This is a genomic window from Campylobacter sp. BCW_4321, from assembly GCF_001763075.1.
Classification (GTDB): domain Bacteria; phylum Campylobacterota; class Campylobacteria; order Campylobacterales; family Campylobacteraceae; genus Campylobacter_D; species Campylobacter_D jejuni.
On record NZ_MJYA01000022.1, the window covers coordinates 56,835 to 109,169 of the forward strand.

At 30.5% G+C, this 52,335-nt stretch carries 40 protein-coding genes, 1 other RNA gene and 4 pseudogenes (1 of these 45 cut by a window edge); 27 read left to right on the plus strand and 18 right to left on the minus strand.

The features are described 5' to 3' along the window. Nucleotides 1-174: the 5' portion of a DUF4492 domain-containing protein gene (locus tag AJN58_RS04135; RefSeq protein ID WP_002860921.1), read on the minus strand. Its footprint begins 60 nt before the window's first position; only the first 174 of its 234 coding nucleotides appear in the window; the start codon lies at nucleotides 172-174; its stop codon lies beyond the left edge, outside the window. A 159-nt stretch (nucleotides 175-333) separates the two neighbouring features. On the opposite strand from AJN58_RS04135, the gene AJN58_RS04140 reads away from it, so the two are divergent. From AJN58_RS04140 to AJN58_RS10050, 9 genes and pseudogenes are all read left to right on the plus strand, one after another. Further along, nucleotides 334-522: a hypothetical protein gene (locus AJN58_RS04140; protein ID WP_002932941.1), complete on the plus strand. Its 189-nt coding sequence runs from the start codon at nucleotides 334-336 to the stop codon at nucleotides 520-522. Between the two features lie 16 nt (nucleotides 523-538). After that, a pseudogene (locus AJN58_RS10225) lies at nucleotides 539-1,146 on the plus strand (endonuclease/exonuclease/phosphatase family protein); the annotation flags it as partial. A gap of 10 nt (nucleotides 1,147-1,156) precedes the next feature. Next, nucleotides 1,157-1,722, plus strand: a pseudogene (locus tag AJN58_RS04150) (cytolethal distending toxin subunit A/C). Between the two features lie 171 nt (nucleotides 1,723-1,893). After that, a complete protein-coding gene (locus AJN58_RS04155; protein ID WP_044779852.1) occupies nucleotides 1,894-3,576 on the plus strand; it encodes an L-lactate permease in 1,683 nt (560 codons plus the stop codon). A gap of 120 nt (nucleotides 3,577-3,696) precedes the next feature. Beyond that, complete coding sequence (locus AJN58_RS04160) at nucleotides 3,697-4,437, plus strand: (Fe-S)-binding protein (RefSeq protein ID WP_083265159.1); 741 nt, start codon at nucleotides 3,697-3,699, stop codon at nucleotides 4,435-4,437. Beyond that, the gene (locus AJN58_RS04165; protein ID WP_070292000.1) at nucleotides 4,434-5,873 is read left to right on the plus strand and encodes a LutB/LldF family L-lactate oxidation iron-sulfur protein; all 1,440 of its coding nucleotides are present in this window, start codon (nucleotides 4,434-4,436) and stop codon (nucleotides 5,871-5,873) included. The genes AJN58_RS04160 and AJN58_RS04165 overlap by 4 nt, the downstream gene beginning before the upstream one ends. Then, nucleotides 5,866-6,522 (plus strand): lactate utilization protein C, encoded by a 657-nt coding sequence (locus tag AJN58_RS04170; RefSeq protein WP_002932947.1) that lies wholly within the window; start codon nucleotides 5,866-5,868, stop codon nucleotides 6,520-6,522. Before AJN58_RS04165 ends, AJN58_RS04170 begins: the two co-directional genes overlap by 8 nt. A gap of 173 nt (nucleotides 6,523-6,695) precedes the next feature. Beyond that, nucleotides 6,696-7,312, plus strand: a pseudogene (locus AJN58_RS10320) (bacteriohemerythrin). Nucleotides 7,313-7,372: 60 nt separating this feature from the next. Continuing rightward, complete coding sequence (locus tag AJN58_RS10050) at nucleotides 7,373-7,558, plus strand: hypothetical protein (RefSeq protein ID WP_070292001.1); 186 nt, start codon at nucleotides 7,373-7,375, stop codon at nucleotides 7,556-7,558. On the opposite strand, the gene AJN58_RS04190 is transcribed toward AJN58_RS10050, so the two are convergent. The 3 genes from AJN58_RS04190 to AJN58_RS04200 form a co-directional block, all read right to left on the minus strand. Next, nucleotides 7,555-8,586, minus strand: a complete 1,032-nt coding sequence (locus AJN58_RS04190; protein WP_070292003.1) for a Cj0069 family protein — start codon at nucleotides 8,584-8,586, stop codon at nucleotides 7,555-7,557. The two genes, AJN58_RS10050 and AJN58_RS04190, sit on opposite strands and share 4 nt — an antisense overlap. 78 nt (nucleotides 8,587-8,664) lie before the next feature. Next, a complete protein-coding gene (gene sppA, locus AJN58_RS04195) occupies nucleotides 8,665-9,561 on the minus strand; it encodes a signal peptide peptidase SppA (RefSeq protein ID WP_070292004.1) in 897 nt (298 codons plus the stop codon). Continuing rightward, entirely contained in the window at nucleotides 9,549-10,778 is a 1,230-nt protein-coding gene (locus AJN58_RS04200; protein WP_070276106.1) for a metal-dependent hydrolase, read from the minus strand. Before AJN58_RS04200 ends, sppA begins: the two co-directional genes overlap by 13 nt. Before the next feature lie 90 nt (nucleotides 10,779-10,868). On the opposite strand from AJN58_RS04200, the gene aroQ reads away from it, so the two are divergent. From aroQ to mnmA, 10 genes are all read left to right on the plus strand, one after another. After that, on the plus strand, nucleotides 10,869-11,348 hold the full coding sequence (gene aroQ / locus AJN58_RS04205; protein ID WP_044779361.1) for a type II 3-dehydroquinate dehydratase: 480 nt from the start codon (nucleotides 10,869-10,871) through the stop codon (nucleotides 11,346-11,348). 2 nt (nucleotides 11,349-11,350) lie between these two features. Further along, entirely contained in the window at nucleotides 11,351-11,824 is a 474-nt protein-coding gene (gene folK, locus AJN58_RS04210; protein WP_002851803.1) for a 2-amino-4-hydroxy-6-hydroxymethyldihydropteridine diphosphokinase, read from the plus strand. Nucleotides 11,825-11,834: 10 nt separating this feature from the next. Further along, nucleotides 11,835-13,289: a flagellar biosynthesis protein FlhF gene (flhF, locus tag AJN58_RS04215; protein WP_070292006.1), complete on the plus strand. Its 1,455-nt coding sequence runs from the start codon at nucleotides 11,835-11,837 to the stop codon at nucleotides 13,287-13,289. Further along, nucleotides 13,282-14,148 carry a flagella biosynthesis ATPase FlhG gene (gene flhG / locus AJN58_RS04220; RefSeq protein ID WP_070283802.1) on the plus strand — a complete coding sequence of 289 codons (867 nt, stop codon included), beginning with the start codon at nucleotides 13,282-13,284 and terminating at the stop codon, nucleotides 14,146-14,148. Before flhF ends, flhG begins: the two co-directional genes overlap by 8 nt. 18 nt (nucleotides 14,149-14,166) lie before the next feature. Then, nucleotides 14,167-14,523 (plus strand): hypothetical protein, encoded by a 357-nt coding sequence (locus tag AJN58_RS04225; protein WP_002854547.1) that lies wholly within the window; start codon nucleotides 14,167-14,169, stop codon nucleotides 14,521-14,523. Continuing rightward, nucleotides 14,504-15,196 (plus strand): RNA polymerase sigma factor FliA, encoded by a 693-nt coding sequence (locus tag AJN58_RS04230; RefSeq protein WP_032603269.1) that lies wholly within the window; start codon nucleotides 14,504-14,506, stop codon nucleotides 15,194-15,196. The genes AJN58_RS04225 and AJN58_RS04230 overlap by 20 nt, the downstream gene beginning before the upstream one ends. Continuing rightward, the gene (gene fliM, locus AJN58_RS04235; RefSeq protein ID WP_002851710.1) at nucleotides 15,196-16,275 is read left to right on the plus strand and encodes a flagellar motor switch protein FliM; all 1,080 of its coding nucleotides are present in this window, start codon (nucleotides 15,196-15,198) and stop codon (nucleotides 16,273-16,275) included. Before AJN58_RS04230 ends, fliM begins: the two co-directional genes overlap by 1 nt. Further along, nucleotides 16,272-17,114 (plus strand): flagellar motor switch protein FliY, encoded by an 843-nt coding sequence (gene fliY / locus AJN58_RS04240; protein ID WP_070210676.1) that lies wholly within the window; start codon nucleotides 16,272-16,274, stop codon nucleotides 17,112-17,114. Before fliM ends, fliY begins: the two co-directional genes overlap by 4 nt. A gap of 68 nt (nucleotides 17,115-17,182) precedes the next feature. Next, nucleotides 17,183-17,788 (plus strand): TIGR00730 family Rossman fold protein, encoded by a 606-nt coding sequence (locus AJN58_RS04245; protein ID WP_070276105.1) that lies wholly within the window; start codon nucleotides 17,183-17,185, stop codon nucleotides 17,786-17,788. Continuing rightward, nucleotides 17,788-18,804, plus strand: a complete 1,017-nt coding sequence (gene mnmA / locus AJN58_RS04250; RefSeq protein ID WP_070276104.1) for a tRNA 2-thiouridine(34) synthase MnmA — start codon at nucleotides 17,788-17,790, stop codon at nucleotides 18,802-18,804. The genes AJN58_RS04245 and mnmA overlap by 1 nt, the downstream gene beginning before the upstream one ends. A 27-nt stretch (nucleotides 18,805-18,831) precedes the next feature. Here the strand turns inward: mnmA and AJN58_RS04255 are convergent, their stop codons facing one another. Beyond that, the gene (locus AJN58_RS04255; protein WP_070276103.1) at nucleotides 18,832-20,640 is read right to left on the minus strand and encodes a DASS family sodium-coupled anion symporter; all 1,809 of its coding nucleotides are present in this window, start codon (nucleotides 20,638-20,640) and stop codon (nucleotides 18,832-18,834) included. A gap of 189 nt (nucleotides 20,641-20,829) precedes the next feature. Next, an RNA gene (gene ffs, locus AJN58_RS04260) (signal recognition particle sRNA small type) lies at nucleotides 20,830-20,927 on the minus strand. Nucleotides 20,928-21,118: 191 nt separating this feature from the next. On the opposite strand from ffs, the gene AJN58_RS04265 reads away from it, so the two are divergent. Together AJN58_RS04265 and AJN58_RS04270 are read left to right on the plus strand one after the other, a co-directional pair. Further along, nucleotides 21,119-21,796 carry a hemerythrin family protein gene (locus AJN58_RS04265; protein ID WP_002860894.1) on the plus strand — a complete coding sequence of 226 codons (678 nt, stop codon included), beginning with the start codon at nucleotides 21,119-21,121 and terminating at the stop codon, nucleotides 21,794-21,796. Nucleotides 21,797-21,798: 2 nt separating this feature from the next. Then, a pseudogene (locus AJN58_RS04270) lies at nucleotides 21,799-23,671 on the plus strand (flagellar assembly protein A). 3 nt (nucleotides 23,672-23,674) lie between these two features. Here the strand turns inward: AJN58_RS04270 and AJN58_RS04275 are convergent. Genes AJN58_RS04275 through AJN58_RS04290 form a run of 4 tightly spaced genes read right to left on the minus strand, consistent with a single transcriptional unit; the run spans nucleotide 23,675 to nucleotide 28,487 of the window. Continuing rightward, nucleotides 23,675-25,312, minus strand: a complete 1,638-nt coding sequence (locus tag AJN58_RS04275; RefSeq protein WP_070276102.1) for a flagellar hook-basal body complex protein — start codon at nucleotides 25,310-25,312, stop codon at nucleotides 23,675-23,677. 3 nt (nucleotides 25,313-25,315) lie between these two features. After that, on the minus strand, nucleotides 25,316-26,194 hold the full coding sequence (locus tag AJN58_RS04280) for a flagellar basal body rod modification protein (RefSeq protein WP_096738025.1): 879 nt from the start codon (nucleotides 26,192-26,194) through the stop codon (nucleotides 25,316-25,318). Nucleotides 26,195-26,252: 58 nt separating this feature from the next. After that, nucleotides 26,253-28,148, minus strand: coding sequence for a flagellar hook-length control protein FliK (locus AJN58_RS04285; protein WP_083265161.1), 1,896 nt, complete (start codon nucleotides 28,146-28,148; stop codon nucleotides 26,253-26,255). Between the two features lie 15 nt (nucleotides 28,149-28,163). Then, a complete protein-coding gene (locus AJN58_RS04290) occupies nucleotides 28,164-28,487 on the minus strand; it encodes a hypothetical protein (protein ID WP_002868349.1) in 324 nt (107 codons plus the stop codon). A 134-nt stretch (nucleotides 28,488-28,621) separates the two neighbouring features. Here AJN58_RS04290 and typA point away from each other — a divergent pair, with 134 nt between their 5' ends. The 3 genes from typA to AJN58_RS04305 all read left to right on the plus strand — a co-directional run bounded on the left by typA (nucleotide 28,622) and on the right by AJN58_RS04305 (nucleotide 32,298). Then, on the plus strand, nucleotides 28,622-30,430 hold the full coding sequence (gene typA / locus AJN58_RS04295; RefSeq protein WP_019108952.1) for a translational GTPase TypA: 1,809 nt from the start codon (nucleotides 28,622-28,624) through the stop codon (nucleotides 30,428-30,430). Further along, nucleotides 30,430-31,077, plus strand: a complete 648-nt coding sequence (locus AJN58_RS04300; protein ID WP_070292009.1) for a poly(A) polymerase — start codon at nucleotides 30,430-30,432, stop codon at nucleotides 31,075-31,077. The genes typA and AJN58_RS04300 overlap by 1 nt, the downstream gene beginning before the upstream one ends. A 177-nt stretch (nucleotides 31,078-31,254) precedes the next feature. Next, nucleotides 31,255-32,298: a c-type cytochrome gene (locus AJN58_RS04305; RefSeq protein ID WP_052949435.1), complete on the plus strand. Its 1,044-nt coding sequence runs from the start codon at nucleotides 31,255-31,257 to the stop codon at nucleotides 32,296-32,298. Nucleotides 32,299-32,321: 23 nt separating this feature from the next. Here the strand turns inward: AJN58_RS04305 and AJN58_RS04310 are convergent, their stop codons facing one another. Further along, a complete protein-coding gene (locus AJN58_RS04310; protein WP_032587432.1) occupies nucleotides 32,322-33,671 on the minus strand; it encodes a DUF2130 domain-containing protein in 1,350 nt (449 codons plus the stop codon). A gap of 105 nt (nucleotides 33,672-33,776) precedes the next feature. On the opposite strand from AJN58_RS04310, the gene AJN58_RS04315 reads away from it, so the two are divergent. Beyond that, complete coding sequence (locus tag AJN58_RS04315) at nucleotides 33,777-34,979, plus strand: multidrug effflux MFS transporter (protein WP_070292011.1); 1,203 nt, start codon at nucleotides 33,777-33,779, stop codon at nucleotides 34,977-34,979. Further along, a complete protein-coding gene (locus AJN58_RS04320) occupies nucleotides 34,976-35,677 on the plus strand; it encodes an SIMPL domain-containing protein (RefSeq protein WP_002842934.1) in 702 nt (233 codons plus the stop codon). The genes AJN58_RS04315 and AJN58_RS04320 overlap by 4 nt, the downstream gene beginning before the upstream one ends. 83 nt (nucleotides 35,678-35,760) lie before the next feature. Here the strand turns inward: AJN58_RS04320 and AJN58_RS04325 are convergent, their stop codons facing one another. The 3 genes from AJN58_RS04325 to AJN58_RS04335 are packed head-to-tail and all read right to left on the minus strand — an operon-like array spanning nucleotide 35,761 to nucleotide 42,528. Beyond that, nucleotides 35,761-36,957 (minus strand): hypothetical protein, encoded by a 1,197-nt coding sequence (locus AJN58_RS04325; protein ID WP_070292013.1) that lies wholly within the window; start codon nucleotides 36,955-36,957, stop codon nucleotides 35,761-35,763. Nucleotides 36,958-37,015: 58 nt separating this feature from the next. Then, entirely contained in the window at nucleotides 37,016-38,824 is a 1,809-nt protein-coding gene (locus AJN58_RS04330; RefSeq protein WP_070292015.1) for a pentapeptide repeat-containing protein, read from the minus strand. Next, the gene (locus tag AJN58_RS04335; protein ID WP_070292017.1) at nucleotides 38,824-42,528 is read right to left on the minus strand and encodes an Eco57I restriction-modification methylase domain-containing protein; all 3,705 of its coding nucleotides are present in this window, start codon (nucleotides 42,526-42,528) and stop codon (nucleotides 38,824-38,826) included. The genes AJN58_RS04330 and AJN58_RS04335 overlap by 1 nt, the downstream gene beginning before the upstream one ends. A 229-nt stretch (nucleotides 42,529-42,757) precedes the next feature. Here AJN58_RS04335 and ggt point away from each other — a divergent pair, with 229 nt between their 5' ends. Continuing rightward, nucleotides 42,758-44,428: a gamma-glutamyltransferase gene (ggt, locus tag AJN58_RS04340; protein ID WP_070292019.1), complete on the plus strand. Its 1,671-nt coding sequence runs from the start codon at nucleotides 42,758-42,760 to the stop codon at nucleotides 44,426-44,428. 34 nt (nucleotides 44,429-44,462) lie between these two features. Here the strand turns inward: ggt and ccsA are convergent, their stop codons facing one another. The 4 genes from ccsA to AJN58_RS04360 are packed head-to-tail and all read right to left on the minus strand — an operon-like array spanning nucleotide 44,463 to nucleotide 51,868. Further along, the gene (gene ccsA / locus AJN58_RS04345) at nucleotides 44,463-47,168 is read right to left on the minus strand and encodes a cytochrome c biogenesis protein CcsA (RefSeq protein ID WP_070292021.1); all 2,706 of its coding nucleotides are present in this window, start codon (nucleotides 47,166-47,168) and stop codon (nucleotides 44,463-44,465) included. Next, complete coding sequence (locus AJN58_RS04350) at nucleotides 47,161-47,745, minus strand: SoxW family protein (RefSeq protein WP_070292023.1); 585 nt, start codon at nucleotides 47,743-47,745, stop codon at nucleotides 47,161-47,163. The genes ccsA and AJN58_RS04350 overlap by 8 nt, the downstream gene beginning before the upstream one ends. A gap of 42 nt (nucleotides 47,746-47,787) precedes the next feature. Continuing rightward, nucleotides 47,788-49,857 (minus strand): rhodanese-like domain-containing protein, encoded by a 2,070-nt coding sequence (locus tag AJN58_RS04355; RefSeq protein ID WP_083265163.1) that lies wholly within the window; start codon nucleotides 49,855-49,857, stop codon nucleotides 47,788-47,790. Between the two features lie 40 nt (nucleotides 49,858-49,897). Further along, nucleotides 49,898-51,868, minus strand: coding sequence for a cytochrome c3 family protein (locus AJN58_RS04360; protein WP_002854177.1), 1,971 nt, complete (start codon nucleotides 51,866-51,868; stop codon nucleotides 49,898-49,900). Nucleotides 51,869-52,335: the final 467 nt, after the last annotated feature.

The window sequence follows — 52,335 nt, forward strand, 5'->3', positions numbered from 1 at the left end:
AAAAATAGAATTAAAATTTACATCAAAAACAAAAAGTTTTAAAATCACAAACATAACAAAAAGTTTGATAAAGATAATTTTCCAAAGGGTCTTTCCAAGAGTTAAATTTTTAAAACCTTCTTTGTAAAAATTAAAAATTTGAGAAATACTAAAATATAAGTGTTTAAGATGCATGTAAATTCTACCTTTAAAAACAACAAAATAAAACATTTTAAGAAGCGGAAAATTATAATGAAAATTATGTTATTATTTTCTTAAAAAATTTAAATACATAATCAAGGTTTTTAATGCAAAAAATTAAAGTTTTTATTTTTTTTATGATTTTTTTCTTTAATGCATGTTCTTCTAAATTTTGAAAATGTAAATCCTTTGGGGCGTTCATTTGGAGAATTTGAAGATACTAATTCTTTTTCTTTAAAACTAGGACTTGAACCTATTTTTCCTACTAATCAAGAAATTCCAAGTTTAATTAGCAATGCTGATTTAGTACTTATTACTCCTATTTACCCCACCTTTAACTAGTAGCATCAACAATAATGCAATAAGACAACTTGCAAGTGGAGCAAACCCCTTAGATATCTTAATGATACAAGAAATAGGAACTTTACTAAGAATAGCCACTCCAACAGGACGCCATGTGCAACAAGATGGAACGCCTATTGATGAATATGAGTAGAATTTGAGGACTCTTTCAAGACCTGATAGGGTTTTTATTTATTATTCTCGCGTTGATGTAGGAGCTAATCGTGTAAATTTAGCTATAGTTTCAAGACCCATTATAGGAATTCGCGATGGAAGTGATGCTTTTTTCAATATCTATGTTTTAGCCAATGAAGGAACAGATGTAGGAGCAATTATCACAGCCCATAAATACACATTTTGTAAATATACCTCAAGTTAACTGGATGATAGCAGGGGATTTTAACCGTGATCCTTCTACTATAACAAATACAGTGGATAGAGGATTAGCAAATAAAATTAGAGTGGTTTTTCCAACTAGTGCAACTCAAGCAAACGGAGGGACTATTGATTATGCAATTACAGGAAATTTAAACAGACAACAAGCCTATACTCCACCACTTTTAGCTGTGATTTTGATGCTTGCAAGTTTAAGATCATTTTCCAGTTAATTTTAGAAAATTTTAGGACATTTAATATGAAAAAAATTGTTGCTTTATTTTTTATGTTTATAACTTTAGCCTTTGCAACTCCTACTGGAGATTTGAAAGATTTTACCAAAATGGTTTCTATAAGAAATTTAGAAACGGGAATTTTTTTAAGTGCCTTTAGAGATATCTCAAAAGATCCTATTGATCAAAATTGGAATATTAAAGAAATTGTTTTAAGCAATGAGTTAAAACAAAAAGATAAATTAGCTAATGAACTTCCTTTTGGTTATGTGCAATTTACAAATCCAAAAGAAAGCGATCTTTGTTTGACCATCCTAGAAGATGGAACCTTTGGAGCAAAATCTTGTCAAGATAATCTAAAAGATAGTAAACTAGAAACTGTATTTTCTATAATGCCAACAACAACTTCAGCTGTGCAAATTTGTTCTTTAGTTTTGGAATCTGATGAATGTATGGTAACTTTTTAATCCAAATATTCCTACACAAAAACGCTTTAGAATAGCCCCTTGCACCTTAGATCCTAATTTTTTATGAAGTAAACGAACTAATGATTATAACTCCACCTTTAACAGCTTCTACCCCTTTAGAATAAGATTTTTTCTTATTCTATTTTTATATTTATTTAATATTTATGATATTACAAAAATACACAAAATAATCAATAATAACACAATGTAATTTACTTTACTCTATAATTTTTTTATTTTAATTTAATTTTTTGTTACAATAAATTTATACATAAATAATTATCAAGGAGGAAAAATTGGAGCAAATTTTAACATGGCAACAAGTTTACGACCCTTTTTCAAACATTTGGCTAAGTGCTTTAGTGGCATTTTTACCTATACTATGTTTTTTAGTTTGTTTGGTTGTTTTAAAACTTAAAGGTTATCAAGCAGGTTTTTTAACTGTTATACTTGCTACTTTGGTAGCTTTATTTGCCTATAAAATGCCTTGGAATTTAGTGGGCGCAAGTTTTATTCAAGGCTTTACAAATGGTATGTGGCCTATAGCTTGGATTATCATTGCGGCAATCTTTCTTTACAAACTTTCTATCAAGTCGGGTTCTTTTGAAATCATTAAAAAAAGCGTGATGAGTATTACTCCAGATCATAGAATTCAAGTGATTTTAATAGGTTTTTGTTTTGGTTCATTTTTAGAGGGTGCTATAGGTTTTGGTGGCCCTGTGGCTATAACTGCTGCACTTTTAGTAGGACTTGGTTTGCGTCCTTTGCAAGCTGCAGGACTTTGTCTTATCGCAAATACCGCTCCTGTTGCTTTTGGTGCGGTGGGAATTCCTATTATTGCTATGGCAAATCTTGTCGGCATAGAACAGCATTCAGTTTCTGCCATGGTAGGTAGAATGCTAGTTCCTTTAAGTCTTACTATACCTTTTTTCATAGTTTTTTTAATGGATGGATTTAAAGGCGTTAAAGAAACTTTTCCAGCTATTTTAGTTGCGGCACTAAGTTTTACAACTACTCAATTTTTAAGCTCAAATCACTTAGGAGCAGAATTACCTGATATTATCTCAGCTGTAGTTTCTTTAGCGGTTACAACTGTATTTTTAAAATTTTGGAAACCAAAAAATATTTTTAGATTTGATAATGAAAGCAATTTCACTCAAGATAACACTCTAAGCTTTAATCAAATTTTAAAAGCTTGGTCGCCTTTTATTTTACTCATTGTTTGTATTATCATTTGGACACAACCTTGGTTTAAAGCTCTCTTTGATAAGGATGGAATTTTAAGCTATACAAGCATTACTTTACAATTTAGCAATATCACAACTGGAATTTTAAGCCCTTCTATCACAGGCATAGGAGAAGCTAAGCCTTTATCTTTGGCTTTAGGCATAGATTTAATCAATGGAAAAACCGTAGCTCAAGCAGGAACAGCGATTTTGCTTGCAGCTTTTTTAAGTATAGCTATTTTAAAAATCAAAGCTGAAGATGCAGCAGAATGCTTTTGGGCTACTTTAAAAGAAATGGCTATACCTTGTATTACCATAGGTTTGGTTGTGGCTTTTGCTTTTATTTCTAAAAATAGCGGTATGAGCACTACCTTAGGGCTTGCTTTTGCACACACAGGTAATGCTTTTTCTTTCTTTTCACCAATCATTGGTTGGATAGGGGTATTTTTAACAGGCTCTGATACAAGTGCTAATTTACTTTTTGGAACCTTGCAACAAGTAAGTGCTCAAAAACTAGGTGTTAGTGAAGCTTTATTTTTAGCAGCTAATTCAGTAGGTGGGGTCGTTGGAAAGATGATCAGTCCACAAAGCATTGCTATAGCTTGCGCAGCAGTTGGGCTTGTAGGAAAAGAATCTGATCTTTTCAAATTCACATTAAAATATTCTGTAGCTTTTATTATTTTAATAGGAATTTGGACTTGCATTATAGCTTTTTTCTTACAAGAAATCATCCCTGAAGTTATAGTGAAATAATTAAAAAATTTAAGTTTTGCTTCAACAAATATTCTTTTTTAGAATATTTGTTGGAAAATTTACTTTGCTTTTATTTTTATAGGATTAGAATATTTATCCTAAATTATCCCAAAAGGAGAGATCATGAAAAAGGTGTATTTTTACGCCACATGCTTAGGAAGTGCTGCTATGCAACAAAGCGTTTTAAATGCAATAAAACTTTTAAGGCGTGAAGGTATTGAAGTGATTTTTAAAAAAAATCAAACCTGTTGCGCTCAACCTTCTTTTAACTCAGGTTATTTCGATGAAAGTCGTAAGATTGCTTTATATAATGTGGATTTATTTGATAAAGATTACCCCATCGTTGTGCCAAGCGGATCTTGTGCGGGTATGATGAGTCATGACTATAAAGAACTTTTTAAAAATAAACCTGAATTTTCTAAAGTCAAAGATTTTAGCTCTAGAGTCATAGAACTTTCACAATACCTTGATGAAGTTTTAAAAGTAGATTATGAAGATAAAGGTGCACCTATAAAAGTAACTTGGCATTCTAATTGCCATGCTTTAAGAGTGCAAAAAAGCATACAAGCGAGTAAAAATCTTATCAAAAAACTAAAAAATGTAGAATTAGTAGAACTTCAATACGAGGAAGAATGTTGTGGTTTTGGCGGAACTTTTTCAGTAAAAGAGCCTGAAATTTCAAATGCTATGGTAAGAAGTAAAATTAAAGATATACAAAATAGCGGTGCAAAATATCTCATCAGTGGCGATGGAGGTTGTCTTTTAAACATAGATGGCACAATGAAAAGAATGGGTTTAGATATAAAAGGCATACATTTATATGACTTTTTACTTAAACGCTTGGAAGGAGAAAGACTATGAGTCAAAAAATTCCTCACGAACAAATCGTTCAAATTAAACTCAATGACAAGCAAATGCAAGAAAATTTAATGACTGCCATGCATACTTTACAAAAAAATAGACTCAATGTTATTGATGCTAGATTTAAAGACTGGCAGGGTTTAAGAGCTAAAGCTAAACAAGCTAAAAACAATGCCTTAATGAGTTTAGAAGAAAGGCTTTTAGAATTCGAAAAAAATGCTACAAAAAATGGCATTAAAGTGCATTGGGCAAGTAGTGATGAAGATGCCTGTGAAATCGTCTATGAAATCATGAAAGAAAAAAATATTACCAAGCTTTTAAAAGGTAAATCTATGGCAAGCGAAGAAATAGGCCTAAATCACTACCTAGAAAAAAAAGGTTTAAAAGCTATAGAAACCGATCTTGGAGAGCTTATTTTACAGCTTAATGAAGAGCCTCCTTTACATATAGTTGTACCTGCTATACATAGAAACCGCCATGAAATCGGAGAAATTTTCAAAGAAAAATTAGGAGCGAATTTAGAAAACAATGAACCTGAAAGTTTAAATGCGGTAGCTAGAGAGCATTTAAGAAAAGATTTTGAAGGCTTAAAACTTGGACTTAGTGGGGTCAATTTTGGCATGTCAAGAGAAGGAGCTTTTTGGCTTATAGAAAATGAAGGAAACGGTAGAATGTGCACTACAGCACCTGATATTCATATCGCACTTTGCGGCATAGAAAAAGTCATGGAAAGCTTTGAAGATGCGGCTACTATGGTTTCTTTACTCACTCCTTCAGCCACAGGACAATTTATACCAACTTATAATAATATCATTACAGGCCCTAGAAAAAATGGGGATTTAGATGGTCCTAAAGAAGTGCATGTGATTTTATTTGATCACAATCGCTCTAAAATGTTAGCTCATGAGGATTATTATGAGGCTTTGCGTTGTATTCGATGTGGGGCTTGTATGAATTTTTGCCCTGTTTATGATCAAATCGGCGGACATGCCTATCAAACCACTTATCCAGGACCTATAGGAGAAGTAATCAGTCCTAATATTTTTGGTATAGATCATACAGGAGATATTTTAAATTTCTGTTCACTTTGTGGGCGTTGTTCTGAAGTTTGTCCAGTGCAAATTCCTTTGGCTGATCTTATTCGCAAATTAAGATGTGATAAAATAGGACAAGGTAAAAATCCACCTTTAGGAGCAAATAATGTTCATCGCAATGCCTTAGAAGCCTTTGCTTTTAAACAATTTAAAAATATCGCAACCAATGGCAATAAATGGCGTTTTTCACTTTCAAAAGCACATTATTTCAACTGGACGGTACAAAATTTCGCAAGCGTTTTACCTGTGATTAAAAAATGGCACGCTTTTAAAGAATTACCTCAAATTAAAATGGATCTTTATAAAGAAGTGCAAAAACTAGAAGGAGTAAGCTATGAGTAAAATCGATGAAATTTCAAGCAAAAGTAAAGCAAGTATTTTAGAACATCTTAAAAAAGCTTACAAAGAAACAACGTTCACACGCATTGAAAGTATAGATCCTGTAGAACATATCCAAACCACCCAAGATATGCTTGCAGAAATGAAACAAAAAATGAATGATAACAAATACATCGTTGAAAATGCTACAAAAGATACCTTAGAAGAAAAAATCAATGAAATTATCGCAAAATATGACTTTAAAAGTATGATTTATGGGCTAGATTTAAATTTAAATTTAGAACAAATCAAAGCAGAAAAAAAGATTTGCTTTGATAAAGAAATCGAAAATTTAAGATCTGAGGTTTTTCATAGTGATTTTTCCATCATTCATGCAAGAGCAGGGGTAAGCTCTCACGGAGTTGCACTTGTACCTTCAAGCAAAACTCAACCTAGAATGCTAAGCCTTGCACCTAAACTTTGTATAGTGCTACTTAAAAAAGAAAATGTTGTTAAAAGTCTTAGCGAGGCTTTAAATTTGGTAAAAAAAGAAAATGAAATCTTACCTACTAATATCTTATTTATAGCAGGGCCTTCAAGAACAGCAGATATAGAACTTATCACTATTTTTGGTGTTCATGGGCCACAAATTGCACATATTATTATTTACTGATTCTATACTAGAATCAGTAAGTCTTAATTTTTAATATTAATTATATATATTTTTTATATTATACAAATATAAATAAAATAAATAATTTTCAATTAATAATATTTTAATAAAATATAATATTTCACTCAAATATATGAAATTAATTTTAAATACAAAAATTAAAGAAGGTGCTTTTGGATAAACTAATTCCAACTTGGAATGAAAAATACAGTATTCATGACACAATGATTGACATTCAACACCAAAAACTTTTTGAACTTGCAGCAAAAATAGAAAATATGGTTTATAAATTTGTTCAAAGAGATGAGTTAAAAGAAATTTTAATAGAACTTTTTAACTATAATAAAAGAACATTTTAGCAACGAAGAAGATTATATGCAATAAATTCATTATCCTTGTTTAAATGAACACAAAATCATGTATAAAATATCGTTCATGATATGTCTTATCTTATACAAAACATAAAAACCACTAATGATTTAAAAGAGAAGCTTTACACAGTTTCTAAAAAATTGCTTTTAGAACATATACTCTATGAAGATATGAAAGTTGAACAATACAGAAGATCTTCTTTAGCTTCTGAAGATGATGGGGAAGTAAGCTTTGAAGAAGTCAAAGAAGAAAAAGATGATGAAAATGTAGTTTATCTTTATACATGTGAATGCGTAGGACAAATGCATGATGTACCTTTTGGAATTCATCAAAAATTCAACTTAAGGGTGTAAAATTTAAATGTAAAAAATGTAAAGAAGCCATACAGTTTTATAAAAAATATTCAGAAAATTTCTAATTAACTATTTATGCGTTAAAATAATAAATAAAGTATAAGTTAGACAAAGAAGGAAATTTAATGGATAAAAAAATAAAATATTTTATTTTGGATAAATTTGACTATTCCTATCCTATGCTAACCAAAGATACAAAATGCTCATTTTGTGAAAATTTTTTCCCGATAGAATATAGCTCAAACTTAAAAACAATAGAAAAAAAATGTCCATTTTGCAATAATAAAATGGACATTAAACTTAAAGACTAAGCCTTAGTTTTACTTACAATATTAATAATATTTGAAGCTACTTCATCAGCAAGTTCTAAATGAGAAGTAAAGCCTACACAAGAACAATTAATCTCGCCTAAAACATATTTATCATTGCCCTTTTCATCAGTATCTAAAATAAAATCAGCCGTCCAAATCAATGGTAAGTCGTAATTGCCTAATCTTTCCCTTACCTTAGGAAGCTCGCCTAAAAACATATCCACCAAAGTTTTCCAATCTTCTGGCTTATCATAGCGATATTTTGCCCCACTAAAAAGCGTAGCAGAAAAAGCATCAGCATCTTCAGCTGGTTTTTTATGCACTACATTTACAGGGGTGTTATAAAGCATTAAAAGTCTGATTTCACCTTCTTTAATGCGCGGTAAAAAAGTCATATCCACAAGCATACCATTATCACCTATGATATATTGCTCACAAAAATCCATAAATTCCCCAAGCTCTCTATGTTCTACATGATTATCCTTAGCTTCTGTGCATTTGATTTTTGTGTTTAAAGGCAAACTATCTCCACTAACATTACCCTCTACACTCACACGCCAAATTCCCTCTCCTGTAGAGCCACGATTTTGTTTTAAAACCCTTTCACCTTTAGCCAAACTTTTTGGAAAATTTTCTTTAAAAGTCTTAATATCATAGTAAGCATAAGTATCGCTTGGAACAAGATCAGTATCTGCTAATTTTGTAAGTGCATCTTTAGCGCCATAACCTATCATAGCATCAGGATGAGGCATACCTACAAGCTTATCGGCACAAAGTTTTCTTAACATATCAAAATACTCATTTTCTTCTTTAAGATTGCCAGGATTGATGCGAGAAACATAACCATCAAAATTTTCTTTCACATATTTGTAAATTTCATCTTTTTTACCCACTTCAAAAAAAATCACCTCAGCATTCCAACCCTTAGCTTTTAAGGCATTTACCATAGGCATAGTATCTTTTCTATAACCATCTTCACCTTTATCACTCCCACCTTTAACTTCGAAAAAAACAATATTTTTTTTCATTATTTTACTCCTTATCTAAGATATAAATAATTATTGCATAAAAATATTACAAAAATTAAATAAAAATATTTATATATTTTATCTAGCGTTTATAAAACTGCTATTAGTCTTATAAGCGATTTCGATTAAGCTTTTACTTATCAAGCTTGATGTTTGTCCTTCTAGGCGATTAAGAAATTTATCAATCTTATCTTCTTCTTTCCAAACAGGATTTGAAACATTAGCAAGTTTTTCAAGCTCCTTTTTAGTATTTTCATAATTACTAAGCTCATCTATAAGACCAAGCTCCTTAGCTTTGGCAGCTAAAAACACTCTTGCATTTGCCCATTGATCTTTTTTATTAAGATCTAATGCTCTTTCCTTGGCAACAAAACCTGTAAAAAGATCATAACTTTGATCTATTAAACCCTGTAAAAAATTTCTTTCATTCTCATTCCAAGCTCTTGCAAAAGTTCCAGCACTTTTAAATTCACCTGCTTGAATAGTTTGTTCTTTAATACCGAGTTTATTAGCCAATCCGCTTAAATCAGCTCCTTGCATAATCACACCGATAGAGCCTATAAAACTTGCTGGATTGGCTAAAATTTTATTAGCTCCAACTCCTGCTAAATAACTTCCGCTTGCCATAGTTCCGCTTGCATAAACAAGCACAGGCTTTTTAATTTTTAAATCCTTTATAGCTAGAGCTAGTTCCATACTAGGAGCAAAAGCTCCACCAGGAGAGTCTACAACAAAAAGCACTCCTTTGATATTGCTATCATTTTTAGCATTGATAATTTTTTCTAAAACCGCAGAGCTATCAAAAATTTCACCCTTTAAATCAATGCGTTCTAAATTTGCAAGATTGGAGCTTGAATTTGCACTAGACATTAAAATCCATATAACAATCAACAATAAAACAAAGGTTTTAAAATAAGTATTGATAAATTTTATTCCACACCCTAAAGCCTTAAAAAATGATTTTAAAATTTGCATTCTTTTCCTTTTATAAATAATTTATCCACTTCCTTAGCATTTAAAATAAACTGCAAAGGAGCTTGCTTTTTATCACATTCTCCTAGCTCAAATACGCTAAAATCAGCAATTTTACCTTTTTTAAGCTCTCCTAAATTTAAATTTAAAGCCCTTGCAGGATAAAGTGTTACCATTTGCAAAAGCTTAGAAGCTAACTCCAATAAATCAAAATTCTTATGTATAAGCAAATTCGCGCGCATTTCATCAAGTAAGGACAATGAAATATTTGAGCTAAGTCCATCGGTTCCTAAATGGATATTCAATCCACTTTTTAAAGCTGTTTTTAAATCTAAGCTTTTTTGACTTAAAAGGCGATTTGAAAATGCGCAATGTGTAATAGAATGTAAATTCTTATCTAACCATTCATATTCTTTTAGATAAACACAATGTGTAAAAAGAGTCCTTACTCCTTTAAAGAGTTTAGCAAAATCCTTTGCTGTATAAAGAGGCTTAGGGTGAAGTGTAAAATTTTCAAGCCATTTTTTAAAACCCCCTTTAGACTCTCTAAGCCAGATATTTTCAGTCTTACTTTCTAAAAAATGCGTACTAACTAGTAAATTTTGCTTTTTAGCTAAATCAAGAGCAAAATAAGCCAAACTAGGATGAGTTGAATAAGGAGAATGAATCGAAATTGCTGGAATAAAAAAATCATTTTTAAATTTCAAAGAATTTTCAAATCTTTTTAAAAATTCTTGTTTTTTATCTTCAACTTGATTTTCATTTGTACCCAAAATTTCATTAAAAAATACTATACGCATACCCTTTTGACTAGCCTTTAAACAAGGATCTAAATCACTCCCAAAACTTGAAATTTCACCTATAGTGCCTATACCGCTTTTTTGCATTTTTTTAATGCTTTGAAGTATTAATTCTTCTTTGGCCTGTGCATTTAACATAGAACGAGAATTTATAACACTTTTAAGCCAAATTAAAAATTCTCCAAAATGTAAAGTTGTTGAATTTGCACTAAATTCTAAGTGTGTGTGAGGATTTATAAAAGCAGGTAAAATAACCGAATTTTTAGGTGTTTTGATGATTTTAGCCTTGGGATATTTTTTTCTTAAATTATCCAATTCACCCAATTCTAAAATTTTATCTTCAAAAACAAAGGCTTGATTTTCTAGTATTGTAAAATCTTCATCGCATAAAAAAAGATATCTTGCAGCAGCTATAAACACGATTTTCCTTTCAAAAATTACATTGTAGCAAAAATTTATTTTTAAAATGTTATAATAAAAGGTTAAAAATAAATTTTTAAGGTTAAATCCATGAAAATAATGATTATCCAAGGCCCAAATGTTAATATGCTTGGCGTAAGAGAAGTGGGAATTTATGGTGCTATGAAAATGGAAGAAATTCATGAGCAAATGAAACTTGCAGCATCGCAAAACAATGTAGAACTTGACTTTTTCCAAAGTAATTTTGAAGGTGAAATCGTAGATAAAATTCAAGAATGCCTTGGAACAGTTGATGGAATTATTATCAATGCAGCAGGTTATACTCATACTTCAGTAGCTATTCGCGATGCTATTGCAGCAGTAGCTTTGCCTACAATTGAAGTGCATATTAGCAATGTTTATCGTAGAGAAGAATTTCGTCAAAAAAGTCTTATAGCACCTGTATGTTCTGGAACTATTGTTGGTTTTGGTCCTTTTGGCTATCACTTGGCTTTAATGGGCGTAATTCAAATTTGCGAACAAATAAAAAATTTGCGCGCGATGCAACAAGCACAACAAACGAATAAATAATAATGCTAAAAATTCAAGGAGTAAAACACTTTGAAAAAAGTCGTTTTTTTCCTTTTTTTAGTCAAAATATACGATCTTTTAAATATTTAGCCCTTATAGGCTTAGGAAGCAATATAGAACCTGAAAAAAAAAGATTTGATATGCTTTTTCGAGTAATGATGGATGATAAAAGATTTAAAATTTTATCCACATCTCCTATGTTGATAAATGAAGCCTTTGGTTTTAAAGAGCAAAAAGATTTTACCAATGCTGTTATGTTGATACAAACTAATTTGCATGCACGAGCACTTTTGAAAGTTTTACTTTATTATGAAGTAAAATTTAAACGCAAGAGAACTTTCAAAAACGCTCCTAGAACGCTTGATTTAGATCTTTTATACTTTTCACAAAAAGTCAAGCGTGATAAGTGGTGTGAGGTGCCTCATAAAGGGGCTAAAGAAAGAGTGAGTGTAATTTTGCCTTTAGGCATGATATAAGGAATATAATATGGGACAACTTATACATACTTTTACTGTTGAAGATACAGAACAAATTATACCCAAAGTAAAAGAAGATTACGGAGATAAAGCTTTAATTATAACAAATAAACAAATTCGTCCTAAAACCTTAAATCGCAATGCACTTTATGAGGTTATGGTAGCCATAGAAGAAAGCGACTATGAAGAACACTTAAAAAAACAAGGGAAATCTTTACCTGCAAAAAAAAGCTCGCCAAAACCATCTTCTACCTCTCTTGCAGAAGAAAAAATTAGATCTCAAATCCCTCAAGAAGATGAAGATGTAGTCTTGGATTTCTCAAATACTCGCTTAAATAGAAATTTAAACACTGTAAAAAACAATGACTTAACTAAAAAAACCTATCAAGATTTTCCACAAAACAAAATCAACCCTCATCAAAATAAGACTCTAGACTTTGATGATTTTAAAGAAAAGCTAAGTGAAGTTAGTAATGAAATTTCTAAAGTCACAAACACACCTTTAGAAAATTACACCCCTAATCTAAATTATAATAAAAAAATAGAAAATTTTGAAAAGCAATTTGAAAAACAAATCAACAAGCTTAACGATAAAATAGATCTTCTTGCAGATATGATGTGGGACGATAAAGCCGAAGCTAGAAAAAATCTTATGATACCTCCTGAATTTGCAAGTATTTATAAACAAGCCAAAGAAAGTGGAATGCTTGAAAATCATCTAGAAGCGATTATGAAGGCAACTATAGAAAATATGCCAGCTGCTATGAAAACCAACAAAGATGCGGTTCAAAGATATTTTCACTCACTTTTAAGAAATATCTTGCCTTGTCGTGTTGAAAGCGATATAAAAAAACAAAAAATCATGATGCTAGTAGGCCCAACAGGAGTCGGAAAAACAACAACCTTAGCTAAGTTAGCTTTTCGCTATGCTTATGGAGATAAGCGTTATAAAACAGGTATTATTACGCTTGATACTTATAGAATCGGTGCGGTTGAGCAACTTTTTCAGTATGCAAAAATGATGAAACTTCCTATTATTGATAGCATAGAACCAAAGGATTTAGATGAAGCGATAAAAAGCTTAAATAATTGCGAAGTAATTTTGGTTGATACTATAGGAAATTCACAATACGATCAAAGTAAACTTGCTAAAACTAAAGAATTTTTAATGCACTCAAATGCAGAAATTGATGTAAATTTAGTGGTTTCTGCAAACACCAAACATGAAGATTTAATGGAAATTTATAAAAATTTTTCATTCTTAAATATTGATACTTTGATTATTACCAAATTTGATGAAACAAAGGTTTTTGGAAATATCTTCTCTCTTATTTATGAAACAAATATTCCTCTAAGCTTTTTCTCTACAGGACAAGAAGTGCCAGATGATTTAGAAGTAGCCAATAGTGATTTTCTAGTTCATTGTATTTTAGAAGGGTTTAATAAAGGAAAAAATAATGAATAACCAAGCAAATAAACTTCGCAATCTCATGAGTCAAAATGGAACCAAAAAATCCCAAAATACTCATTTTATAGCTATTACAAGTGGAAAAGGTGGTGTTGGAAAAAGTACTATTAGCGCAAATCTAGCCAATGTTTTAGCAAATAATGGCTATAAAGTTGGGCTTTTTGATGCTGATATTGGCTTGGCAAATTTGGATGTCATTTTAAATGTGCGCATACAAAAAAATCTCTTGCATGTTTTACGCGGAGAATGTTCCTTGGAAGATATTTTAATAGAAGTTAAGCCAAATTTATGGCTCATCCCAGGCGAAAGTGGAGATGAGATTTTAAAATATAATGATAAAAATATTTACGAGAGATTTTTAAATCAAGCAAGTATTTTAGACGAGCTTGATTTTCTTATTATCGACACAGGTGCGGGTATTGGTGGAAATATTTTAAATTTTTTAGAAATGGCTGATGAAATTATAGTAGTAACTGTTCCTGATCCTGCAGCAATCACTGATGCGTATGCAACCATAAAAACAACTTCTAAGACAAAAGAAAATTTACTAATGCTCTTTAATGTTGTAAAAAATGAAAATGAAGCTTTAAAAGTTTTTGAAAATATTAAAAAAGTTGCAGATGCAAACATTAAAAATCCTTTAAATTTAGAATTCTTAGGTCATTTAAGCGCTTCTAAAGATGTAAGTGGTAGTATTAAAAAAAGAACTTTATTTAGCGATGAAAACACAGCCTCAAGTGATGAGCTTAAAGCCCTAGCTTCCAAGCTTTTATATAGATTGGAACGGAAAGTGCTTGATAATGTTTCAAATCGTAGTTTTTCAAGTTTTTTTAGAAAAATTATTGAAAGATTTTAGCAATAAAGAGAAGAGATTATGAGGCCAGAAAATTACGTAGCATTTTTCACTGTTTGTGGATTTTTTATAGGACTTGCATTTAGCATTATTAGTATAGATGAAGCCTTTGATATACTGATTTTTACTTGTTTTATTACTTTTATGTTTTATGTTTTTGTTCATATTGCTATTATGAATTTTATAGATGTAAAGAAAATTAGTGGCAGAATCTTTAATAAACACGATTATGAAAAAACTAGCAATAATATTATCAACGATTTAGTTATTCGTGAAAAGAAAATGGATATAATTTTAGAAAAGCTCAATGAAGAAAGAGAAGAGCTAAAGAAAAATGAATCCAAAGAAAGACGAAGAAATGCTAAAAGAGCCGCCTAAAGCTTATGCACAAATGCTAAAGAAAGAGCAAGATGAGCTTGTGCTTTCTTACATGCCAGCCCTACGTGCTATGGCTTTTAGACTAAAAGAACGCTTGCCTTCAAGCATAGATGTTAATGATCTTATTAGCATAGGCGTTGAAGAAATGATAAAGCTTTCACGCCGTTACGATAAAGAACAAAATGATAACTTCTGGGGTTTTGCAAGAAAAAGAGTTAATGGCTCTATGCTTGATTATCTTAGAAGTCTTGATGTAATGAGTCGCAATAATCGCAAAATTATTAAAGATATTGATGCAATCATGGATGAATATTTCCTTGAGAATGAATGCGAACCTGATGATGAGTATCTAGCCAAAAAACTTGATTTAGATGTAGAAAAAATCAAAGAGGTAAGAACAGCTCATGCTATTAGCTATACCCTGCCCATCGATGAGCAAATCGAACTTTATAACGAAGACAATACTTTAGAAAAAATTGAAAAAGAAGAACTTTTAGAAAAAATTCACAAAGTGCTAGATGATCTTAAAGAGCGCGATCAGTTAATTATTCAGCTTTATTATTATGAAGAATTAAGCCTAAAAGAAATCAGTGAAATTTTACAAATCAGTGAAAGCAGAATTTCACAAATTCACAAAAAACTCCTTAAAAAACTTAGAGAAAGGCTAGTGTAATGGCTGAGATACTTTCCCAAGAAGAAATTGATGCCCTGCTTGAAGTTGTCGATGATAACACCGACACACCCATAGCCTCAAATTCAAAAGATGAAAAAGATGAAAGAAATATCGTTGTATATGATTTTAAGCGTCCCAACAGAGTTTCAAAAGAACAACTTAGGACAATCAAAGGCATACATGATAAATTAGCAAGAAATTTAGCCTCTCAAATTTCATCGATGATGAGAAGTATTGTTGAAACTAAACTTCATTCAGTCGATCAAATGACTTATGGAGAATTTTTAATGTCTTTACCAAGTCCAACAAGCTTTAACGTTTTTTCTATCAAACCCTTAGATGGAAACTGTGTTTTAGAAATCAATCCAAGCATAGCTTTTCCTATGATAGACAGGCTTTTAGGTGGTCAAGGTGATAGCTATGAAGCTTCGCGTGAGCTTACGGATATTGAGCTTAATTTGCTTGATTCTATTTTGCGTATCATTATGCAAAGACTTAAAGAAAGCTGGGCTACTGTAACTGAAATTTATCCTAGTATTGAAGCTAAAGAATCAAGTCCAAATGTTGTACAAATCGTATCTCAAAATGAGATTGTTATCATGGTGGTAATGGAAATCATCATAGGAAATTCAAGCGGAATGGTAAATATCTGCTATCCTGTAGTGCATTTAGAAAGTATATTAAGCCGTTTGGCAAACCGCGATATTATGATGGGTGAAACCTCAGCCAAAAAATCACGTAACAAAGAACTTAAAACTTTAATCGGTCGTGCTGAAGTGGTATATGAGGCAATTTTAGGAAAAACCTTAATTAATGTTCATGAATTTTTAGAACTTAAACAAGGCGATATTTTAAGGCTTGATAGAGAAGCAGATGATAAAGCTATAGTAAGCATCGATAAAAAAGATGTTTTCTTAGCACAAATTGGATTGCATCGTTTTAGAAAATCTATTAAAATTTTAGAACTCATACGCACAGATAAAGATGAAATCAAAGAAATTTTGGAAAAATACGAAGAAGAACGTAAAGCTAAAGCTAGTGTTTATGATGAGCCTGAAGAGGAGGATGAAGAAATATGATCAATGATTTTTTAAAAATGTTTACAAATGAATGCATCAGCACCATTGAAGGTTTAACAGGAAAAAGTGCTGAATTTAGCGAATATAAAGAATTTGATGTCAATGCAAGTGATACTTTAAAAGCACCTTTAGTGTATGCTATATTTGATATAGCAAATGGTGGAAAAATAGGAATTTTAGCTGGTGCTGTTTTAATGAGTGCTATTGGTGAATGGATGATGGGTGAAGAAGAGATCACCAAAAACGATAAACTAGGTCCTGATGAAATGGATGCAGCTAAAGAAGCTATCCAAAACATCGTTTCAGCATTTTCTACAACCTTAGGAGCCCAAAAAGACATTCCAAAAATGGATTTTAGTATAGAATCTTGTGAATTTGTGCCTGAAAGCGTAGATTTTAAAGATTTTAAAAAATTATTTTTATATGATGTAAAAATAGGCGATTTAGAAGAACAAGTTTCTTTAGCCATGGATCAAACACTCCATAACATCCTAAGCGGGAAACCTGCTGAAACAGGAAATGTAAGCACTGATTCTAATCACAATACTGAAGAAAAAACAATCATGCTTAGCGAAGAACTTAAAAATATCAATCTTATCATGGATGTACGCTTACCTGTTCGTGTGCGTATAGGCAATAAAAAAATGCTTTTAAAAGATGTTTTAACTATGGATATAGGTTCAGTTGTAGAGCTTAATCAACTTGCAAATGATCCGCTTGAAATTTTAATCGGAGATAAAAGAATTGCTTATGGTGAAGTAGTAATTGTCGATGGTAACTTTGGTGTTCAAATCACAGAAATCGGATCTAAAAAAGAAAGATTAGAGCAATTAAGATAAAATTACTCTATAAATTTAAAAAAATTAGCTATAATCATTTTTTATAGTTTTGCTAAAAAAGGTATTTGATGGATACAAAAATCATAAAAGATGTTGAAAAATTTGAAAATATACCCGAACTAGAAAAGGCTGTTACTTTTTTTGGTTCAGCAAGACTTAAAGAAGATAATTTTTATTATCAGCAGGCTAAAATTTTGGCACAAAAATGTGTTCAAAATGGTTTTTGTGTGATAAGCGGTGGAGGAGGAGGTATTATGCGTGCAGCCAACGAAGGTGCTTTTTCACAAAAAAATAATACAAATTCAATGAGTTCTGTAGGGTTTAATATATTTTTACCTCACGAGCAAAAACTTAATGATTTTGTAGAATATAATATTACTTTTGAGAGCTTAGCCATACGCAAAATGGCTCTTATTGAAAAGAGTCTAGCTTTTGTGATCTTCCCGGGCGGCTTTGGAACACTTGATGAATTGTGTGAAATTCTTACATTAAAACAATTAGAATTTAAAAAAGATGTTCCTATTGTTTTGTTTGGGAGTGAATTTTGGCGAGGTTTTGATGAGTTCGTCAGAAATTCTTTGCTCAAACTTGAAGTGATTTCTAAAGGAGATGAGTTAAAGTATAAAATCACTGACGACTTGGATTTTATAATTAATACTTTAAAGGAAATTTAATGAAAATTCTAGTCGCTATGAGCGGTGGAGTTGATAGTACAGTCACTGCTTATAAACTTAAAAATTTAGGTCATGAAGTTATAGGTTGTTATATGAAGCTTCATGGCAAACCAAATTACCACGAAGAAAATATCAAAAAAGTAGAAAAAGTTGCAAATTTTTTACAAATTCCTTATCATATTTTAGATTTACAAGAAGATTTTAAAAACAAAGTTTATATGCCTTTTGTAGATACTTATAAAGAGGGTAAAACACCAAATCCTTGCGCTTTATGTAACCGTTTTATCAAACTTGGAAAACTTTTAGAATTTGCTAAAAGTTTAGGTTGTGAAAAACTTGCCACAGGACATTATGCAAGACTTGAAAACAACTTAATAAAAACCGCAGTAGATGAAAGCAAGGATCAAAGCTATTTTTTAGCCAGTGCAGATAAAGAAGCTTTAAAATATCTTATTTTTCCGCTAGGCGAAATGAAAAAAGAAGATGTGAAAAAATTTGCTTCCACTATAGAGGTTTTAAAATCTTTTGCCACTCAAAAGGAAAGTTCTGAAATTTGCTTTGTTGAAGATACTTATGTGCAAGTTTTAGATCAATTTATGGATACAAAAATTCCTGGAGAAGTATTAGATAGCAGCGGAAAAGTAGTAGGCAAACATGAGGGCTATATGCACTATACTATAGGCAAAAGAAGAGGCTTTGAAGTGCGTGGGGCACATGAACCACATTTTGTTTTAAAAATCAATCCCAAGCAAAATCAAATCATCGTAGGAACCAAAGAAGAACTTAAAATCAGTGAATTTAAGCTAAAAAATATCAATCTTTTTATAGATGCTAAAGAGCTTGATTGCGAAGTAAAAATCCGCTATCGTTCAAAATCTACACCTTGTAAGGTAGAAATTTATAAAGATAAAAGTGCAAAAATCACTCTAAAAGATCCTGTTTATGGACTTGCTAGCGGACAAATGGCAGTCTTTTATGATCATGATAAAGTCATAGCAAGCGGTTTTATAGAATAATTTCTAGGAATTAATTCCTAGAAATTATTAATAAAATCCTAAAATTTTCCACCAAATAAGTCCAACAGCTATCATCACTACTATATCAACTATGGAAATCACAAAACCTATACTCCACCATTTTTTAAGAGTTACATAGCCTGTTCCAAAAATAACAGGAGCTGTTCCTGTTGCATAGTGAGTTAATGCCATCATAACATTACCTGAAGCTATCATAATAAAAGCATAAAGAAGTGGTGGTGCTCCTAAAGCAAGCCCTGCACTATAAAAAACAAAAAACATTGCTGATATATGAGCTGTAGTAGAAGCAAAGAAATAGTGCGTATATAAAAAAGCAAGGCTTAAAAATATCATAATAGAAATTTCCCCAAGTCCCATAGCAGAAGCAAATTCACCTAAAACTTCAGCTAAAAACTGAGTAACACCAAGTTTGCCAAGCAAAGTTGCCATCATTACAAGAGCTGAAAACCATACTAAAGTATTCCAAGCAGCTTTTTCAGCCAAAACTTCCCCAAAAGTTAAAACTCCACTAATTAACACCAAAGACAACCCAAGCAAAGCCACGCTAGTCGCATCAAGAGAAATTCCAAAAAACAAGCCCAAAGTTCCAGCCCATAAAAGTAAAAGCGAGACAAAAACACTGAGCATTATTTTTTCACTATTTTTCATTTTTCCAAGTTCTTTCAATTTATCTTTAGCAAAAGTGGAAGCATTAGGCGTGGATTTAATTTCTGGTGGAGAGAGAAAATAAAGCACCAAAGGCATCAAAAGCATAGCAGCTATACCAGGTAAAAACATTCCTAAAGCCCATTGCCCCCAAGTTAAATGCACTTCTAAATTTGTAGCTTGTGCTATAAGATCAACCACCAAAGGATTTGGAGCTGTAGCTGTAATAAACATAGCTGATGAAATAGGATTAGCTTGATAATTTACCAAAGAAAGATAAGTGCCTATTTTATTTTGCGTTCCATCTTCAGGAGTGGATTTAAAACTTCTTGCAATAGCTTGAACTATAGGATTTATGATAGCCCCTGCTCTTGCAGTATTTGAAGGAGTAACTGGAGCTAAAATGGTTTCACAAAAAGCTATAGAATAAGCAATACCTAAGGTTTTTTTACCAAAAATACTGATAAAATGATAAGCCAAACGCTCTCCAAGTCCTGTTTTAATAACTCCACGAGCCACAATAATAGAAATCACTATAAGCCAAATAAGAGAATTTGAAAAACCACTTAAAGCATCTTTTATACCTGTTTTAGATTTTAAATTTGATATAGCAGTATTTACCTTTTCATCTATACTCTTTTGAGATAAAAAATCAAGTGCTAAAGTATTTAAAGCTGAAATTTTAGTCTCATCAATAAGTTGTTGCGTAGAAGTTTTTGAAGTAGCCTTGGTGTAAATTTTACTTAGATTTTCAATCTGGTAATTTATATCTGTGCTTGATTTTAAAATTTCATTAACTTTTGCTTTTAAATTTCTACTTATATTAGCATTGATTAAAGCCTGCAAAATAGTGGCTTCAACTGCCTCATCCATAGTTGTTTTATAGATATTAGAATTATCTCTTAAAACAATTCCCTCAAGAGTTTTTATATGTGTAGCACGCACAGAACTTTGGGTAGTGGTAATGCCGCTAAGAGCTACTATGGCAATAGCTACCATACAAACAGCCCCCAAAGGCATTACTTGTAAAATCACTGCCATAATCACAGCAATAAAAAGCCCAAGAAAATGCCAAGAATTATCTTCCAAACCTACAGGAGTAGGTATAAGCCAAAACACAGCTGCAATTAAAATACACAGCACCAACAAGGGAATTTTCTTTCTATCCATTGTTTATCCTTTGATATTGGTAATGTAATTTGCAATGCTTAAATTCTAGTTAACTAATATTTTAATAAATCTTAAAATTATAATTTTTAAATAAATTTTTAATTTATTGTTACAAATATACATAATTTTTACTTTATAAAGAAGCTAGTCTAATTGAAAAATAAATAGGGAATTTTAAATGAAGAAAACCCTTCCCCAGATAACTGCGGCACACACTAAAATCAAGTGCTCTGCTGTGTTCCCACCCTGAAGCGGTGCTTAAAAATAGCATTGCACAGGTCTAAGAAAAGGCAAAGAAATTATATCATAATATACTTAAAAAGTGTTGAGCTATAAAAACTAAATATAAAAATGTATAAATATGTAACAAATTGGTTATATTTTATATAAATTTTTAAATTTAATTTGCAAAATTATTGTTTTTTTCAAGGAAATACGATTATATAGATATATTATATAAAATTTTTAAGGAAAAATCATGGAAATCAAATGGAGTAAAGATTTTAGCATTAAAAACATACAATTAGATAAACAACACGAACTAATTTTTGAAATTGCTGAAATTGCAAACGATTTAGCTTTAAAAATTCAAGATAATGATGTGCAACACAAAAATGATTTAAAACAAATTCTTACAAAGTTATTCCAATATGTAAAAATTCATTTCAAAGATGAAGAAAAATTTATGGAAAGCATTGATTTTCCTTTAATTGAAGAACATAGAAAATCTCATCAAATATTATTAAAAAAGACTAAAGAACTTTTAGAACACTCAAATGATATTGTTAAAATGTCATTTGAACTTTCAACATTGACCAAAGATTGGATTTTAGATCATTTTGCTATTGAAGATTTATGGATAGCTAACTTCACAAAAAAAGCTCTACATCTTCAAGAGATTCATTATAATCTAGAGCAATACATAAAATTAAAATCAATTAGGCAAGATTTAAAGACTGAAAAAACCTATGATTATATTTGCAACTGTTATTTGCGTACTCATGCAGTTCCACAAACCATACACGAAGAACTTGTTAGCAAAGAAAATACTTTAAAATGTGAAAAATGTGGACAAATTTTAGTGCATTTAGATCATATTGATTTAAATCAAAATTATGAAATGTTAAATCATATCCTCGAAAACATAGGAGTGTAATGATGAGCTATGAAATAAAAACTTTAGAAACTTTCAATCCTTTTGAAAGTTTAAAATATGAACAAGCCAGCACAGATCAAATTCTTGATTTTAGAATTATAGATTTTAAACTTCTGTGTTCTAATATAAAACCAGCAAAAACAAAAACTTATGAAAGAAAGGATTTTGACTTATTTTATGCGGATGATTTTTTTGTAAAAAATTACAATACCATGGTGCAAAAATTTCTTGATAGAAATTTATCCAAAAACACAAAAAAATTGTTTCGTGGTTAAGCTTAAATCTAATCCTAGTTTAACTTATCTTAAGGTCAATATTAATTTTTTGGATAATTTTAAATACTATCCAAATTTAAAATTTGACATTTTGCAAAATATTTATAAAGTAATGATCAAGCAAAAATTTTTAATCTTAAGACTTGATAAAAATTTATTTGACAAGATTGATGATTTTATCTTATCAATACAAAAAAATCCATCTATTAAAGAAATAGAGCTTGAAATTGCCAAAGGTGTAGATAAGATTGAACATAAAAGCGATGAAATTATTTATCATAGAGATGTTAACGAAGAATGTTTTGACGAAAATATTAGCTATGATGAAGGAAGCTACTGTAAACCTATTGAAAAAAATGAGCTACTTTTTGAATACATTTATAGAATTCTTGGAAAAGAAGGTAGAAATTTAAGAGGAGAAATCCTTCATTTAAATCCAATAGCTTTTTTTGATAATCCTTTTATCATAAAAGATGAAAGCATTTATACAGAAGAACTAGAAGATAGAATTAAATATTTTAGTGCAAATTATGGATTTTTAAATAAAGACCGATCAGGATATAGCGTTACAAATAATTTAAAATTATCACAAGTAGGACTTAAAACAACCGGTTCAATCAAAACAAATACTGATGAAAATATAAACTTAGAAATCACTAATTTTGATATAAATGATGATGCTGTTAAATCAGGCATTGTAAATGTTCAAGCTTCAGACATAAAAGTAAATGGAAGCATTGGAGCGACAAAACTTTATGGAAGAAATATCAGCATCAAAGGCCTAACTCATGCAAAAAGCGAAATTTTTGCATGAGATATTTTTATTATAACACACAAAGGAACTTTGCAAGCTGATACTGTGTATATAAAAAATTTAGAAAACGGGATAGTTATAGCCAAAAATGTATTTGTTGAAAACTGCATGGGTGGAAAAATAGAAGCAGAAAATATTTATATTTGCAATTTATTAGCAGATAATATCTTATATCCCAAAAAAAATCTAATCATAACAAATAATATAAAATTTAAAAATAATATTGTAATTTCTCCACTAGATTTTATTAACAATAAATCAAACTCAGAAACTGAAAATCTTACAAATTTAAGCCTTAAAACAAAGAGTAAACTTGATAATATCATAAGTCAAATGCAAAATTACTATGATTATCTAATCAAAAATCAAATCAAGATTATCAAACTTCAAAAAACTGAAAAACTTAATGCTATAGATATGAAATTTTCAAATCTTTATCGTGATATCATAAAAAAATATAATCATCTTAGTGTCTTGTATAAAAAACTTATAAAATTAAAATATCATATTGACGCAAAGCTAAATTTTTTAGATGAAATGGTTTATAATGTAAAAATATACATAAAAGCCGAAAATATTGGAGAGGATAATTTTTTAAAATTTTATCCTAAAACAAACACCGATCTTGAACTAAAGCATCAAATAAATTTAAAAGATTATGAAAAAGTTTTATACCTTGAAAAAGGGCAACAAGCAAGCTATATTAAATCAAGTCATGATTATAGCGAAAGCGACATAGAAGAAATTAAAATTATTTTTGAAAAACTAGAAAAAGATAATTCCTAAAAATTATCTTTTCATATTAATAGCCTTTTGTATCATTTGATCGCTTGTGGTAATGCTTTTTGAGCTTGCATCAAAGGCTTTTTGAGTTACTATAAGATTTGAAAGCTCTACGCTTAAATCAACATTAGATTGTTCTAAGAATCCGCCTTTAAATTTGGCTGTATTAACAATCTGTCCATTTTTCATAATAAAACTTGCTTCACCACTATTAGCTGTTGCAGCAAAGATATTATCGCCCATAGCAGCCAATCCTTGCTCATTGATAAAATTATATAAAGCAAGCTTTCCAACTATAGCATTTTTACCATTGCTAAATTGCGCTACAATACTTCCATCATCAGATATATCATATTGTTTAAAAAATCCTTCGGCTACACCATCTTGCTGTGTAACTACATTTTTTTCAACGCCTTCTTTAATATAAATCCCACTATAACCCGAACCAGGCTTGTTAGCATCATAAGGAGAGCCTAAATCAATATTAATTGTTCCGCCATTTGGGTTTGCAATGCTTGTAATATTGTTTTGAAGCAAAGCACCATTTTTATCAAAAACCATATTTCCTTCAGTTGGATTGCCTACGGCATTGCCATTAGAATCATAAATTTGGGCAATGGCTTTATATTGTATATTATCGCCTTCTTGCGGCAAAACCCTTTCAAGCGTAACCCTTAAAGTACTTTTACTCCCATCTGCATTATAAATAGGGGATTCTAAAATATCTTTATTGGCTTTTTGTTGTTCTGTTGAAATTTGAGCTGTATCAAGCTTAATACTATTTTCATCCAATCCTTTTAAATCAAGCTCATTGCTTTTAAAATTAAGATTTTCATCTAAAGTTGCTTCAAAGCTTGTTTTTACGCCATTATCATCAGTGAAATTTAAAATGATCCTATCGCCCGCTTTAGCACTAAACACATCTTCTTTGCTAACACTACCGCTAACTAAATATTTTCCATCTTCAGTTTTTGTAATGTTAAATTTACCAGGATCAAGATCCACTTTGACCACTTCTGTTGTTGTGTTAGCATTTAAACTTCCACTCCATTTTACATTTTGAGTTACTTGAGGAGGTAAATACATATTCACAGGTACTTTAATAGCCCCTTGAGAAGCAGTTGTGCCTATACTGAAAGAATTATTTGAATTTACGGTAAAACCATTATTTACCGGAGTTCCTGTGTTAAGATAATCCCCCATAAGCCCTGCAACCCTATCGCTATAGTTGATACCGGTAAAAGCAGGGTTCATTGTTCCTAAAACAAAATTTCCATAAGAATCTACCAAATATCCATTTGCATCTCTTTTAAACGATCCATTTCTAGTATAGTAAGCATTACCATCCGCCCCCAAAACCCCAAAAAATCCTTTTCCTTGTAAAGCCACATCAAATTCGCTATCGCTTGCCACAAGAGAACCTTGTTCAAAAACCACATTAGAAGAAGCTGATCCTGAGCCATATCCACCTTGAGCAGGATTAGTTGATTGAGTAGTTATGGTGCTATAAAAAATATCTTTAAATTGAGTATCAGAATACTTAAAACCTGTAGTATTAACATTAGCTATATTATTTGCATAAATATCAATACCAAAACTATTTGTTTTAACTCCAGAAATTCCATTATAAAATGAATTCATCATGGCTTATGCCTTTTCCTCTTTGTCGCCTTCTTCTGTGGATCCAGAATTAGAAGAATCTCCATCACTTGAGTCTCCACCTGAACTATCTCCAACGGAAGTTGAAGATGAACCAAGTTTATAATCACTAATTTCACCAATATCATCAAAACTTACATATTGACCACCCATTTTTGCATAAGCAACCCCATCAACAAATTTAATACCCTCTATAGGATAAGTTCCATAATTTGCAGTGATCTTTTCCCCGTTTTTATTATTATAAACCACTTTAACACTATACTCTCCATCCCCAGCATAAACACCATCATTATTTCTACCAGGCCACTCTAATGTAAATAAACCTTTTGATACTTCTTTTCCCTCATTACTTTTTTCACTAAATACCAACTTATTATTTTTATCATAAACCTCTAAGGTGATTCCTTTATCATCCGAATCTTCAGGCAAATACATTTTTAGTGCAATAACCTCATCTGCGCCTGTTAATTTGACTTTGTTTTCATTTACCGTAGCCATTTTTCCTATAGCTCCCACTGCTGCAGTACTCATACTCGTACTAAAAGAATTGGAAAGTTTTTCCATAGTTTCAACCATTTTTTGCATAGTTGTATTGGTATTTTGTTGCATTTCAAGTGCACTAAGCTGTGAGGTTTGTGTAAGCATTTTATCACTATCCATAGGATCTGTTGGATCTTGATGTTGAAGCTCTATCAAAAGAAGTTTTAAAAACGCATCTTTATCTAAGGTAGCATTTGGATTACTAACCACACCAGAGCTATTGCTACTAGATGAATTATCCACTTTCGTATCCTTGTTGCTTGTTTGGTTAGTATTAGCAGTATTTGTCCAGTTAAGATTGCTATTCCAATTTGTTGTCGCCATGATAAAATCCTTTTTTTACATTCAGTCTTTTTTAATTAAAAGCAATAAGTGTTCCAACTTAGAAATACTTCGCTAAAACAAGCTCTAGATTGACTTTTTCACTTTCATTTTTTCCATCTAAAGTATCTTTAAAACCATATCCACTACGATTTTTTCCTTGATTTTGATTTTGCTCTCTTTTACCTTGATCACTAAAATTCATTTCAAGTCCAGTAAATCCCATATTTACAAGAGAATTTTTAAACTCGACTTGATTTTGGATAAACAAATTCATTGCATTGGTATTGGAGTTGAAATTGATATGAAGGTTATTACCTCTTTGTATCAAAGTTACTTCCACTTCTCCAAGATTATTAGGATTTAGAGTGATACTAAGTTTAGTGATAGGCGCTTTATATTGATCTACAGCCTCTTTTAAATCTTGTGAAAAATACTGCAAAGTCTCTTTAGGCGTGATATTGCGAGCATTGTTTTGTATTACTTTACTTAAATCTTTGACTAAAGAATTTAAGTCATCTAAATTATTTTTATCTACATTTTCACTGTGCGTTTTTGTTTGCTCTTGAGTAAAAGTTTCTTTATTGGTATTGTTGTTAAAATTAGCATTATTCTCTTTATTTTGAACTGCTTGAGTTTTATTTAAATTTTCAAAATTTAATTTTTGATCAAAGAAATTCTGTTTTATATCTTTATTTTCTTTGTTGTTGTTTTTAGGCTCTTTATTTAAACTAAAATCTTTTTGTGTTAAATTTGAAACTAAATTCTGAGCATCTTTGACAATTTCTTTATTTAAATTTTTATCAAGATTTAAATTTTGATTATTGCTCTTTAAATTTTTATTTTGATCTTGTATATTCTCTTGATTTAAATTGTTTTTTTCTTGATTTTTATTTAACTCTTTATTAAAATCTTTGTTTTCTTTATTTAAATCTTTAAGATTTGTAAGCTCCTGAGTGCTTGCATTGTCTTTTAACTCTTTGTTTAAATTTTTATCTTGTTTTGTACTATCTTTAATCAAATCTTTAAGATTGTTATCTTTATTTAAATTATCTTGGTTTTTTTTATCTTTTATATTCAACTCTTCTGTTAAATTTTTTGCAAACTCATCATTTTTGATATTTTTTAAAGTATTTTTAGCATCTGTGGTATCTTCTTCTATTTTTGATTTAACTTTATCATTTTTTTCGTGTTTGCTTTCTTTGGATGAAAGCATGGAATCTAAATTTTTTAAAGTTTGAGAAAGCAAAGAACCGCTATCTTTAGAATTTGTTTTTTGCGTAGAATGAGTGCTTGTAGTATGAGTTGTATTTTGTAAATTGTGATTTAAATTTTTACTCATATTGGAAATTTTATTATTGATGATTTCTTTAAAAACATTATCCACAGCACCTTTAAAAAAATCGGCCTTATCTAAATTTGGAAAAGTTGCTTTAAGATCAAGAAGACGATCTACTTTAATATTTTTTACATTTAAGCCCAGATCTTTAGCTATGTCCAAAAGCTCACTAAGATTTGATGCGCCTTTTAAAGCATTAAAATTAGCCTCTGTTTTGATAAGACTCGAAAGTTGAGTAGAAAGATTTGCCAGTTTAACATCTGCTGTATCTGTTTTTAGCTTATCCAACAAAGAAAGAATTTGCATAAAAGAAGCAGATTCGAAAATGCTTATCTTATCACTCTCATCAAAAGCTCCTTTTTGAAGTCTGTTCATCGCTTCATTAACAACTTCTTTTTGACTGATCTTCATATGATCAGGTAAAAATTCATTAGTTTCATCGATAGAATTGAGCAAAGAATTTAAAAAACTCTCTGTATCATCTTGAGTTGAATTTTTACTATCGCTACTTTCATGTTCTTTATTTTTACTTGTTTTACTAAAAGAACTACTAGTAGTAGAAGTTTTACTCGGCGTAAGATTTAAAACATCATTTTGCGGAGCTAAATTTGACATCACTTTTCCTTCAAAAAATTATTTTAAAAATTTATCTACCATTACATTAGGAAATTTTTCTTTCAAATAAGAATCTTCATATACTTTAATCATCTTATCTTCATTTAAAGCAGTTAAGATATTTAAAAGCTCTTCTAAATTTTTAGCATTTAAAATTTTCTCTAAATTTTCTTCATTTTCTAAAATTTCTGTAAGCTCGCTTGAAATTCTTGCCATTTTTTCGTTTTTATCTGATCTAAAAGTTTCTAAAAGTTCTAAAACTTGAAGCAAAACTTCATTTTTTCTTTCAGCTAGATCGCTTTTAAATTCAACAAAAATCTCTTCATTTAATGGTTTTGACATTTTAACTTCCTTTTTAAAATTTTAATTTCATAAGTTTTTAAAGCAAGAAGTGTTCCAAGTTTTGATACTTTGTAGTTTAAGTTAAATTTTTGTATAATCTAAGCTTTTAAAAATTTAGCTTTGGAGAAGAAAATTTGGAAAACATTAGAAATATAGCAGTTATAGCTCACGTTGACCATGGTAAAACCACTATGGTAGATGAATTGTTAAAACAATCAGGCACCTTTAGCGAAAGAGAACAAATTTCAGAACGCGTTATGGATAGCAACGATATAGAAAAAGAACGCGGTATTACCATACTTTCAAAAAACACAGCGATCAATTACAAAGGCACAAAAATCAACATCATAGATACTCCAGGGCATGCTGATTTTGGCGGAGAAGTAGAACGCGTTTTAAAAATGATTGATGGAGTTTTGCTTTTAGTAGATGCTCAAGAAGGTGTTATGCCACAAACTAAATTCGTTGTTAAAAAAGCTTTATCTTTAGGGCTTAAACCTATAGTTGTAATCAACAAAATCGACAAACCAGCTGCTGATCCTGAAAGAGTGATCAATGAAATTTTTGATCTTTTTGTAGCCCTAGATGCAAACGATGAGCAACTCGACTTTGCCATAGTTTATGCTGCAGCAAAAAATGGTTATGCTAAGCTTGATCTAAACGATGAAAGTGATAATATGGAGCCACTTTTTAAAACCATACTTGAACGCGTTCCAGCACCAAGTGGCACAAATGACAATCCTTTACAACTTCAAGTTTTCACTTTAGGGTATGATAATTTCGTAGGTAAAATAGGCATTGCTAGAATTTTCAATGGGATTGTGAAGAAAAACCAAAGCGTAATGCTTGCAAAAGCTGATGGCACCAAAGTAAATGGTAGAATTTCAAAACTCATTGGCTTTATGGGCTTAGAAAAAATGGATATTGAAGAAGCAGGAAGTGGAGATATCGTAGCTATAGCAGGTTTTGAAGCTTTAGATGTGGGTGATAGCGTTGTAGATCCAAACAATCCTATGCCACTTGATCCTTTACACATTGAAGAGCCGACTTTAAGCATAGTATTTTCTGTAAATGATGGCCCATTAGCAGGAACTGAAGGAAAACATGTAACTTCAAATAAAATTGCTGAACGTTTAGAAGCTGAAATGAAAACTAATATCGCTATGAAATACGAAAGCACAGGCGAAGGTAAATTTAAAGTAAGCGGTAGGGGTGAACTTCAAATCACTATTTTAGCTGAAAATATGCGTCGTGAAGGTTTTGAGTTTTGCATGGGAAGACCTGAAGTTATCGTAAAGGTTGAAGATGGGGTTAAAACAGAACCTTTTGAACATTTAGTTATCGATGTACCTGAGGAATTTAGTGGTGCGGTAATAGAAAAACTTGGCAAAAGAAAAGCTGAAATGAAAACTATGGCACCAACAGGCGATGGACAAACAAGACTTGAGTTTGAAATTCCAGCACGCGGACTTATAGGTTTTAGAAGCCAGTTTTTAACCGATACTAAAGGCGAAGGCGTGATGAATCATAGTTTTTTAGAATTCCGTCCTTTTAGTGGTGCGGTTGAAAAGCGTAACAATGGAGCGTTAATTTCTATGGAAAATGGCGTAGCTTTAGGGTATTCTTTGTTTAACCTTCAAGAGCGTGGAGTGCTTTTCATAGAGCCTCAAACTAAAGTTTATACCGGTATGATTATAGGTGAGCACTCTCGTCCAAATGATTTAGATGTTAATCCTATCAAAGGAAAGAATCTTACCAATGTAAGAGCAAGCGGAAGCGATGATGCAATCAAGCTTGTACCACCTAGAAAATTAAGCCTTGAAAGAGCTTTAGAGTGGATAGAAGAAGATGAACTTGTAGAAGTTACGCCTGTAAATGTGCGTGTTCGCAAACGCTATCTTGATCCAACTCAAAGAAAAAGAATGGAAAAAGCAAAATCTTAATGGATTTAAAAAGCTTAGAAAATAATAGACTTTATATACTTAAACGCTTAGGGATCTTAAAATTCCTAAGCATTATCGAAGCCTTGCTTGTAGGCTTTTTAGCCTTTGTTTTTATAAGAGATTCCTTAATTGCAGTAATTTTAGCTGTTTTTGTAGGTATTTTTTTCTTTCGTTTTACAGCCAAAAAACTAAAACTCGCACAAAAAGAATTACAAATTGACGCTTTAAATTTATTTTTGCGTCGTTTTGGGGCGAAATTTAAAAAGCAAAGTTTAAGCCAAAAAGACTTTTTAAAACTAGGACTTACAAAAGATTTGCAAGAATTTAAAAGTCAAAACTGCTTTGAATTTAAGGATTTTAAAATTTATGATATTCAGTTTTTGGACGAAAATAAACGCTTTTTTTGCGGAATTTTACTCGAAATTTTAAGTGCAAACAAAAATCCTAGCTTTGAAAATGAAGAACAAATTTATATCAAACTTAAAGATAAAAATTTCACTTTAAATCATATCTTTTCTAAAGAAAATCATTATCTTATCGCTACTTTAAGCAATCCTTTCTTTATAGATATAAAAAAAGATTTAGAAAACAATTTCAAAAATTTAGAAGAAAATCTAAACTCTATAAAAAATAAACTATTTAAATAACTAACATAAAGTTAATATCATAAAATTTTAATAAATATTAATTATATACTTTAAAAATATATTACTTTTAGTAACACTTTAAAATTTAATTTTATTTAAATTATTCTTATTATGCTTAATATTTAAGAAAAAATACACTAAAATCAATTTGAACTACAAATAAAAAGGAGGAAAATCATGAAAAAACACATTTTATTGCTTGGTTTATGTCTTAGTTTGAGTCTTAGTGCTAAAAGCGTGAGTGACTACAAAGTAGGAGAAGAATTAAGCGACAAGGAAGGAGTAGAGTATTTTAAGGAACTTTCTAAAAGACCTGTGCAAGAATGGCCAAATAAAAATTTAAGCATCAATGATGTTCCAAAAGGCAAGCAAGGGGATTTAATCCGTTATGGCATAAAGCTTTTAAGCAAGACAGAAAGCACTCTAGGACCCTATAGCAAGCTAAAAAAGACAAGCAACGAAGTAAACTGTATTTCCTGTCACATGGACAATGACGGCAATGGTTTACCAGGGACAAAAAAATATGTTATTCCATTTTTAAATGTCCTAAACAATTATCCAAGACTTGATATAGAAACGATGAAAATCATCTCTATTGAAGATAGAATTCGCGGAATGGGTGGAACTGACTCTCATAGATTTCCTAATGATTCTAAAGAAATGAAAGCAATTTTAGCTTATTTTAAATGGCTAAAAGAAGCTTATGGTATCAAAGACGGCGTAAAGCTTGAAGGAGATTTTTTTGCTAAGATGAATTTTCCAAATCGTCCAGCTGACCCTGTGCGTGGGAAAAAGCTCTTTGAAGAAAATTGTGTTGCTTGCCATGGCGAAAGAGGACTTGGGGTAAAAAATGATAATTATGAACAAGGTAGTGGACATTTATATCCATCTTTACTTATCTATCCTGATGGTGGACACATGGCTATGATACCATTTTTAGCAAGATTTTTAAAATCAGCCATGCCTTTTGGTGCGAGTGCGGATAATCCTATATTAAGCGATGAAGATGCACTAGATATAGCAGCTTATGTCAATACAGGTTTTGTAAGAATGCCTATAACCACTACAGAAAATCGTGCAGGACTTGATACAGCTTATAGCAAATCCCCATCATTAAAACCTGAGTATTTTGCCTCACCGCAACAAAATTTAGACCCTAAAGAATACATAAAAGTAAAATACGGACCTTGGAAAAATCCAAATCACTTCCCAGGAGAATGATTAATTTTGGGCTAAGCCCAAAATTAATCCTCATCTTTGGCTAAATTTTCAAGACTTTTAATCCCTTCTTCACCTATCAAATTTCCACCTTGTAAGTCGCTAAATATCGCGTTTAAAGAACTCACTATAGCAGTGGAATTAAAACTTAGATTTTCTATAGCTCTTTCTCTTTTTTTCCATATATTTTGCAAAGCCCTTTTTTCAGCTTCTAACTCTTCTTTCATATTTTGATAAGTTTTGAGTATAAAAGTGATTTGCGTGTTAAATTCCTTAGAATTTAAGTATTCGTATAAAATGTGATTTTTTTCATCTTTGTTTTGCAGGGCATTTTTGAGTTTATAAGAATTTATAATGCTTTCTCTAAGCACTGCTAAAACACCTTTAAATTCATTAAAAGTACAGATCAAAATTCCTTCTTTAAAATGCGTTTTTTCTTTATCTTTTGGCATAGTTTTTGTAATCAAAACCGCTATATCACTTTTTGCAGCTATGCTATCTAGCTTAAGCTTATCAAGCCATTCTTTATTAAATTCTTTAGTGCGTTTGCTCTCATATAAAATACTTCCGCAAATATTTCCAAAATTATCCTTTACTATATGCAGACAATCAGCTCCATTTACGCCCTTTGGCACTTCTTTTACTTCATCACTTAAATACTCACTTTGTATGTATTCTTCTATGAGTAGTTCGGCTGCTTCGCCTTGGAGTTGCTGTGAGCCTTGTTCTATCCTGCGTTGTGCGTCTTCTAGCTTTTGAGCTACACTTTTAAAATTCGTTTCTAGTTCTTTGTATTTAAGATCTTGCTCTTGAGTACTTTTTTGAAATTCAAGACGCATTTTTTCTCTTTCAAATTCCAAATTTTTGCTTTCTTGTTCTTTAAATTCTTTAAAAGCCTCTTCTTTGGCTTGAAATTTCAATCTTTCTTCATTTTCTTTTTGCTCTCTTTTTAGTCTTTCATTTTCAGCCTTTATGCTTAAAAACTCGCTAAGTTCTTTGCTTTTTTTCTCGAGTTCTTCTTGCATGATTTTCATTTCATTTTCATGCTCTTTGTTAAATTTCTCGCTGAATTCTTTTTGGAAATTTTGCTTTTGTATAAGAAGTTCTTGTTCAAATTTTTGCTTTTCTAAAAGAAGCTTTTGGCTTACTTGCTCGTTTATGAGTTTTTCTTGTTCTATCTTTTGAGTTTTTAAATCATTTAAAGCTTTGGTATATTCAGCTCTTTTAGCATTTACCTCATCATCAAATTCTTTTTTTTGTTTTAGCATTTCTTGCTTAGCTTTATCTAAAATTTGAGCATATAAAGCAGTGCTGATATCGATAAAACTTCCACAACTTGGGCATTTGATTTGTTCATTTTGGTTTAAATTTTGCATAAAAAATTTCCTTGAGAATTTTTCTATAAATTTAACATAGAAAAACAAAGATTATTCTAAGATTGACTTGTTAAAATCATTCTTTTAGAATAATTAGGATTACAAATGCAAAAACACACCAAAATTCACGGCTTTGCCAAATTTAAACTCATCGTTATCCTTGCTTTGATGTCAAGCATAGCACCGCTTTCTACAGATATGTATTTGCCTGCACTTTCTCATGTGGAGCAAAGTTTTCAAACTAATTCTTTTTTAACCCAACTTAGTATCGCAAGTTTTTTTATCGCTTTTGCTTTAGGACAGCTTATATATGGGCCTTTAAGTGATATTTTTGGGCGTAAAATTCCAGCTTTGGTGGGGATATTTTTCTTCATCGTTTCGAGTTTGTTTTGTGTGATTATCGATGATATTTATGCTTTTATCACTTTGAGATTTTTTGAAGCACTTGGGGGTTGTGCAGGTGTGGTTATCGCAAGGGCTATTGTCAATGACTTGTTTGAGATCAAAGAAGCTGCAGGGATTTTTGCTTTGATGATGGTTTTTAGTTCTCTTGCTCCTATGCTTTCGCCAACTTTTGGGGGAATTTTGCTAGAGTATTTTTCATGGCATAGTATTTTTGCAACTTTGTTTGCTTTGGGAATTTTACTTTTTTTGATGATACTTTTTGGCTTAAAAGAGTCCGCACCTCATCTTAAAAACAAAAAATTTTCCCATCATGAAGCGATGAAAAGCTACAAATTTGTTTTAAGCGATAAACGCTTTTTAGTTTATATACTATGTGCTTCTTTTGCTTTGGCGGCGATGTTTGCTTATATCACAGGATCAAGCTTTGTTTTTACGCAGTTTTTTGGCTTAAGTGAGCAAAAATTTGCCTTGCTTTTTGGGGCAAATGCTTTAGGTTTTGTCATCTGTGCAAATATCAATGCGAGATTGGTTTTAAAATACGAAAGCGAAAAAATCTTAGCAAAAGCTTTGATGATAATGTTTATATCGACTGTGATTTTACTTGTAAATGCTTTTTTTCACCCAAATTTCTTGCTTTTTGAACTTAGTATTTTTACAAGTATCGCTATGCTTGGTTTCATCGCACCCAATACCACGACTTTGGCTATGGCAAGGTTTAAAGAACATAGCGGAACTGCTTCTGCGGTGCTTGGAACGGTGCAATTTGGTTTTGCAGGGCTTATTTCTTTTGTGGTTGGAGCTATTAACGCAAATACACCGATAATCCTTGCTTTTGTAATGTGTGCTTGCGTATTGGTTGCAAATATGATATATTTTCTAATCAAAATAAAGGAGAAAAAATGAAAACAAATAATATCTTTATGGCTTTAGCCATAGTTTTAGCAAGTTTGATTCTAGCTTTTGGATTTAACAAGGCTTTAAGCGATTTTAAAACACTTGAAAGAAGTGTAAGCGTAAAGGGTTTAAGTCAAAAAGAAGTCGAAGCGGATACTTTGATACTTCCTATAAAATTCACAAGATCAAACAACAATCTTACAAATTTATACGAAGAACTAGAACAAGATAAAGAAAATATCATCAAATTTTTAAAAGAACAAGGCGTAAAAGAAGATGAGATCAGCTACAACTCGCCAAATATCATAGATCGTTTAAGCGATCCTTATAGCAACGACACTCAAGCTACATACCGATACATAGGCACTGCGAATTTACTCATCTATACTCAAAATGTAAAGCTTGGAAAAAGCATACTAGAAAACATTTCAAGTCTTGCAAAATTTGGCATAGTAACAAAAATCGATAATTATGACATAGAATACCTTTATACCAAACTCAATGAGATAAAACCACAAATGATAGAAGAAGCAACGCTCAATGCTAGAAATGCAGCGATAAAATTCGCACAAGATTCAAACAGCCATCTAGGCAAGATAAAAAAGGCTTCTCAAGGACAATTTAGCATCAGCAACAGGGATAAAAACACACCTTACATCAAAACCATAAGAGTGGTTTCTACTATAGAATACTATTTGAAAGACTGATAATAAATTTTCAAGCTAAGCTTTAAAGGCTTAGCTTGGCACTATGGAATTTTTTCGTGCGGTTTTTAAATAGTTTTTTATAATTATTTTTCTATTTTTGCTTTAATTTTATCTTGAAGTCTTTTCAATGTATTAAATGGAAGAATATCAAGCATTTTTTCAATCAAGCTTAAACTAGGAATTTCACCTTTTTTATCAAGTATCTTGCTTGGATTATTTTCTGCAGAATCTAGCATAATTTTTAAAAGTTGATTTTTTAGTTCCTCGTTCTCTGTTTCTTTTATTTGAGTTTCATACCCTTTATAAGTTTGATTTAATCTTTGTTTATAAGCATACTCACTTGCTATTCTTTTATATTCTGCAATTTGCTTTGTAGAATAATAAGTAAAAAATCCGCTAAAAAATAAAAATGGCAAAGCTCTAAGAAAATTTATATATGTAAAATTTTCCTCAAATGAAAAGCAAAAATAAATACCAAAAACAATAATAAAAACGAATATAGACACTCCAAAAATTATATTCCAAGTTTTGATATTTGTTTGTGCAACCTCTCTTTCATCTTTATAAGCCTCGGCTAATCCCGCAGAAGTTGCACCTGGTAATAATTCATCTATTTCATCATTTTTTTCTTTATACAAATTTTCAAATTTATCTTTATAGCTATTTAAACAATTTTCTAATTCTTGTTTTTTACTAGAAATTAAATTGTTTATTTCAGTCCGTTTTTCATTTAAATATTTTTCAAGAGATAACTTTCCACCTTTTCCATTTTCATCTGCTTCAACACCAATAAAAATTTCATTGTAAAATTTTTCAAATTTTTCTATTTTATCTTTATTTTCTTCGATATCATCACAAGCTTGTTTCAACTTCGAAATAATCCCTTCGGTAACATTGCCTTGAGAATCTTCCTGATCATAAAATTTCATATAATCATTTTTCATTTTATTTGCACATTCTTTAGCTTTTTCAATTTCAATTAAAGCACTGCTTTTATTTTCACCATCGGTTTCAATATCAAAAATTTTCCAATAAATTTCATCTATATCTTTTTGTCCGGTTTTTATATCTTTAATCATATCTTTTACGGACATTTCTTCATCATTGCCATTTCCATTATAAACAGAATTAAATTCTGCAATATCTTTTAATGAATTTTGTATAGCATTATTTTCGATTAGATTAAGAAATTGTTCTAATTGTTTTAAAGAATTTTCATCTTTGATATTTTTTATAATTTTATAAAATAACTTTTTTTGTTCTTTAATTAAATTTTCCATTTTTATTCCTTATTTTTTATATTTTGTTGCAAATTTTCATCACAATACCTTAAATTTTTCAACTTGGCACTATGGAATTTTTGCGTGCGGTTTTTTGGAGTGAAAAAAGAACTAAAAATATTAAAATAGTATAAGCAAATGTTAGATATATAAACAAAGGATCATTTGAAAATATTTTATCATTGATAAGTTTTCCAATAAAAGGATTTAAAATAGTTATATTAGCACCCATAGATATAATAACAATAATATAACTTATACATATAAAAATATATCTTAGAAATAATGTATTTAAACATACCATCCATAAATAAAAAATACAAAATGTAAAAAATATTCCTATATTAGATAAAATATTTAAATTATTTTGATTTTTTGGAATATAAATGTTTATATAAATTAAGATAATTAGCAAAAATAATAAATAAACACATAAAATTAATATACTTTTAATTATATCTTTAAATATTATATTTTTAATTATTATAAAATCTAATTTTATATTTTTGAAAATCTTATAAAATATTACTATAAGACAAATAAAACAAACAGCAACAAAAGAAATTAAAATATGATTATAATATTGTTGCATAAATGAAAAATTTATAATTACTTCCTTGACTTTTGTCAAATAAGAAAACATATCTGAAGTTTTGTTTAAATTTTGTATAGATTTTTTTTCCAAATCAAACTCAAAGCTTCCTACAAAAATAAACAAAATATATAAACTAATTAGTAATATAAGATTATTAAAAACTTTTAAAAAGTCTGTGTGATGATCGCAAAGTTTTCTATAAAATCCTAAAAGTAAAAAATCCACAAAATCCCGAATTCTCGAAACATTTTTTTCTAAATCTGTCGTATTTTTTACATTCTCACCTTTTTTATCCCAATTTTGTTTTAGCTCTATCTCTTTACAATAAAGCTCGTATTTATGAAAATTTGAAGCGTCTAAAAGATTGTTATCTTTTATCAAAGCATTTTTAAAAGTCCTAAAAGAATCTCTAAAATCATTGGCAAATTTATCTAAGGATTTTTCTTGATATAAATTTGGTATAACGCCTGCTTTTTTAGTTGTTCTTTGACTTTCGTAAGAAGTGCATTCTTGTTTGACTCTCTCTTGTAAATCATCAAAAGTAAAATTTAAATTTATATTAACCACATTTAAATTTCCTTTGAAAATCGCTTGAGAAAAATTTGGAGTTTTATCAAATCTCACTCGATAAAAACTAGCTGTTTTTTCAAATTCACACTCGTGGAAATCAGCGTAATTTTTAAAAATAGAATTATTGAAATAAACATTATCGTTAAATTTTCCTTTAATGGTAACCCTATCTTCAAATACACAATTATCCATTTGAAAAATATCTAAGCATTCTTGAAAATTTAAATAAACTTCTTTTTTAAAATTACAATTTAAAAAAGATATTTTTTTAATATTTGTTATTTGATTAAAATATCCTATTCTTTGGGTAAATATACAATGATCAAACACTAAAGGATAGGTTTCAAATAATGATAAAATATCTACAACTCCATGAACTTGTGTCTTTAAATTTGTTCTAGATAAACCAAAAATATAAAATACACCAGATATGTATCTTATATTATCCTCAATATTTAAAATTTGTTTTATTTCTTCTATTGCTATAACTTCATAGGAAATTTTATCAATTTCGGTTATATTTTTTTCAATAATTGTCAAAAAATCAAATCCAATATCGTAATGTGATTTTATTCGATTTATAATCGTTTTATAAATTTTGTCAATGCAGTATTGCCTATCTAAAAAAGTATTAAAATTTTCAACCTCTTGTTTGATTTTGTTTTCTATGATTTGTCTTTGTTCTTTTGTTAGTTCTTTCATTATTTCCCTTCAATGATTTTTATTTCTTCTTCGGTTAAGTTATAGAGTTTATAAGTCAAAGAATTGATTTTGTTTTCTAGTTCTTGGGTATTTGCGTTTTTGTCTTGCTCTTTGGCTTTTAAAATTTCATCGACTAAACTTATAAGCTTGTTTGCTAATTTTTCATTTTTAGAATTTATATTTACTACAGGGATATTTAGCAAAGGCTCTTTATCAATTTTGAATAGATTTCCTTGTATTTTTCCCTTGTGCTTTAACCAAAAAGCTATGAGTTTTGAATTTAAAACTCCAGTTAAATATTTCAAATTAATTCTACAAGTCTGAATAAAAAACAATGCTCTAGAACCATAAAAATTTTCATTAGAATATACAAAAATTGGCTCTATACATCTAACTTGTGAAATAATTTTTTCTTCACCTTTTTTAAAAAATTTTTCTTCTCGTTCTCTATGCAAATAAAAGTATGGCTTATTTGGAGTTTTATATTTAATTTTTGATTCTTTCAGTATTTCTTTATATTTTTGAAAATGTTGCTTCAAATTAGGTAAATCATCTAAATTTCCAGAATAATTTTTATTAGACAAATAAATCAAATATTTATCAGTAAAGCTAGAATAAAATTTTCCACTCAATCCTGTGTAATATTCTTTTATAAAACATTGTTCATTTTTGGAAAAAACATTTTTATCTTTTATCACAAAAGCTTCATCTATAGCTGGAACTATCCCTTGTGCCACTTCACTTTCTTCAAGGTAAAATTTTCCATATTTTTGGATTTTGTTAAAAAGTTCTTCATAGTCGCTTTTTGTGAAATTCAAAGTTTTATCTATAAATTTTTTTGGAGTTAAATTTATGCTTAAAATTTCATTGTTTTGGGTTTTTTCATTTTTTAAAAGATTTATAACATCTTCATAAATTGGAGTTTGGGTTGTGATTTTAGCAAAATGAAATTCGTAATTTTTAGGCGGTTTTATTTTTTGAAATTGCATTATCATAGTTTGTATGCTTGCAGAATCAAACACCATAAAAGAACTAAAATCAACAAGGCTTAAAATTTGAGATTCTTCTAAAACTATATTGCGTAGTTTTTTAGCCCCTGAATTTGTAACCCAATTATTTGTAGCGATAAATGCTAAATATCCATTATTCTTAAGTATATCAAATCCACGCCCTACGAAATGATACCAAATATCCATTTTTCCTTGATAAGTTCTTAACTTTTTTGTATTGGTAAAAAGATCTTTATTATCATTTTCTTTTATATAAGGCGGATTGCCGATGATGAGATCAAAGCCTTTGAAATTTCCATCATCGTCCAAAATTTCAGGGAATTCAAAACGCCATTCAAAAGGATGATTGCTTTCTAAGTTGAAGATATTGTCGTATTCTTTTTTAAGATTTGCAAATTCTTTTGTGGCTTCTTTTTCATCAAAGTCAAAAAGAGTCAAATTCGCACTAACAAAGAATTTCAAATTTTCATCATCTATGGCTAAGAAATTTCCGTATTTTTTAGAGTATTTTTCATATTTATCGTTAAAGCTTTTCATTTCTTTTTTAAATTTATCTGCAAAGCAGAAATTTTTAAAAGAAATTTTGAGATTTTTTATCTCTTGGTTGATGTGGCTTTTATCTGTGTAAAAGCCTTCTTTATAGTCTTTTACTATGCGTTTGTATTTGTTAATGCGTTCTTTGATGTTAGGATAGTGGTTTAGGCTTTTGCCTGTTTCAAAGTAAGATACCAAAGAATTTCCGCATTTTATGTTTATATCGATGTTTGGCAGGGTTTTAAGATCGTGATAATTCTCATCATCAAAGCTTTGATAAAAACTATGTTTTAAAAGCTCTATCCAAAGCCTTAGCTTGGTGATCTCGCATGAGTTAGGGTTGATATCGACTCCAAAAAGGTTGTTTTCTATGATGTCTTTTTTGGTATGAAAAAGTTCTTGCTGGATAAGATGGGCTTTATCTTTAGGTGTTTTTGGGCGTTTATACTCTATAAACTCACCTTTTCTACCCGTGATGAGAATTTCATCGTTTTGCACTTCTAGATAAAATTCTTCATCAAAAAGATTTAGCTCATCATAAATGCTTAACATAACATTTAAAGCAGAAACCAAAAAATGCCCGCTTCCCACCGCAGGATCGCAAATTTTTATAGAATTTAAAAGCTCTTTTTGTGCTTTTTTGTCTTCTTTTCTTAAAGACTTTCTTAGTACGCTTATATTTTTAGCATCAAGATCAAATTGAGCGTTGAATTTATCAAGCACAACTTTTGTGATGCTTTCTTTGCACATATAAGAAGTGATAAAGCTTGGCGTGTAAAAGCTCCCTTCTTTGTAGCCATTGAGTTTTTCAAACACATTTCCTAAAACGCTTGAACTTATGAGTTCTTTTTGGCTTAAAATTTCGCTTTGCTCATCATCGCTACCAAAATCAAAGCTATCTAAAAATTCAAACAAGTATTCCAAAAGCCCCACTTGTCCTTTTTTAGCCTTGCATTTATCATCTTTTAGCACGGTGTTTTTATAGTAAAAAAGCTTTAAGTCATTGCTTAAGCTTGAAATTTCAAGTGTGTTTTCTATGCTTTGTTTTTCAAACAAAGAAGAATTTAGATAAGGCAGATAAGCAAATTCGCTTTTCTTTCGCGTGCTTTTTTCTTTGGCTAAGACTTCAAAGAAAAGTTCGCTAAGCTTGTCAAAATCAGGGATTTTTTTGAAATTTAAAAATTTCAAATTTTTATCATCATTAAAACGCACCAAATTTGACTCTATAAGCTTTAAAAATAAAATGCGATTAAGCCATAAGATCAAAAGTTTTAAGATGGTTTCAAAATTTTCTTTTTCAAGCTTAGAATTTATAGCGGTGTAGAAAGTGCCTTGCTCTTCTTTACTTTCTTCACTTTTTGCGATGATGAGTTTTGAATTTTGTTTGCTCTCACAAAGCCCTAAGATATATAAAAGCTCTTTGTAAAAAGCGTTGTTGAGTGAATTTGCATCGTTGGGGTTAAACTCACTTAGCAAACAATCTTTGCTAAAAATTTTAAACAAAGGCTTAAGCTTACCAAAGCTTAATTTATCTTGCTCTAAGATAGGTTTTAAATCCACAAAAAGCCCTTTTAAAGTGCTATCGCCATTTAAAATCTTTTCAAATTCTTTATAAATTTCGTCGGTATTGCCTTTAAAAAGCGAGTTTTTGCTTTCAAAATTTTCAAAAGCTTCTTTAAAATACTTGCTTTTGTTAAAAAGCTCTTCAAACAAATCCGCCTTAAAGATAAAAAAGCTATAAAAATCCGTGATGATGATGTGCTTAAGCGATGAATTTAACGCTTTTCTTTCGCGAAGATAGTATAAAATGCACTCATGCAAAGCCTTGCAGTTGGGTTTGCTTGGGCTAAAAAATTCTCTAGAATGAGGTAGTTTTGCTTCAATGATGACTTGAGCAAGACCATCTTTTTTTAAGGCTAAGTCTATACCGCTGTTGCCTTTGTGTATGCTTTTGACTTCGCATTGAAAAGATAAATTTTCAAAAAATTTGCTAAGAGCGTTTGCCACAAGGGAATCTTCGTTGTTTTTGAGATTGTTTTCTAAATTTATTTTGTAGTCTTTTATAGTTTTGATAAATTCGTTTAGTTCTGTTTCTAAGATAGGCTTTTTGCGGTGGTAGGGATTTAAAAATTCTTTTTCATTTATAGCTTCAAATTTCATATTGCACTTTCAATAAATTTTAAATATTTTAGCAAAAAAATCTCAAGTTTGGTATAAAATTTAAAAGTTACTTTTTGTAATTTTATAAAAAAATAATTATATAAAATGAGAATATTTGATACAAAATTTTAAAATTTTAAATATTTTTGTAAAAATATATCATTTTTTAAATTTATCAATACCCCTAGTTTTGTTACAATAATTCTATATATCATTAAAAAGGAGTAAAATGCGTTATTTAGCTATATTTGCGATTTCAATCACGCTAAGTTTTGGTGCAGCTAATCCGCCTATACAAGATAGAACGGGCACAGGACTTGTTTTATCAAGTCATGAACTAGCCAATAAAATAGGCAAAGAAGTTCTTGACAAAGGCGGAAATGCCATAGATGCAGCTGTAGCAGTAGGTTATGCTTTGGCTGTAGTGCATCCTGCAGCAGGAAACATAGGTGGTGGTGGCTTTGCAGTCATTCATCTAGCCAATGGAGAAAATACCACGCTTGATTTTAGAGAAATGGCACCTTTAAAAGCAAGCAGAGATATGTATCTTGATAGCAAAGGAGAAGTTATAAAAGATGCTTCAACTATAGGTTATCTAGCTGCTGGAGTACCAGGAACGGTTAAAGGTATGAGTGCTATGCTTGATCGCTACGGCACTATGAAACTAAAAGACTTGATGGCTCCTGCTATAAAACTAGCTGAAAAAGGTTATCTCATCAACGATAGACAAGAACAAACCATGCTAGAAGCTAAAGATATGTTTAAAGAATTTCCTAGTTCAAGCAAATATTTCCTTAAAAAAGATGGTAGCACTTATAAAAGCAGGGATTTATTTGTCCAAAAAGATCTAGCAAAAACTTTAAAACTTATCGCAAAGGAAGGTCCTGATGCTTTTTATAAGGGAAAAATCGCTGATTTAATAGCAACGGATATGGCTAAAAACAAAGGCATTATCACTAAAGAAGATCTAGCACAATACCAAGCTATTTGGAGAAAACCTGTAGAAGGCACTTATAGGGGTTATGATATCATTTCCATGTCGCCACCTAGCAGTGGGGGTGCTCATATCATCGAAATTTTAAATATCATGGAAAATGCCAATATAGAAAATTTAGGCTTTGCAAGCTCTAAAACTTTACACATAATGGCTGAAGCTATGCGTCAAGCTTATGCGGATAGATCAGAATACATGGGTGATCCTGATTTTGTAAAAATCCCACTTGATAAACTTACAAGCAAAGAATACGCCAAAGAAATTTATGCAAAAATTCCAAAAGACAAGGCTTTACCAAGCTCAAAAGTAAAACCTGGTTTAGGACAAATTCACGAAGGACATAATACCACTCATTATTCTGTGCTAGATAGCAAAGGCAATGCTGTAAGCATTACCTATACTATCAATGCGAGTTATGGTTCAGGTGCTGCGGTTGAAGGGGCAGGGTTTTTACTCAATGATGAAATGGATGATTTTTCAATCAAACCAGGGGTGCCAAATTTATACGGACTTGTAGGCGGAGAAGCTAATGCTATAGAACCTAAAAAAAGACCTTTAAGCTCTATGAGTCCAACTATCATACTAAAAGATGGAAAAGTATTTATGGTAGTAGGTAGCCCAGGTGGTTCTAGGATCATCACGACAGTTTTACAAGTGATTTCAAATGTGATCGATCATAAAATGGATATATCAACAGCGGTAGAATCTCCAAGATTTCACATGCAGTGGCTACCTGATGAAATCAGAACAGAGCCTTTTGGAATCATCAAAGATGTGCAAAACAATCTTGAAAAAATGGGCTATAAAATCACAAAAGAACCTTATATGGGTGATGTAAATGCTATCATGGCCGATCCAAAAACTGGAAAAATCGTAGGTTCTATGGATACAAGAAAAGAATTCTAACTTCTTATTTACCCTTGAAATTTCAAGGGTAAATTTATACAGGATTTTTAAGTCTTCTTTTAAAAAATGCTCCTAAAATTAAAATCACTGTAAAAGCAATGAAAAAATATAAAAATTTAGGCACAGGCACAGGATCTCCTGCTGCATAAGAATGCAATCCTGATAGATAGAAATTTACCCCAAAATAAGTCATCAAAATAGAATAAAATCCTATAACACTCGCACTTGCAAAGGCGTAAGGATTGTTAAATTTTGAGATAAATCTAAGATGTAAAATCATAGTATAAACAATAATAGAAATTAAAGCCCAAGTTTCTTTAGAATCCCAACCCCAGTATCTTCCCCAGCTTTCGTTTGCCCAAACTCCACCTAAGAAATTTCCTATAGTGAGTAAAGCAAGTCCTATTATCATCGCCATTTCGTTGATACAATGTAAGTTTAAAATACTTTGATCTATTTGAGCTTTTTTTGGATTTCTTAACATAAATAAAATCAAGCTAAATACTCCAAGAAAAAAGCAAAGTCCTAAAAATCCATAGCTTGCAGTGATGATAGAAACATGGATATTAAGCCAATAGGATTTTAAAACGGGCACAAGATTTGTAATTTGTGGATCCATAAAACCAAGATGTGCTACAAAAAGAGAAATTCCAGCCATAATACTTGCGGTACAAAGCGCTAAAGAAGATCTTTTATAAAAAACAAGTCCCGCAAAAGCACAAGCAAAAGCTATATAAACCATACTTTCATAAGCATTACTCCAAGGAGCGTGATCTCCTACATACCAACGAAAGATTAAAGCTAAAGCATGAGCTAAAACACTTAAAGCAATGAGAATAAAAATGGCATTTTTAAGCATTTTTGGAGCTTTTTTAAGGCTTAAAATTTCATAGACTAATAAGATAAAAAGCATACTACCTAGTAAAAGATAAATAGGGGTGAGATTGTCAAAAATATTATAATGATTTAAAAAAAGCTCTAAAGAAATTTGAGTAGGTGTAGGGATAAGATTTGATCTATAAAAATTTTGGAAATTTTTAAGTCTTTCTAAACTTTCATCGGCTTTAGAAAAATCTTTGGTACTAAGAGCTTGTTCAAAATCAAAAAAATATTTTGCCAATAAGCTTTGTATATTTTCTATATCCTTTAAATCAAAAGGCATAGGTGTAGCAGGAGAATACCAAGTATAGGTTTTTTGGCTTGGATCAGGAAATATTCTAAAAATTTCTCCGCTATAGATATAAAAAGCAGTGTTGATTTTTTCATCAAGAGCTAAAATATCTTTATCAAACTGATCTCTTAGAGCAGGTTTTTTGCGGTTTGCTTCTTCTATATAGTTTGAAAGTTTGTAAAAATCTCCATCAAAAACATCATCATAAGCAAGATATTTTTCATTTTTATCTACACCTAAAATTTCTTTTAGCTTTGCAGTTTTTACGCTAATCATTTTTATTTGTCTGAAATGTTGTGGATACATCATCATACCAAGAAAAATTTGATTATAGTTTAAACCTAAAAAATCATTTTTTTTGGTAATCTTATGGATGTAATTCATCGCTAAAGTATCGATAGGTTTTATCCTGCCATCAAAGTCTTGCACAAGTAAGCTTCCAAAAAGCATAGAATGTTTTGCAGAATTTTCTTTGATATTTTGTATAAGCTTTAAGGTATTTTCATCGGCAAAACTTTTTATGTTAAAAGCAAAAAGACAAAAAAGAATTAATAAAAGATTTTTTTGATTTTTAAGATAGTTTGATAATTTTTGAAATCTTGAGTTTTTAGCAAATAAAATCCATAAAAAACCTAAAGTCAGCAAAGTATAGCCTATATAGGTTGGAATTTTTCCAGGATCTTTATTGACTGAAAGTATGGTGCCTTGTTCGTCTTGATCATAAGAACTTTGAAAAAATCTATATCCGCCATAATCTAAAACATTATTCATAAAAATTTTATACTCAAAACTTTTATCTTGATCGATCACTTCTATATCTGAAGCATAAGAAGAAGGACTCATAGAACCTGCGTAGCGATCTAGGATAAAATCTTTTAAAGCCAAAGAAAAAGGCAGTTTGATCTCTTCAGGACCCCAGTTGAGTGCAAAAATTTCACCTCCTAGTCTAAAAGGTAAAACATTTTCATTGTTGTAATTTGGAGTGAGTAAAATTTCTTTGCTTTCATTATTAAAAGAAATTTGCATTTTGATGATAGGATTGCTTATTGCATTAGGAGCTTTTTCATAATCAAGTAGTTTTAAATTTATAGTTTTATTTTGCTGCATGGAAACTTTTTTTTCAAAACTATTATGGAGTAAAGGATTAAAAGCTACTCCAAAGGATTGATATTCTACAACCTTACCTTCATCATTATAAAGCATTAAGGCTATAAATTCATCTCTTGTCACAATGATATCAGAACTTTGTCCTTCTCTAATGTGCATACCTCCTTCTATGCCAAAATAACGCGTGATTGCAGCGCCAAGTAAAATTACTATAAAAGCACTATGCAAGAGCAAGGAAGCGTATTTTTTTCTTTGCAAAAGTTTGTGTATAAAAATAATACCTATAAGATTGATTAAAAGCAAAAGGTGTAAGATATCAAACCATAAAGCATTATAAACTAAGGCTTTAGCAGCATTTGTGCCAAAATCATTTTCGACAAAAGTCGCTACTGCACAAGAAAGAGCATAGATAAAAAGTAAAATAAGACTCATCCAAAAGGAAAAAAAGCTTTTCTTAAACATTTTTCTCCTTGTATGCTAGAAAAAGTGTTTTAAAAAGCTTATCTTCATTAAGCTTTTGATTTTTTTCATCTTTTAAAATTTCCATAGTCAAAGCAAGGCGTTTAGCACTCATAAAACCAGGATAAATCAGTAAAGTTTTATGTTTAGGAGTAAAAAATACCAAAGTAGGCGTAGCGTCTATATTGAATTCTCTTGAAAGTTCTTCTATGCTTGTTTTTTTATTATCGTAATTATGAATTTTATGATAACTTGTATTGATATAATAAGAATTATATGTGTTTTTTAAGATATTTTGAACTTCTTTGTTGTTTTGAATTTCGTGTTTTAATTTATCGCAATAAACACAATTATTTGCACTAAAAATAATTAGCACAGGTTTGTCAGAAAAAACAATATTTTGATTGTCTTTAAAAAATTCTGCGATTTCTTTGTAAGAATTGAGATCAAGATTGTTTGCATCTTGTTTGTATTGTTCTGTAGTTTTTGTTCCTTTAGAAAGAATATTTTCATCTATTTTTTCATTATTACAAGCACAAAATAACAATATTATAAATCCTAAAATCAGTTTTTTTAACATCAAATCCTTTCATTTAAATTGCCTAGAAAACCTAGGCAATTATTATTTTAACAAATCCACTATAAAAGCATAAATCATCAAGAATAAAAAGATCATTCCCGTAATCAGCATCAAATAACCTGCTAATTTAGCAATGCTTTTATAAGAATTAAATTTAGAGTTTTTCTCATATAAACTTTCAAGCCTTCCGCTTTCTTTTAGGCGTTGATAATACGCATTTCTTTCTTGTTTAATCTCGGCTTCACTTTGGGTTCCTGAGAAAATTACCATATCCATAGGGAAGCGATCTGCTCTAAAATGAGTATTGAAGAAGTGGATTGCAAAGATAAATCCTGTTGCAAGTAAAGCTTCATCAGAATGCACTAAAGAACAAAGATTGATCATCCAACCTGGTAAAAAGGTACTAAAGAAAGTAGGGAACCATAAAACCAATCCTGAAAGTCCTATAACAAACATACCCCAAAATACTGCTAGATAGTCAAATTTTTCCCAATAAGTCCAGCGGTCAAATTGTGGTCTTTCACCCATGCCAAAGAACCATTTAAAATGTGCTTTCATATCTTTAAAGTCCTGCCAATTTGGCATTAAAGAATCAGGTCCAAAAAGGGCTTTTAAAATTTTCATTTTATCAAGTTTTCCTGTTTGTGGATCACGCACTAAATCTCTTCTTTTCCAGTTTACAAGTATGATTTCTCCAATATGAGAGAAAAAGACTATAAACATAACAATAGCACTAATATGATGCACTATGGTTGCACCGATTGGTCCGCCCATAAGATCTATCATGGTTTGTGCCCAAGGAGCGGTATAAAATTTTTGCGGCAAACCCGAGAAAGCAAGTCCTAAGAAACTTACCGCCATAAAGAAATGCTGAATTTTATGGAAGGTTGAAAAACGTTTGATTAAAACCTTGTCATTGTGTGCATTTTCTTTTGCTTTTTTCCATCCTGCAGGATGTGAAAATCTTGCTAAAATCAGTCTTATACTCCAAAGTAAAGTATGCAAACCAAAGAATACAAAAACTCCTATCACTAAAGCGGTCATAAAGATATAAGCACCGTGAAGTAAAGGATAGTTTTCTCCATCACTATGATCAGCATGTGCAATAAAATTGGCAAAATTTTCATTAGAATTTGGATGACACTGTGCACAAGTTTGAACACGATTTAAAGACGATAGGGTTGAGTTTAAATCTTCAACTTTTAAAATATTGTGTTTGCCGTGACAATCATAACAGGCTGCGATTTTTGGAGCACTACCAGGACTATTTAATACCATAGCCTTACCATGAAAAGTATCATGATAGCGATCTTGTTTATCTTGATGACATTCACCGCACTTAAAATCACTTCTTTGTTTTGAGGTCATTGCATTCATTAATGGATCGTTGTTGTGGATATCATGACAAGTGGTACAAGTTGGAATTTTTTTCTTTTTTCCATCTTTATCAAGTTGTATTTGGCTGATATTTTGATGAATGCTGTGTTTAAATTCTTTATCTATATCTTTATGACAACTTGCGCAGTTTTTATTGATAAGATCTAAATTTGCAGCATTATTATAGCGAATAGATTTTTTATCTTCGCCTTTTCCGTGGCAATCCCTACAACTTGGAACATCTCCAAAATACATTCTTGAATGAATACTATCTTTAAAATCATCTAAATTTTTAGGGTTTTGCCATTTTTCTATTTGTTCTTTTTGAACTTTTCTTCCAGAAAGCACCCAAGATTCTATACCATCTAACATAACATAAACATGGGTATAGCCTAATTTTTGGCTTAAATTTGCAATATTAGAAGCATCAAAAGTAAAACGATTCGACCCATAAAAAATTAAAGTTGCATTAAAATCATCAGGTAATAAATTTTGCCAATTTTGCGCATCAACTAAAACAGCATTAGGTATATTACCTGCAACTTCTCTTTCTTCCTTGGAATTAACATCCACAAAATATACATTTTTTTGCCCTAAAAGTTTTTCAGCATCTTTCATGCTGATAGGAGTTACACCTTCAACTATACCTATTTGAATTTTTCCGTCAGCAAGTAAAAAAGGGGTTGAAAAACAAAAAACAGCAAGCAATATAAATTTTATTAAACTTTGTTTCAAAATTTACTCCTTAAACTCGCCCAAAAAATGGGCGAAAATTTTATTTTAAAATATTTTTAGCTTCTTGTATATAAACCAAAGCCTCATCTACTATTTTTTTGGAGTAAACAGGACCATGCACACCCCAAGAACCATCTTTTTGCAATTTTTCTGCAATAGCCCTTGCTTGATTTGCCAAAGTAATAACACGAGATTTTTTCTCTACAGAAAGTTTAGGATTTTCAGCCATAGCTTTATCAATTTCTTTCACGCCTTTAAGAATATTTTCATATCCATCTTTTACAGGTTTTTGCCAACCTACAACAATGTCATAGATAGTCTCTTGATCTGTAAAATGAAGTTTTTTAGGTAAATTTGATTGAACCGCACTGTGACATCCACTTGCACCTGGCCCCATTAAATTTGGATCACTAAAACTTGTACGTCCACAAGCCCACATTAAATCAAGGAAAAATCTTCCATCATCATCTCTAGCGATGGTCCATCCTGGAGTTTTTGGAGATCTTTCTTTACCTTCTGGCGGATTAAGAGTTTTAGCAGTTTTATCAACTTTTATTTTCCAAATGTGAGAAGCTCTAACATTATCAAATCCACCTTTATCGGGATTTTGAACTGCTCCAAAGTTTTCACAACTCATCATATTTGGCATGTGACAAGCTGTACAATTATCTTTTGAATGAATTCCTCCTTGTTTAAAGAAGCTAGCTTGTGTGTCATGACAATCTGTACAAGTTTTTTTAAGCCCTACTTTAGTATATCCATCTTTCCAATCATTGAAAGTAACCTCATGAGGATCGTGGCAAGTAGAACATCTCATACCCTTATCATAGTGAGCTGAACTATACATTTGCGCACCTTCAGTTCCACAAGCTGGACAGCTAGATTTAAAGAAGGCATTAAATGGTTTTCTAGGATTTTTCTTAGCATCTTCTTCATTATAAGAAAATCTTTGATGACATCTTTCGCAGTTTGATGGCATACCTGCACCTCTAGCACCATAAAGATGAGCACCTGCACCATGACATTCTTCACAAGAAATACCTTTTGAAATTGTATGTTTTCTAAGCTCTTGAGTATTTCCTAAAGCTTTATAAAATTCTTCTTTGCTTTTAAAATCAAATTTAAAACTATGACAGGTTTCACAATAAGAACTTGCAGGCTGAAAAAGCATATTTTTACGATATTGTGCTGCATAAGAATTTGTTCCCCAAACTTGAGAGCCATTACCTCCAAATTGTTCCATAGTAGTAGGGAAACCTGGAGAAAATTCTGCTATTTTTTTGGTCATTTCAGGTGTTAAAAACTCACTCCAAAGCCTTGAGAATTGATTGCCGCCAGCTACAATTTTTCCTGTCATATTACTAAGATTTCCATCTTCAACATGATAAGTTCCACGAACCAACCATCTATCAATAAAACCATATTTTGTTCTAGGTGTTCCAATTACAGCATAGACATCATCAGGATAAATTCCATCTGGTAAAATAGTAGATTGTGAGTTATACATAGGTTTTTTTAAATCATTTCCTACTTCTTCAAACTCATCAGGAAAACGAACGGTTTTTGCATGACGTGATCTTTCCCAAGCTTTATATTGAGCAGGATGACATTCACCACATTTTTTTGGACCTACAAATTTATTTGGAAAATCTAAAAAAGATTCCATTCCTAAACGATAAGTCACTGAAGTATGAGCTAGATTGTTTTGCTGTGCAAAAGTAGGACCATTAGAAAATTCTACATATTCTTCTTCCCTATCACTAATAGCATATTTACCTACTATACGACCTTCTTTTTCATATTTAAACATAGGATGATGTTCTTTAAGATATTTAAAAAACGCATCTTCTTGGTGCACATAACCCTCAAGCGTTCTTGGTTTAGTATCGCCATCTTGTGCAGCTTCTCCTTGAATAAGAACATTTGAATTTTCTGCACTACTCACATTTAAAGCAAATCCCACCCCAAGTAATAGGGTTAAAACCTTTCCCTTAGAAATAAGCTTTTTCATAAGATACACCTTATAAATAAAATTTTTAAGATAATATAATTATGAAATAAATAGTTTAAGATATAAATTATCTTATTTAAATTATATTAACTTTTATATATAAAGTTTATGTTAATTAAACTTAATAATTAATAAAATTAACAATTTCATCGTGAATTTATATATTAATTTCTATTTTTTATTTAAAATTCTATCAATAAACCAAGTAGCCGATCACGCAAACAACTTTTTTAAAAGAACTAAATTTATACAATCCATACAAATATACTTAACTTTCCAAACCCCTAAAAACACCCTATTCTCTTAAAAACCTTAACCAGCAACAAACTCTTTTTTAAACACTATTCTAAGCACCATCTAAAACAACAATAAAAATAAACATAGGATTTATATATAAAGTAAGTAATGAAGACATTTAACAAGTCCGCAATGAGCTACTTTCCCCCTGCCAGTAAGGCGTAGTATCA

Excerpts from the sequence above, each read along its gene's own strand:
- AJN58_RS04140 (WP_002932941.1), top strand. The coding sequence starts at position 334 with ATGCATGTTCTTCTAAATTTTGAAAATGTAAATCCTTTGGGGCGTTCA.
- AJN58_RS04165 (WP_070292000.1), top strand. The coding sequence starts at position 4,434 with ATGAGTCAAAAAATTCCTCACGAACAAATCGTTCAAATTAAACTCAAT.
- AJN58_RS04170 (WP_002932947.1), top strand. The coding sequence starts at position 5,866 with ATGAGTAAAATCGATGAAATTTCAAGCAAAAGTAAAGCAAGTATTTTA.
- AJN58_RS10050 (WP_070292001.1), top strand. The coding sequence starts at position 7,373 with ATGGATAAAAAAATAAAATATTTTATTTTGGATAAATTTGACTATTCC.
- AJN58_RS04190 (WP_070292003.1), bottom strand. The coding sequence starts at position 8,586 with ATGAAAAAAAATATTGTTTTTTTCGAAGTTAAAGGTGGGAGTGATAAA.
- sppA (WP_070292004.1), bottom strand. The coding sequence starts at position 9,561 with ATGCAAATTTTAAAATCATTTTTTAAGGCTTTAGGGTGTGGAATAAAA.
- aroQ (WP_044779361.1), top strand. The coding sequence starts at position 10,869 with ATGAAAATAATGATTATCCAAGGCCCAAATGTTAATATGCTTGGCGTA.
- folK (WP_002851803.1), top strand. The coding sequence starts at position 11,351 with ATGCTAAAAATTCAAGGAGTAAAACACTTTGAAAAAAGTCGTTTTTTT.
- flhF (WP_070292006.1), top strand. The coding sequence starts at position 11,835 with ATGGGACAACTTATACATACTTTTACTGTTGAAGATACAGAACAAATT.
- flhG (WP_070283802.1), top strand. The coding sequence starts at position 13,282 with ATGAATAACCAAGCAAATAAACTTCGCAATCTCATGAGTCAAAATGGA.
- AJN58_RS04225 (WP_002854547.1), top strand. The coding sequence starts at position 14,167 with ATGAGGCCAGAAAATTACGTAGCATTTTTCACTGTTTGTGGATTTTTT.
- AJN58_RS04230 (WP_032603269.1), top strand. The coding sequence starts at position 14,504 with ATGCTAAAAGAGCCGCCTAAAGCTTATGCACAAATGCTAAAGAAAGAG.
- fliM (WP_002851710.1), top strand. The coding sequence starts at position 15,196 with ATGGCTGAGATACTTTCCCAAGAAGAAATTGATGCCCTGCTTGAAGTT.
- fliY (WP_070210676.1), top strand. The coding sequence starts at position 16,272 with ATGATCAATGATTTTTTAAAAATGTTTACAAATGAATGCATCAGCACC.
- AJN58_RS04245 (WP_070276105.1), top strand. The coding sequence starts at position 17,183 with ATGGATACAAAAATCATAAAAGATGTTGAAAAATTTGAAAATATACCC.
- mnmA (WP_070276104.1), top strand. The coding sequence starts at position 17,788 with ATGAAAATTCTAGTCGCTATGAGCGGTGGAGTTGATAGTACAGTCACT.
- AJN58_RS04255 (WP_070276103.1), bottom strand. The coding sequence starts at position 20,640 with ATGGATAGAAAGAAAATTCCCTTGTTGGTGCTGTGTATTTTAATTGCA.
- AJN58_RS04265 (WP_002860894.1), top strand. The coding sequence starts at position 21,119 with ATGGAAATCAAATGGAGTAAAGATTTTAGCATTAAAAACATACAATTA.
- AJN58_RS04275 (WP_070276102.1), bottom strand. The coding sequence starts at position 25,312 with ATGATGAATTCATTTTATAATGGAATTTCTGGAGTTAAAACAAATAGT.
- AJN58_RS04280 (WP_096738025.1), bottom strand. The coding sequence starts at position 26,194 with ATGGCGACAACAAATTGGAATAGCAATCTTAACTGGACAAATACTGCT.
- AJN58_RS04290 (WP_002868349.1), bottom strand. The coding sequence starts at position 28,487 with ATGTCAAAACCATTAAATGAAGAGATTTTTGTTGAATTTAAAAGCGAT.
- AJN58_RS04300 (WP_070292009.1), top strand. The coding sequence starts at position 30,430 with ATGGATTTAAAAAGCTTAGAAAATAATAGACTTTATATACTTAAACGC.
- AJN58_RS04305 (WP_052949435.1), top strand. The coding sequence starts at position 31,255 with ATGAAAAAACACATTTTATTGCTTGGTTTATGTCTTAGTTTGAGTCTT.
- AJN58_RS04310 (WP_032587432.1), bottom strand. The coding sequence starts at position 33,671 with ATGCAAAATTTAAACCAAAATGAACAAATCAAATGCCCAAGTTGTGGA.
- AJN58_RS04315 (WP_070292011.1), top strand. The coding sequence starts at position 33,777 with ATGCAAAAACACACCAAAATTCACGGCTTTGCCAAATTTAAACTCATC.
- AJN58_RS04320 (WP_002842934.1), top strand. The coding sequence starts at position 34,976 with ATGAAAACAAATAATATCTTTATGGCTTTAGCCATAGTTTTAGCAAGT.
- AJN58_RS04325 (WP_070292013.1), bottom strand. The coding sequence starts at position 36,957 with ATGGAAAATTTAATTAAAGAACAAAAAAAGTTATTTTATAAAATTATA.
- AJN58_RS04330 (WP_070292015.1), bottom strand. The coding sequence starts at position 38,824 with ATGAAAGAACTAACAAAAGAACAAAGACAAATCATAGAAAACAAAATC.
- AJN58_RS04335 (WP_070292017.1), bottom strand. The coding sequence starts at position 42,528 with ATGAAATTTGAAGCTATAAATGAAAAAGAATTTTTAAATCCCTACCAC.
- ggt (WP_070292019.1), top strand. The coding sequence starts at position 42,758 with ATGCGTTATTTAGCTATATTTGCGATTTCAATCACGCTAAGTTTTGGT.
- ccsA (WP_070292021.1), bottom strand. The coding sequence starts at position 47,168 with ATGTTTAAGAAAAGCTTTTTTTCCTTTTGGATGAGTCTTATTTTACTT.
- AJN58_RS04350 (WP_070292023.1), bottom strand. The coding sequence starts at position 47,745 with ATGTTAAAAAAACTGATTTTAGGATTTATAATATTGTTATTTTGTGCT.
- AJN58_RS04360 (WP_002854177.1), bottom strand. The coding sequence starts at position 51,868 with ATGAAAAAGCTTATTTCTAAGGGAAAGGTTTTAACCCTATTACTTGGG.